We start from the raw sequence: 57,671 nt of genomic DNA, 5'->3' as shown, positions 1-57,671 counted from the left end.
CATCGTTGCGGGAACTGCAGCAACAGAACTGCCTTGCCCTTCATTTAAACTAGAAATGACTCCTGCCAGCCATTCGGAAGCAGGCTCATCATAATCAAGGTCACAGTCCATCCGCGGAAATAACCGTGTCCCTCCTAGTTCCTCCAAGCGTTTATCGAATTGTTTTCCAGTTTCACAGAAAAACTCATATGAGCTGTCCCCAAGCGCCAATACTGAAAAGCGGAGACCTTCAAGGCTTGGTGCCCTCCTGCCATGAAGGTACTCATGGAAAGACAATGTATTATCCGGCGGATCACCTTCTCCATGCGTGCTAACGGAAATGAGGAGATTTTGGACCTTTTTCAAATTGTTGAATTTAAAGTCACTCATGGATGAAATGGTAACCTGAAAGCCATTACCCTCAAGCTTACTCGCCGCATTTTCTGCCAGTCCTTGAGCATTGCCCGACTGTGAACCATAAAGTATGGTCACCTCTTTTGATACTGTCTTTCCGCTGCTTTGAGCTTCCAATACCGGAGCGTCGGCTGAACTCATATTCGAAACTGACAAAGATGCAGTCAGATAACCGCTCAACCAAACTTTTTGTGTTTCTGTCAAGTTAGGCAGGAGGCTGTTAAGGCGCTCTGCCTGCTCATGATTAAAGGGACTGTTACTTACCTGAAGTTGCACGATTTCCACCTCACAAAGGGATATTAACTTATCTTAGTTGACTCTTAGGTATAACGAGTAGGTTAAACATTTTTATTTCCATCCATAAAATAATTAACTCGTTTACTCCTATAGACGAAGTCGGTTTTAACTCCAAAAAAAATTGAAAATACAGGCATATAGGTTCATAGCACGCTACAAATAAAAAATAAGGTTATAAAGGACGTTAACCTTCCCCAGCTTATACTCTTCCTAAAATAAGTTTCTCATTAAAACTTTACTGGAAGGCACATCATTAGTAAAATATATATAATTTATTGTAACTATTAAGAATATTAATAATAAGGAGAAATTTCTATGTACTATGATGCTCTAAAAACATTTGTGACCCTTGTGGAAGTCAAGAATTTTACTAAAACAGCAGAAATGCTTCTTATGTCGCAACCCAGTGTTAGTTTGCATATAAAAAAATTAGAAGAAGAGTTCCAAACCAAATTATTTCTCCGTTCTCCTAAATTCCTAAAAGTCACCTTAACGGGAGAAATTCTTTACGACCGGGCCAAGCAAATGATCACAATCTATGAACAGACCAGACAAGACATTCAGGAACACGATAGGTCCATCAAGGGCGAATTGAAGATAGGAGCAAGTTTTACAATAGGAGAGTATATCCTTCCTTCTTTACTCATCGACCTTCAAGAGGACTATCCTGAACTTGAACTTCAAGTCGTAATCGGAAACACGGAAGAAATCGTTCAAGCCGTTCGGCTATACAAAGTGGATATTGGTTTAATCGAAGGTCAAACTAATGAAAAAGAGCTTTCAGTTCACCCATTCATGCAAGATGAGCTATTCATTGTGTCTTCTAACAATCATGAACTCGCTAATAAAAACGAAGTCGAGATTACTGATTTACATGACCAAGCATGGGTAACAAGGGAAGTTGGATCTGGGACACGTGAATACCTTAATCACGTCATACGTTCAAATGGATTGAAAATTAAATCGATACTCACGATAAGCAGTAATCAAGGAATTAAAGAAACACTTATAAAAAACGGCGTAGGGCTGGCCCTTCTTTCCCGAAGTGTAATTGAAAGGGATGTACAAAATAAAATCCTTTCTATTATTCAGGTGAAAAAAGAATCCTTTAACAGAACACTTTCGTACGTCTATTCCCCAATTATGAAAGATAAAAAGAATGTCAAAACTTTCATAACTGAATTAAACAAAAAATGGCCTATGAAAGCAAAGCCGATAGGATGATCATTGGGGAGGACTATGTTCTAAAATCGATTAATTGGAGCTTATTTATTTTGGGAAAGCCCCTTTTTTTGAAACTCTATTATATCGCTAGGAAAGGTATAACACATTAACTTATAAACAATTGGGTATACGAATAAATAGAGGATTCTTCATAGATTGATTTTTGTTTTCCTTGTATGGATAAAAAATAATATCAATTTTTGTATGGGAGCGGGTTTTATGAATATTGAGATTAAAGAAGCAGCGATTGAACAACTAAGAAAAGTGGATTATAAAGAGAATGAAGATGATGAGAGATTCATAATTGATGGGGTCCCCCTATTAATATCAAGTGAGTCCAAAAAGCATCTTCCGGATAAAGTCTTTCTTAACTACAGTGATGGACTTGGATACAAATTATATTCAGACGAAGAAACATTGAGATATAATCTCCAGTTGAATAGAGTGAATTTTTTAAAATGAACATAGTAAAAAGCCCTTCTGTTTCAGTTGGGCTTTTTGTGCTTATACTCAGGGAATTTATCATCGGCACTTACCTAAAGGGATTTTTATTTTCCCATGGGATAGCACTGCATTACCATTAGGCTAGGCAACTGATTTTCGAGTAATTTATTTCCCTACTAGTAATAATCACAATCATTAAATTACCACCAAATAAAAAAATGACCAATTGTTCATTTTAATCCCTTATTTAGGGTCTAATATATTGTTATTCTATTATTTAGATAATTTTTCAGCACATCCAAAATCTAAAATGAGTATTGTCTAATAGGCTTCCCCAAAAAAGTTGCTTCAGTAACCTCCCTTATTGAAGCAACCTTTTGAATAACCAAATCTGCCCCGATAGTTGCATAAAGAAAATGCTGCCTTAAAGACAGCTCCGATCTTCAGCCTGTTAGTTCTATAAGAAAAGCGAATCTTATTCAAGAATCGCGCCCGATAACTGAAGAACGAATATAAAACCTTGGTACCAAATGGCCTTGTCATTTATTTATGATACGGTTCACCGCACCTATTCAAGCAGTGATTTTTTAAAAACTGTCAGCCTTTTAATTTTACACTTCTACTTTATATCGACGCTGCTGATGAAGCAGCTGCTTGATCAGCCTTCACACAATCAATTGCAACAACGAGTGCAATAATAATTGTTTCTCTTCATCTATTATTTGAACCTTGTAGCTATCGCCCCAAGTAAACCACTCCTTACCCACTTTACCTACGATTTTACCATGCTTTAAAACTTGAAAATCCATATCCCACCAATTACCATGTACTTCAATGCCTGCCGCATCAATTGTATATCGTGCTTTTAAGAAGGAAAATTCCTTCTTTATTGTTAATACCTCCCGACCATTCACCTCAACCAAAAACTTTGGTAAAAAGCTGAACACCTTTTTCGTAATGAGTGCTACTTCATCTCTTGCTGTATTCATAATGGAGAAAGTCTTTGGAACTTGCATAAAACTTCCCTCCACATAATATATATCCTTCTCATGCTGATCCTTTACTGTAAATTTCCCGCTAAGACTGAATACCTTCTGCTTTATATAAAGCTGCCTCATACTTATGCCTCCCAACCTTAAGTCTTTTATATTACTTACGTTTGAAATGGGCATTGGTTCCAATCTTATGCATTAAATTCCAAATAATAGCCCCACTTTCGGGTTGTGTCTATATTTGCTTAAATCTTTCTCCTTTTTTTGTTTTATCACAAGAACTCTATACTACATATGTAAAACCTTATATTCAAGCGACTAATTTACCTTACTTATATGTAGATGCAAATGAGATTTTTTGGGGGGAATATTTTAGATGCAATTTTAAAAATCTATCAAAGTATTGAGCAAAAGCCCCAATACTATGAAATCGATATAACCATGCAACTAACATTAATTTGGAAAAACTTAATCGATAATGGTTTTAAACTAGAATATGTCCAGACAGAAGTATTAAAGAGTCAAAGAATGAAGGAAATGTTAAGTTGGATACATCAGCATTATGCAGAAAAAATTATGTTAGAAGATATTGCAAGGGCTGGTCAGCTGAGCCGTTCTGAATGCTGTCGGTATTTCAAGCGGTTTTTAAAATGTACACCATTAAATTATGTTATTGATTATCGTATTCAAAAGAGCTTATATCTACTGCAGCAAGGTGATTCTACTATTACTGAAGTTGCCTATCAAGTTGGTTTTAATAGTACAAGCTATTTTATTAAAGAATTTAGAAATTCCATGAACATGACTCCCTTAGCATACAAAAAAAAAAAATGTATAATGACTAAGCGACACGTACAGAATGTAGAAACGTCACATTTATTTGAAATGGTCAACAAACAAAATAAACTCACCGTTCTGGAATTTATGATAATATTTATTCCATCATTTTTCTCATATTCTATATTTCTAGATTAATAAAAGTGAAAGACGATAAACCCATGGCTCCCAAGGGGTTTATTTTGGTGTAACTTCCTCTAATGGAGATGTGATTTATTAAAAAAATAATTTAATCGATAAGAGAGAATTGCTATGACTATTTTGTGGAGGTTGGTATGACGTGAAGATGACCTCATTATATGAACTGGGAAAGATTTATGTTGCCTAATATTGTGAGGGATGTTGCCCGCTTGTGAAAAATAACGTGGCAAAGCTTCAAACATTTCGCTATTTTCCTTGGGATGTAAAGGTAGTAGCCAAACAAAATAAAACCCCCGCATCAACTTTTCAGGCTGATACAAGGGCAATAGTCGCGTTTTATTGATTAAACGAATTTGTTTGGGTGCAAAAAGAGTCTTTAGCCTTTACAAATCAATCCCAGGTCTTTTTTTTCATTCATTTAGTGAATTAATCAAAAAAGATTAAATGCATATCACTGTTAGTCCTTGATTTCGCAAAAAATTCCGCTTCATTTCCTCCATCAACAAAGTTACCAATACCCCGGAAAATACCACATTCGCCTCGATCTAAATATCTTACCCCTACATAATCATTATAACTGTCAGGATCATACTCCCATAATTCAACTTTTAACTTACCAGCTGGACCCACGTAAGAATCCCGACAAATCTTATAATCACCACCAGTAGAGGCAAACACATCACTTTCAGCACCATTAGAATAAAGAGATTGTTCTCCTAAATAATCCCAGCCACTTGCAAATGTAGAAGAAGGGAACAACAACGCAGCGACCAATGCCACAGCACTCATTTTAAACATTTTCATGCTCATTCCTCCTCACCCGTTTTGACTTGAAACACATTATTCTCCATATAATTTTAATCAATATTTTTTATATTATCATCTATCCAAAGATTCAATTTTTCATGAAGCGTTTTTTTAGATTTACTCTGCTTGCTCCCCTTCTAAATTGATTGAATTTCTGAACATCTTACTAAACGTCTAGTTTTTAAACAACATTAAAACGCCTCCCCAATGGATAGACGCTTATGAAATATATTCAACGAAAGATGGAATGCTCCGCTTATCAAGACCTAAATTATAAAAAACCTGAAAAATAAAGGAGAGCACATATTAGTCATGTATAATATGTGCTCTCCTTTTATTCAATTAAAGCTCCCTATAATGGAATAACAATTGATCTTCTACTAGCTGGCTTAGTTAAAGAGACATTTGAAAATGATGACAGGTAATATCTAATCCACCTTTGAGGTAAAACCTATGAGCGTCATGTCTATAAACACCAGAATCTAAATGAAATTGTTCACAACCTTCTATTTTTGCTTGAGTTATCAACCAATCCCATAAGATTCCGGCATACCCTAGACGGCGACTAGTTTCATTTGTAATCAGATCATCTACATAAAAATAATTTCCCCACGCTAGAGATTCAGTAATCCTATATCCAGCTGCTGCTTTAACTTCATTATCTTCAATTACTGCTACTAAATTGAAACCATTATTTTTTTCTACTCGTTTGATTTTTTCTAAAAATTATCTTCTGTTAAATGTGGACGTAGTTGTTTAAAAGTGCTAAAAGTAGACATAATTTCTGAATCAGTACTCATTATTTTTACAATTGGTTGAATTTCCATGTATCTCCTTATTATTTGTTTGAATTTCCCTAAAGTAATTCGTGCTTATGACTAAATATCCTTCACAATTAGAAAATGCGGCACTTCAGTTATTGAAGTATCGCGCCCTTTTCTTGAATATCGATATTAGAAAAGGATTGTTTAAAATCTAAAAGGGATCTTCCATTAAAGCACCTGATACGAAAACAAAAAGATCTCGTTCTGAGGTCAAGTATCTAGTGAAAAAGTTGGTTCTTTTCTTTTACCTTTTGGGTACTAAGCACAAAGCTAGCGATTGCTGCAATACTACAAACATATGGGAGTAGAGAATATCCCCAAATAGATATGACATAACCTCCAATCATTGAACCAATGGTGATACCAACTAAGATTATCACTAGGATATTTCAAGAGCGCAATTAATAACTGCTTTGCATGACCTTCTATATGACTTAACCATCCATTATTACATCCTCGACAGATCGACCCGTTTATTAAAATCAAAAAGGAATGAAACGGTCCAACTTTATTTCAAAGCCACAGTTAATCAATTGATTTAATGCCATTCTGAATGTTACACAATTTCATTTTGACACATTCAGAATTTAATGGAGAAAATGCGGATCTACAACTAATCATAATAAAAAGCCACCTTAAAAAAGCTGGCTTTACCTCTTACGTCAAATAATAAGGATTAACATGGTAAAGGTAAGGACTAAAATGGTAAAGGTAAACATGATGAGGATTATTACGGAAACCAAATTCATTTAGACGCCAATTACTTAATTTAAATGTCTCATTGGTAGACCATAATGTTTTTTCCAGACGGCCCATAGTCTAACACACCTTTTTTTCATATCTTATGAATGGGTAAATGTATATGATTGGGTCTTTATTTATTATTATATTCCTCATACGCTTTCTTCTGGCGGTCATTGAAAGCTTTTACCTGGTGATAGTGCTGCTCACAAAAATACCCTTCCAGCTCCCCATCGGTCCAACAATAAAGGGGTTTTAGCCATTCAACCTTTGGGAATCTTCTCTCACAATACAAACAATAATTTTCTTTACTTGTCATTGCTGTTTTCCTCTTTATAATTTTTCAATACAGGCGGCTTTGCTTGCGGATCTGCTTTGATTGCTTCCAGGTAACGATTTACGGACTCTATATTTTCATGTGCAAAGTCCATTTCTGTTTTCGTCATGTAATCCGGGGTTTTCCCTACATTAAGCACTTGTTCATTTAAAAGAACCCGTTAAATGCTTACACTACTTCAATCCTACACACCCATCTACAATTAGGGGAACCTGGCGGATCACAAATCTTCACCCATCTGCAGATATCAGAATACTGCATAAGAAAATACGGATATTGGCCTACAGAATTGTACAAGTTTGAAGGATAATAAGAGTTCACAGGATAATAAAAGATTTCAGGAACGTATTGGTTTAAGGGATAGTATGAGTTTAGTTGACGTTGATTAGAAAACAAGTCAAATTCTCTTTCACACTGTATTCCAACACATTCGTGGATTCTACTGCCATCAGATGAGACAGTACCAATCTTTTTAGCAATAGCATCATTTTCCCAATGATAGGTTCCATCCCGTGCTAAATCTCGAAAGTATAAAATGTTGCCGTTATTCTCAATCGCATAGATAATTCCATCGCCACCGTAGAAGACATGCTGGAATTCGTTGAAATGATTGCCTGTTCCTTGTGCCGTCATAATAATCTGTCCTTCACCGTTATAAGCCCAGTTAGAAGTTCCGTCCCTTGCTAAATCACGGTAGTATAATAAGTCGCCGTTCTGCGCTACAGCGTAGATAATCCCATCTCCACCTGGAAAGACATGTTTGAAATTTCCCCATCCAGTTCCAATTCTCTGCCCAACACCTCCATAAGCCCAGTGATGTTCTCCATTACTTATTTCATCTCGGTAGTATAACAAGTCGCCGTTCTGCGCTACGGCGTAGATTCTTCCATTACCGTCAGAGAAGACGTGCCGGAACTCTCCCCATCCGGACCCAATTACGCCATCATAATAAATTTCTCCGAGAGAGGGAAAGAGACTGTAATCCCGGTAGTATAGCAATTCACCGTTTGGCGTAATACCATAATAGACATTATATTCTGGGTATGATGAGCTAACCCTACCACCAAAGAAAAAGCGATATGATTCCCAACCAGGACCCCTGCTCTGTCCTACACCATCATTAGCCCACCATGAACTTCCGTTTCGGGATTTATCCTGAAAATATCGCAGCACGCCATCGTCCCCAATTGCATATATAATACTTTTTTCATCACTTGTGATGAATTTGAAACCCATTTTAGAACACCTCTTTTTGAAGTTAGATTAATGTAGTAAATTCAGTTATGTTTCAATGAAAAAACTCATCATTTCTCACATTCATAAATTTATTTGGATAAATAATACACTTCTTGGATTGGTTAAATTATACATATAGTATATTTACCTGTTTGTGTTCTGGAAGTTTGTCTATAAAAAATGGCCCTTTTCTAGTCCTTCTGCAAACCTGCCCCGTTAGCAACCTATACCATGTGGTTTGAAATCCTGCGAATAAGCGAGTATTCGTGAGCACTAGTAAACTGAGGGATTTCATTAAGAAAATTTAGTTTTAGTCCACTAAAATCCTTTCATCTTTACTTGTCGGTTGAGAAGACACCCAAAAATCAACTTCATTATTAGACTTGTTAAAACATTTGGTGTGGCACAAAATGAGGAACTTCCACTCCCTTTTGCTGTTTTAAAGTAATCTCTTTACAATCTACCTCAATGGTTGCTATACCTGATAAAGATAAAGAAAAATTGGCGTGCGTGTTGATTATAATGTTTTATTTTAGATGTATTAGCAGGCATACGTTCATGAATAATACTTATGTCTTGATTTTTCACTAAATGCAACCCATCACAATTATCTCCTCATATGTAATGTTTAGCATTGTATTTACTTCCCCCAACTTTCTGCGAAGTTCTAACTCATTAGGATAGGTTGAAACTAACCCGTGTAGTCTATCCCTTTTAAATGATCCACTTTTTCAATCTGCCCACATCTTATCAAAAACGGTCCTACCTCTTTCGTTCCTCTAAAGCAACCTTATACCTTGTGGTTTGAAATCCTGCGAATAGGCGAGTATTCGTGAGCATTATCTATTAAACTGAGGGATTTCAATAAGAACGTAATAATTTAATAAAAACAGCCAGTTAGGTAAACGGCTGTTTTTGAAATGAAAATATACATGAACTACCATAGAATTAACGCAAGGTGTATGATTGCATTAAATATCAAGTTTACGGGTACCAATCCATTTCACAATTTCAGGATCGCGATGTGAAAAGAACAAGCTTTCTTTCGTATCTAAAGTAGCGATTCTTTCCATATCCTCTTGACCTAATTCAAAGTCAAAGATATTGAAATTTTCAATCATTCTATCCTTACGAACAGACTTCGGAATCGCAACGACTCCTCTTTGTGTCAACCATCGTAGAATAATCTGGGCAACGGATTTATTATGGCTTTCGGCTATTGATACTAAAATTTCGTTCTGGAACATGTTATTTTTTCCTTCAGCAAATGGTCCCCAAGACTCTATTTGAACATCGTTCTCTTTCATAAACTTAGCACTTTCTATTTGCTGGCAGAAAGGATGTGTCTCAACCTGGTTTACAGCAGGAATTACTTCATTATGAGTCATCAAATCCATCAGACGGTCCATTTGGAAGTTACTAACTCCGATAGCCTGGACTTTACCATCGCGGTACAATTCCTCCATTGCACGCCAAGAACCATATACATCGCCAAATGGCTGATGAATTAAGTATAAATCTAAATAATCCAATTGAAGTCTTTCTAGTGAACTACCGAATGCTTTCTTTGTGCTTTCATAACCAGCATCCTGAACCCAGAGTTTTGTAGTAATAAACAATTCCTCTCTTGGTACACCACTCCGTTTGATTGCTCTGCCGACTGCTTCTTCATTTAGATAAGAGGCAGCAGTATCGATTAGGCGATAGCCTGCCATTATAGCGTCATAAACGACTTGTTCGCACTCATTTTCATCTTGAATCTGAAAAACACCAAAGCCAAGTATAGGCATCTCAACACCATTGTTCAAAATTACTTTTTGCATATAAAAACCTCCTGTTTTTTAGTAAATCGGAACATACTATTTACAATAAACAACATTTATTAGTGTAAAATTATCTATCTTGATGTGTAGGACGAATAAGCATTTCATTAATTGCTACATCTGATGGCTGTTCAATGGCAAAAGCTATCGCACCAGCAATACTCTCAGCGTCTATCGCATCTTCATAAGCTTTATCGATTCCTGGTTTAAGATCCATATCTGTAATGGAATTTATTAATTCGCTCGTAACAGCTCCTGGTGAGATAATGGTTGTGCGGATATTATTGCTATACTCTTCTTTACGTAAACCTTCCGTAATTGCACGTACAGCAAACTTTGTTCCTGCATAGACCGTACTTCCAGCTCCAACAACATATCCAGCTACTGAAGACAAATTAATGACATGTCCTGATTTTTGTTCTCGCATGGATGGAAGCACAGCCGCAATCCCATAAAGTACGCCTTTAATATTGACGTCAATCATCTTATTCCAGTCTTCGATTCTTTTCTTATAAAGAAATGAATGCGGCATGACGCCAGCATTATTCACTAATACATCAATTTTTCCGAACTCTTGAAGCGCATACTCAGCAAGCTCTTCCATTTGTTCATGTGACGTTACATCGGTTACTTTATAAATAGCTTTTCCACCATTTTTTTCGATGTCTTTCTGTAACTGTTGTAAACGTTCTTCACGACGAGCTGCCAAGACCAACTTCGCACCTGTAGAAGTAAGTTTTTTAGCTGTTGCCTCTCCAATTCCACTAGAAGCACCTGTAATAATCACAACTTTATCTTTTGTATTAGACATCATTTATATCTATCCTTTCTTAATAAAAAGTAAATTTATTGATTCAGAGGAATTTGCCATCTAAAAGCAAATCATCTGCTGAATCTATTTTCTAAAACTTCACTGCTGTGCACTTGAGAGCTCACGGCTGCGTCTAAATGAAAACACTCCAATTAGTAGAGCAATCACGACTGATGTAGCTCCAACCCAACTGATCTCTTGTATTGATGACCTTCCCGCAACAATACCTCCAATTCCAGCACCCGCGGCAAATCCAAGTTGTACAAAGGAACTGTTCAGACTAAGCACGATACTAGAGGCTTCTGGAGTCAGCGAGACTAGATTAAAGTTTTGGGTAGGCCCGAACGTCCAAGCAGCGATTTCCCAAATCATGAGCAACGGGAGGGTAACCATTACCCATCCAAATCCAGAGACAGTAGACAGCAATACTAGCGAGATAATGTGGACAGCCATGGATCCGACCAGCGTGCGGACGATGCCGATCCGGTCTGCCAATAAGCCACCAACCTTAGAGCCAATCAAGCTCGCGATACCCATAGCTAAGAGAATCATACTCAATTTTTCTTTCATAGTTGGTATAACGGCGGTCAGAAAGGGAGTGATATACGTATTGAGCATTGAATAACTAATAAATACAAAGAAGGTTACACCAAGAGTGAATGCGACTCTCGGATTCTTCAAGAGAGCAAGACGCTTGCCCAGAGAAACAGCCGCCTCGCTTTCCATGACCGGAATCGTCCGTGCAACGGCAAAAATAGCCAGTAGGCTGCAGAGTCCGATGCCCCAGAAGATGACCTTCCAATCATAAGACGAAGCAATCATACGGCCAAGGGGAACGCCAAAGACAAGGGAAGAACTATACCCCATTGCGACATTGGCCATCGCCCCACCCTGACGTCCAGAAGCCGCCAGTTTTGCAGCTATACCATAGGCGGTGACAACGAAGCCCCCTGTTCCAATCCCTAGTAAAACGCGAGAGGCCATCAGCAATCCAAAGCCTGGAAGAGCAATTACCCCAATGACGCCGAGTAATATGATGGCGAGAGCCAGTAACAATTGCTTCCGCTGATCCATCTTCGAGGTTGCTACCATAACAAAGGGCGTGCCGATTGCGTTACCGAGAGCGAATACGGTAATAAGCTGACCTGCGGTTGCTACCGATACATCGACGGAAGCAGCCACTTGATCCAACGTACCTACGATGACGAATTGTGAAGTACCGACCACGAAGCTAATAAGGGCCAGCATGTAAATTTTCCAAGTATTTTTCATTCTGTTCTATCTACTCCTTTATCTATGATGTGATATATTAAGTTTTGAATTTTAGACTTTTTGTATCTTGTTTAGTTCCCAGTAAAAATCCCCGTTGACTTTGAAGCCACAGCATAACAACAGCTTATTTCCATACAATCAGCCCGTTAGAAGAAACTTCTGGATCATTTCGTTCTACTCTACGCTTTGCATGATTTATCTTTCATTCTTTGCATTATTATCGCTTTAAACGGTTATATTATTTAACCGCATCCTTATTATGCTACAAGGGAGAAAGCAACCGGTATCCCATTCTTCTCAAATGATTGCCCAATCCTCTCACGACCATTTACGCAGAAAGTGAATTAGCATTATAATGGGACCAACACGGATGAAGAAAACAAAGGAGGATTTTATGTTTGAACAATTATATAGACAAAGAGTTGAGCTCGCCAAAATCATAGAGGATCACACAGGACGTGACGGTACTCAAATGACTGCTATTCCGTCTTTATTTTTCTCCCGTTATTCTAATGATACTGGACCAAATTACGGAGTTCACAAGCCTTCCTTATGCATAGTGGTTCAAGGGATGAAGGAGGTTTTGTTGTCACAGGAGCTCTTTAGGTACGGTCCTGCCGATTACCTTGTTGCATCCGTTAAGCTGCCAATTACCGGACAAGTCACGGAAGCCTCTTTCGAAGTGCCTTATCTTGCTCTCAAACTTGAATTTACACCGAGTGAAATATTAGAGGTGTTACGTGAATTCCAAATGGGAGTTGACAAAAAGGAAAATGCAAAACGAGGTATGTATGTCAGTAAAACAGAGCCATCTTTGCTAGACGCGTTAACAAGATTAGCTCGTCTGCTAGATACTCCAAAAGATATCAAGGTACTTGCTCCTTTAATCGTGAAAGAAATCATCTATAGGGTTCTGCAAGGAGAACATGGGGATATGCTGAAACAAATAGCCATAGAAGGAAGTTCTACTCATCAAATCAGTGACGTGATTGAACATATCATGAATAACTATGAAAAGTCTTTTAAGATTGAGGAACTTGCGGAAATAGCAAATATGAGTGTTTCTTCACTTCATCGGCACTTTAAAGAGATAACCGCGATGAGCCCAATTCAATTCCAAAAACAACTGAGACTTCAAGAAGCCCGAAGCCTGTTATTATCCGAATCAGCAGATGCAGCAGATGTGGCATTCCAGGTAGGCTATGAAAGTCCATCACAATTCAGCCGTGAATATTCGCGCATGTTTGGTTTACCACCAAAAGAAGATATAAAGCACCTGAAGGAGGAATATGAACAAAGGGTAAAAGCTTGAATCTCCTTCACGTAGGTTCATTCTATGTATTAATTTAGTGGCAGCTACACTTTAAATAATATAAAAAAGTGCATTAATCTAATCCCGGATTAATGCACTTTTTTTATTCTGCAATTTACCTATCTTTGTACGCTATAGCTTTATCCTGCTTCCGAACAAATTTCAGAATATAATGAGTCCCACTGATATATATTCCCATGATAGCTAGATGATCTATTAAAAATCCCATGGAAGACTCATCAAAGCTCCAACCGAATGGATTATATATGGTTAACCTCGAAAGCATATCTCTCTCGAAGGAAGTCTGCACACCATAGACAACAATCAACACCGCTATTATACGGAATGCAATTGTGCGGATACGGCTCGTGTTGGTAATTCCCGTCATCTTTCGTACTGCATTGATTATGGTTCCCCAGGACATTCCTATATGCACAGCCATGAAGATAAATCCCCAATATAAAGCAATAACATGTATCTGTAATAGAGTCATGTCATTGTTTATAGAAATAAAGGCAAATATGTCACGGGAAATTGGCACAGAACTTATTATCACCACAGCCATGGATACAAGAAAAAGCAAATTGACCGTAATGCTCAGTATACGTTGTACATTGTGCTTTCCCTTAAAAATCGTTTTATACCATCGTCGATTTAAAATATTGTGGGCAATAAACAACAAAAACAATATAATTCCTATCAGTTCATGGATTGTATTTCTGGTAATCTGATAAGCCATTGCAACTAACATCAGAACGGTCATAGAAAGATCAATAACCAATCTGATTAACATATTTCGATTCAAGAAGTTCTCCTCTTTCTATTAATATTAATACCTGGGTTTTCCGTCAGGACGTACTATTGGTTATTACTTCGAGTTCCGTTCAAATGCTCAATCCCTATGTCTATTGATTAAAATGAATCATCAAAAGAACCTTCTGGATGATCCCTGTTTTTTCTTCATCTTCCATTAAGCGATTTCCATGTAAAATATCCCGCGAGTCCTCCAGATTATCACCTACCGCTTTTACCTTCCAGTGATTTGTAGGGATACCTGCAATCTGTGATTCTGTACTGCTGTCCTTTGATCCTGTAAAATCTTCAAGATCATAACTCTTCATTTCATCCAACGTGTTCACGAAGTCATCACGCTCCTGATTGGCGTGACAAGAAAAGCAGCGACCGATATCTTCCTCGTAATCCACCGACTTGTCTCCATTGAATTCCTGGTATAGCCAATCGCCGTTACGCATCTCAGGGGGATTCTGATCTGCCCAGCCATCGCGCTTTTCCATCACGAAGATTTCATCAAGCTTTTCATCCCTATAGATTTCGAGAGTGATGACAGTGTCATCAGGGATTGACTGACCGTTCTGCACCGCTTCTATTGCTTCCTGGCTCGTGTAGAGCTCCTCCCTGACATTTCCTCGATTTACAGTCGTGTAGTTCACACCCTTATCGTAGTTCTTAGGGAATTTAACAAGTTCACGACTGAACTCAGACATCTCCTGCTGTGAGGTGTCACCCGATGGCCCCTTTTGAGAAATCCCATTTGTGTCATTATTGTTGTTGCAAGCAGTAAGAGTGAGGGACATAACCAGTGCAAGGAACGTAAATAATAGTTTTTTCATAATATTTTCCTCCTACAATTTTTAGTATTTGTATTGATTCGTTGGAGTCAAAGTAGTATAAGATTCTGTGATGTGGTGCTGTTTTTATGGTTATAAATTCTGAATTACCAAAGGTAATGACTATTATTTGGGACTAGCTGCTTATGTTTCTTTTCACTACTCTGTTTAGAACTTTGAGTTTTATTTCAACAAAATAATTGTTATAGAAAAAGTAGAGGCTTTTTTATTATGCAGCAAATGAAAAAACGAACGATATCCTATTCCTATCAAATGGTTGCCTAATCCTACTACAATAAAAATTAAAGTTATACGCCTGCTTATTTTGACAAAATCACAAATATCTTCGTATAGAATGAAATGACTTAACTGCTATAAGTCATAACGATACCAGTGGGATATTATTGGTGAAGAATCTATTGTTATCCCCTATGAAAAACAGGATCAATATATTAAGGAAGAAGTGAATAACATAGGGCAAAGAAGATTTAACCAGGAGTATAAACATTTAAAATGGAGTTTGTGAAGAAATGTACACTTAAATTACCTGACCCGTTAGTTCCATAAAAAAAAGGCTGCCGCAGCAACCCCTGTTAATGAACTAAAGCACCTGTTTGTTAATAAAAGACTTACTTAAAAGTTAAATGATAGAACATACAACGCTTCAATGTTGAATTTTAAAACCACCCAGCATCCTTGTATTTATCCGCGGGATTTTCCACCTGAAATATTAACGGTTGTACCTGTAATATAGCTAGAACGGTCTGAAGCTAGATAAGTGACCAATTCACCAATTTCATCCAATTTACCAGGTCGTCCAAGTGGTATCGTTTTGCTGTAATCTGATCCAAGACCCTCTACTGTCACTCCACGTGTGTATGCTAATGCTTCATTATAAGCATCTGTTGTTAAACCTGTTTGCTCATTAATCCCTGGTGCAACACCAACTACGCGGATGTTGAATTTCCCTAGTTCTTTTGCCCAAGAACGGGTAAAGCCATTGACAGCACCTTTTGTTGCCGAATAAACACTTTGTCCAGAAGATCCTTCCATACCTGCCTCAGAAGAAATATTAATGATAACGCCTTTATTATTTTTCACCATTACTCTCGCAACTGCCTGAGCACAAAGGTAAGGTCCTTTTTGATTGACGGCAACCATGAAATCAAAATCCTTTTCACTTAACTCATACTCTGGCTTTTCGCCACGGAAATCAACAAGTAAACGTGGTAAGTTTACACCCGCATTATTAACTAAGATATCTACAGTTCCAAATAAACCTGTGGCTTTTGTGACCATATTTTCAACGCTTTCTTTATTGGTAACGTCGCATTGAATATGATAAGTTCCATCAGTTTGTTCGCCAGAATTTACATTTAGATCGGAAACAATCACCTTTGTTCCGTTCTTTACTAAGTGTGCTGTAATTTTTGAGCCAATTCCAGATGCACCACCCGTAACAATTGCCACTTTATTTTCTAATTGATGCCATGATTCATTCATTCTTTTTCCTCCTTATTATATATAGAGTCGAGGATCATAGGTGAAATTTAAAAATAAGTAACAAACTCCAAATTACTTTTTTTGTTTTAGCTAAGTTAACTCTTACTGATGCAATTTTCAGAGAGAGTTTTGCTCCTTCGAGGAAACATCCCTCTTCTTGCATTTATTTCTATTTAAACCTTTGACAAGTTTATTTTTTCAAGATTCGAAGAGTTGTTCCTGCTGGCGGCATTTGTATATCTCTTTCTTCAAGATGTAAAGTGCCAGGTAATTCTGGCGTTTCAGAACCATTAAATTTTAACGTGATATGTCCAAGTGAACCTAAATTCTTTTTTACCACGTCACCTACAGAGGTAATGGTATATTGATGATTGCCTAAGACGAGAATGTCACCCTTTTCGATTTCACCATTAATTTCATTTACATCAATTAATAGGCAATAATCCGCTAATTCACTCGGAGCATCAGCTCCGAATAGGATGAACATTTTTTCTCCAAGAAAATCAGAGACAGATGCACCAAGTTGGTTAATTTGAGTTTGATAAACTGTCTGCACAAGAAACTCCTCCAATTCTTTGCTTTAAATAATCTATTCACAATCTATTCTAGTAATTATTCATATAAACCGAAGCTTGCAAGCCAAGCAATAAAAACGGTAGGTGCTCCGGTTAAAAAACGTCCGTACAATACGGAAGGAACTCCGACTTCAATGGTTTCCACTTCTGCCTCTGCCAATCCTAGCCCAACTGGAACAAAATCAGCTGCAGCCTGAGAGTTAATCGCGAAAAGAGCTGGCAATGCAAGGTGCGGAGGGATATTTCCTTTTCCAATTTCCACTCCAATTAATGTCCCAATGACCTGTGAAATAACAGCTCCCGGTCCTAAGAATGGTGATAATAATGGGAATGAGCATATTAAAGAGATTAAGAGCAAGCCCGGCAAAGAACCTGCAAATGGTGATAAATATTGTGCGAATACATCACCAATTCCAGATGCTTTAATCACTCCGATTAACATGGCCACAAAAGCCATAAACGGTAAAATGGTTTTAATGACAGTATCTATAGTGTCACGGCCAGCCTGATAAAACACGTTGACGATGGAACCCATCGCCATCCCAATGCGTGCTATGACGTCTTTAGGCTTTCTTTGTTCACTAATTTTTTTATCTGCGCTATACTTAGGTTTAGATATTGTTTTCTCAACTTGTCCGTTAGCATTGTTCACATTGGATATTGGAGGTGTTGCAGCACCTTCATACAATTCAATGTTTTGAGACTTTACTCCAGAAACGTAAATGTCCTCAGTAATGTGCATTGCTAACGGGCCACTTTGTCCAGTAGGCATGATATTGATCGTCATGATTCTTTTTTTTGGGTATAAGCCACATCGGAGCGTTCCGCCACAATCAATAATGACACACGCCATTTCATTCTCAGGTACACTCGTTTTAAAACCGTCGACTAATTCACAGCCTGTTAATTCTGCAATGGTGTCTGCAATATCCGGTCTTGTTCCGCCCGTTACATAAACCACTTTATTTTTTTCTTCTGTCGGTGAAATCACTAATGGCCCACCAAATCCACCTTGCCCTGCATTGACGATAATTGACTTGTACTGCGTAACCGTTTGAGTCATCGCTTTCCCCTCCTTAGAGATCCACTGTTTCCTTCAATTTAACGCCTTGCTGTTTAGATACATAATAAGTTGTTAAATCTGTTACCCAGCCTCTTAAAAAGTTTGTGAAAATACCCACCAAGAAATAACGAAGGGCTAGTTCCGTGGTTTCAAATCCCAGTGTTGTAATACCTGCAGCAATTCCCAAGAATACGAACAACTCTCCTGGATTAACGTGTGGAAAAAGTCCATTATGCGTGTGGCAGGAATAAGAAGCAGCCGCATAATAGCTTGGTTTGTATTTTTCCGGCAAAAATTTCCCGAGTGACAATGTCATTGGATTTGCCAAAGCGAACGTTCCAATTACAGGTAGAACAAAATATCTTGTAAGTGGATTCTTACTCGATTTCTTCGCGACCCGTTCCACTCTTTCTTCTCCAACCAAGCGTATAAGGGCATTCATTGCAACTAAAAGCATGATAAGAAGTGGAACAATACCTGTTACTAAATCGACAAAAGTTTCGGCACCTGCTCTAAATAAATTCATAAAGCCATCTGCTGCATTTGTAAGCCAATCCATTCAATTCACCTCATATAATTCCTATTTTTTTGATAAGAGTAAATCAATCCAGCCTTTCTTAACCTTCAATTCACCCCCTTTAGAGATAATATGATAACTGTTCAGTGCATCCTCAATAGCTAACCTTGTTAACTTATTTACTTTATAAAAATCTTCTTCACCGAGGTGTAAGAGATTTTTCCCCTCAAATCCTTTTAAGTTCCGTACTCTTGAAAGCACGGTTACTCCCTGCATTTTGGTGGCTTTCAAAATGTTGTTTTTTCGGTCAATTGCAAACATTACGACAGTGCCTGATTTAATAAGTCCCGTTTTTTTCCCAATCGCGACCCTTCCAAGCTTTCTCAATTCTGCATACTTTTTATTGAAATGCTTGATTTGCAAAAATCCAAAAATGCTTTGAAGGAGCCAAGAAAAACCAATTAATATAACGACATACCATAGCATTTTCATTTCCTCTTTTCATATGAACTGAATCTTACAGCTTGTTTCCGCTTACAATCAGATAAAAAGATTTGGTTTAAAATTAATCCCTACTTCCTAAGATAAGGCAGTTCCTTTTTCTATAATTTCAATAATTGCATTTGCGGTTTCCTCAGTGGTGATCAGAGTGTTAATGTATCCTCCTCTTAATCCGCCAATAATAGAAGGAGCTTTTTCAACAGACTCTGCAATACCGATTGAGTATGGAATATTTTTTAGTTTTTCCAACTCAATAGCTATTGTTCGATCAGATAAGTCAGATTGAATCAGGTTTCCATCTATATCATAAAATCGTGAGCAGATATCACCTATGGCACCTTGTTGATTTAAATCTTCAATTTCTCTATTGCCACAAAAGCCAGCCCAGACTAAATTAGATGATTGGTTTGGGTTTCCGATCCCTACTACTGCAATTGTTAAGTTGTTCCAAAGCTCCGTTATTTTAGTGAAGTAGTGAGATTGAACAATATCATCCTTTGTCTCTTTTTTTTCTACTACTGCCGCAGCATCAATAAAATAAGAAGTTCCTCCAAAATCTTCTGCAATATTATAAACAATTCTATTGACGTGATGCTTCGTATCCATTGGTCCAGGCCCACCTACTAAAGGGACAAAATGAGCGTCTTTTTTTCCGGCGTTTGTAAATTCACCGATCAGACTGGCCATTGTGCTTCCCCAGGCGCAGCCTACGACATCGCCGTCTTTAATAATTCGTTTTAGTAATTCAGCCCCTGCTATTGCTACCACTTTCTTTTTATCCAGTTCGGTACTGTCTCTCTTTTCAGGAAGTATAATTACTTCTTTTAAGCCAAACAACTTTTCCATTCGACGTTCCAATTCAAAAGCTCCATCAATATCGCTGCTAACAGTAATTTTAACTACTCCATCTTCCCTTGCTTTTTTTAAAAGTCTGCTGACGGATGTTCGGTATATACCTAATTCTTTTGAAATGGCACCTTGAGTCATATCTTCTTCATAATACATTTGCGCGATTTTAACTAAGAGTCTTTTTTCTTCTCTTTTATCCATTTAGTCCCTCATCCTTTTTTAATATGCACATTTGTGCAACCACAATCATTTGTGCTTTACTGAGTTTAGTATACGCTTACAAAAATAGCTACGTCAACAAAAAAATACCACTTGTGCAAATTTTTAAAATATTATGTCACTTGTGCTGGGTGTGGACTTATTATCAATCGAAAAAGCACAAAAAAAGGAAGCAGTTCTATTTGACCAGGCTGCTTCCTTTCTATTAATCTAACAGTATGTTGTTTGCCTCTATTTATAATATCAAATCATTTTTTACTTTTACAAAATCATACCAATCATCGACAAATTCCATCTGACCTGTCGAACAAGGTACACAACATTAATAGTGACCTCACCTTACCTTCTTTTCCCTCGTTAAATCTTTTATAATAGTTATAACTTTTCCTTTTGTGAATAATTGCTTTCCGTTGGAGCTTTTGTACATCCCGTCTGAACCCCTATTCCTCCAAGTAATGTCCTAGCTCGCTAGTTATCCGAGATCTCATTAATAATATGAAAAAAGGGAATTCCCTTACTAAATTTTCTCATTTGGAGGGTGTAAGATCCAAACCATAGTGGGCCAAGTATTACTTTTTTAAGACTTGGACTCTCTATCTCGAAAATCAATGTTATTAAACACTTTACTTACTATACTGACGGATACATTCCATTGCCCTTTATCAGAAAATAAAGTAGCGAATCTTATTCAAGAATCGAGCCTTTTTCTTGAATAAAATTTATTGTTGATGCATTGAAAAAGATAGATTTGAAAATTTAAGTAGACCAAAATATGCGCAAAATAAAAGAACCCGTTCAGAATTGAAAAGATTCTTATGTTTAATGATTATAGTTATTATTCTTCCAACCTCCTGGACTCGAAGTACCGCTCCAACTTCCTTTTTACCCGCTGAAGTGCATTATCAATCGTCTTTTTATGAACATTCAGTTCCTTTGATATTTCAAAATAAGTTTTTCCTTCCAAATACAAGTCCACAACACTACTTTCCAACTCACTAAGTACTTCCGTTAAAATCAGCTCAATATCGCAAATTTCTTCTGATTTTATTAAGATCGTGACTGGGTCATTTTGTCTCTGTTCAGGGATTAGATCAATTAGGGCCTGTTCCGACTCCCCTTGATAGATAGGCGTATAAAATGAAACATAATTATTTAAGGGAGAATGCTTTTGGCGAATAGCCGCTTTAACAGCCGTTATGATTTGTCTTGTAATGCACAGTTCCGCAAATGATCGGAAAGAGGACTTTTTGCAATTCTTGTAGTCTCGAATGGCCTTATATAGTCCAATCATTCCTTCCTGAAAGACGTCTTCCTTATCTCCACCCGTTAAAAAATACTTCAAAGCATTTGATTGAACGACACATCTGTATTTTTTGATTAAAAAGTCCAGTGCATCTTCATCACCATTATGGATTTTCCCAACCAACATTACATCTTCCATATGAGTATAGTTTTCCACTCGTTTCTTCTCGATGATTACACTCATTTTTTTTCCCCCACTCACTAAGTTGAGCCCCGACATAAAGGTTGCATTATCACTTCAATGTGTTAAAGTTCATTCAATATTATAATATCTCAGAAATGACGATAATGATATTCGCAAATAACGACATTTTTCTACAAAATTCTGATATTTATAAGTCCTGCTCTATAAATATATACTTTCAGTCAGCTTTAATTGTTTTGGTGAAGATCTCGTCATTATAGTAGTTTTGTTTAACTCCTAATCATTGACGGATATAGTTATGCCGGTGGTTGTGGCAATTACGGTGGAGGTTCAGGATATGGAGGCCTAATAATAGCATAATTATAAATAATAATATTAAAGAACTATTCTGCACTAATGGTTTAACATAGCCTAATCAAAAGGAAAAGACGGAATCTATCGCATCTTTTACTTTTACTCCATTAGCTTTAATTGGAGAAACAAGTAGTATGCCATTTAAAACATCGCCTCTAAATTAGCTGGTTTCATTTAAACCCTTCATTGGCAAAATAAAAAAGCACCCTGCAAAGGATGCTTTAACATATTATTAACTCAGTGATATAACGGAGAAATTGGGATATATTTATTAAACTTAGCGCCCGCCTTTTCTTCAACTTCATTTAAAATAGCATCGTATTAAAGTGGTGGATTTTCCACACCCAAATGAATCCAATCTTCTTTTGGCGGTCCATAAACCCCAAAAGGTTTTATTCCTGCTTGACGCATCAGAACCGTAGCTTGTCCGCGATGATGAACAATATGCTTGATTAGTCCCATAAGGATGGAAGCATTTGTTTCCTGTCTTCCAAACGCTTCTTGTATTTGCTCTAGGGATTCGTCTGTCCATTGTTGTTCAATAATTTTGGCTGCGTGAGAACTTACATTTTTAAAAGTGATAGCAATTTCCTGGGCTGAAGATGGAACGTTTTCCGAACTTTCTATCCGGTCTATCTTTAACCCGAAATGAGCTAGATAATCTGGAATATTCGTGGTGAAATGCCACGCAATTCTTCCTAAAGTGCGACCTTCAGGATAAACTTGTTGTTCTAATGAATCATCAGTCAAACTATCCAAAACATTTTGAGTCAGTATGGCTTCTTTATTCCATTCTTTAATAAAATCTCCAATTGTAATATACATATAATACCTCCCCTATTTCGATAGATAATTACTTACTCAAAGCACATTATATAATGTGAAACACACATAAATTAACTGTGAGAAACTTCTTAACGAATTTCTCAAAATTTTATCCATTAAATAGCGAAGTATTGGCATATAACGATGAAGCACCACCAGAGTGAACAAATAGGATGTTATCCTCCGGCTTAAAGGTGCCTTTTTGGATTAAATCAATGAGTCCCGCTGCCGCTTTACCCGTATATACCGGATCCAACAAAATCCCTTCTGTTCTAGCCATTAGCTTGACTGCTTCCACCATTTCAGGTGTAGGCAGAGCATAACCCGGTCCGACATACTCATCAAAACACGTAACAGCCTCGCGAGGGATCGAATTTTGTAGGGCGATGTGTGTTGAATTTTCTCTAACAAGCTGAAAAACTTTCTCTTCTTGTTCAGCTTTTCCTCTGCTTACATTTATGCCAATTACTGATATTCCACTTTGATTTCCATGAAATCCTGCAACCAAACCAGCATGCATTCCCCCACTGCCGCTTACACAAATAACTGCTTTCAGATCAATACCTTGCTCAAAGGACTGTGCTAAAATCTCCTGAGCGCATGCAACATATCCCGTTGCACCAATGACATTGGATCCCCCCACCGGAATGATGTAAGGTCGATGTCCTTTCTCTGATACCTCTTTAGCCACTTTCTGCATTTCTTGCATTAAGTCCGATCCATTAGGTACAACTATAATTTGGTCAGCCCCCAATAAATGATAGAGAAAATAATTACCGTTAAAATCCGGCTCTGAATCTTTTGAAAGTCCCTCTTCCAACACAAGGATGCATTTCATTTTCTCTTTAACGGCAGCAGCTAGTGTCAAGCGGCAATGATTTGATTGAATGCCTCCACATGTAATCAACGTATCCGCGCCTTTTTCCAACGCATCGGCAACAAGGAATTCCAGTTTTCTTGTTTTATTTCCCCCAGCAGTCAAACCAAGCATATCATCTCGTTTAACATAAATGGATGGACCCCCAAGCACTTCAGAAAAATGATCTAATCTTTCAATCGGTGTATATGTTGGTGTATATCGCTTTCTAGGGAATTGTGCTAAATTCATTTTAAAACTCCTCCTGTATTCTCTGTAGTATATTAAAGAAAAAAAGAATATCAATCTGATGTTCTCTTTACTTTAGATAATAAATAATAGCAAACGCTCCTTTTCCATCATAGCATGTTTAGGTAAACGAGCAACTTCATTGCACTTCTTACAGGATGGAATACATCATACATCGCGGCAAAGTGACGCATATCAAGACCCATTTTTACTGTAAGTTTGCTTCCGCTTATTATATGGCCCCCTTGTTTTCCTCAATATTATCAGGCATTTCTCCGGTTTCAGGATGGTTGGGGCTTCCCTAATTTTATACCTTGCAATAAGTACGGATAGCCTTGTAAGTATCTTTGGTTACAATTGTTTCATAGATCATATAAATCTACCTTTTTAATATGAAGTTAAATCATTAGTAGTCCGAAACATAAGCGGACTCGACCCTTTGAAATGTATAAACAATCAAAAGTCTGAAGCAGAGAATGACTTCAATCGTTTTTTAAGATAAAATATATATACTTGTATATAATTGGATTTTAGAAAGGAGCACCATGGAAACCAATCACTATCAATATATTACAGAACAAATTGAACATTATTCTTCTAAGCCCTTAAGGGAAGCAATATTTTTTGTTATTAAAAATGCGATCATTGAAGGGATATTTTTGCCCGGAGACCGTTTAACGGAAGATGATATCGCCCAACAATTCAATTGTAGCCGTACACCGGTACGTGAAGCTTTGCGGAAATTAGAACAGGAAAATTTGCTTCAGGTGAAACCTGGTATAGGGATGGTCATATCCAATGTGGATATTGAACTTTTGCAGCAGGAATTGGAAATCAGGAAAATGCTCGAAAACTATTCTTTACAAAAAGCTTGTGAAGGAATTACGGAAGAGGAAATAAAAAAACTGGAATGGGCAACGGATAAACTGCAACAGGCCATAAATAATAATGACCGAATAGCGGCAAGTCGTGCAAACATTGAATTTCACCGCTTATTATATTCCTACTCGAGAAATACCTTTCTCCAAAAGACTACAGATTCATTATGGCTTTCTTTTCGAATTTCCTTTTTATCGGCCCGTAATGAAGATGTTACAATGGTTGATAAATCTTGGTATGAGGAACGAAACAATGAGCACTTACAGGTAATCCATGCCATTCGTGACAAAGATGCAGAAAAAGCAATAAAGGTCAATACGATCCATATCCAAAAAAACTATGATTATTACCTTGATTACATAAAACGTGTATCACAATAAAATTAAAATAAAGGGTGCCTATTGCGAGTATTAAGTCCGCAATTGTAGGAACCCTTTTATATTAGGTAAATATTACGTATTTCAAGCAGCATTTCGGACGATTCGGGGAATATTTCGACCTTCTCTCTATTTTTCCGGCCGTTCCGCAGGATATTTTGCCAGGATTACTCGTGTGATTTTAAAGTTTGCATTATAAATCCAAATGCAATTTCACTTTTTGGAAGTCTTCAGGCGTGTCAATGTCAAATCCCCACATTGAATTGTCAAAAGAAACGGTCTCGGTCACCGCATCATATTTTTTGATAATGCTTTTACCACCTTGATCACCATTTATTGAATGGAATTCATTGAGTAATACTGCATCCACTAGTATCGGATGTCCTGCCTCCCCTTTATATTTTGGTCGAACGATCCGCACTCCTTCATCTTTACACTCAATATATTTATCTATTAAAGATTGTATGATGTCACGGGAAATAAGTGGCTGATCCGCAAGGAAGATCATGACTGCATCCACATGTTCTTTGATGGATTGAACTCCAAGTTTTAGAGAAGTGGACATTCCATCTGCATAATTCGGATTATGAATAATCTTCAATTCTGGATAGTCTTCACTATGTTGACGGATTTCTTCTATATATTTACCGGCAACCAAATAGATGGGCTGCATGCGGCTGCCAAGGATAGAATCAATGGCATGAAGAAAAAGAGGTTGGCCCCGTAAAGGAAGTAACAGTTTAGGTTCACCCATTCGAATCGACATGCCTGCCGCAAGTATGATCGCTCCTACTTTAGGCATGAATCTTCACTTTTCCATGCAAGGGTGCAGGAATTCTTCCATTTCTAACAGACATCAATTCCGACACAATACTTAGTGCAACTTCTTCCATCGTTTCAGCACCGATATCCAAACCAATTGGTGAGTGGATTGGACCGCTGTTGAAGTCCTCTCCAATTGTATTAAGCATTTCCGTTGTACGGGAGATTGGGCCAAGCACCCCAATATATCGTGGATCACTTTTCAAAGCCACTTGTAGGGTTTTCTCATCTAAGGACTGGATATGATTCATGACTACCCACCATGATCCAGTAAATTCAGAAGGGTCTATTTCATCTGGGCATTTTTGCAAATTCGAAGCCAATGGAAACAAGCGATCATTATTGAAATTCTTGCGTGAATCCAATACCGTTACGGAAAACCCAGCTTTTGCTGCCAATTCGACAACTGGAACAGCATCCCTGCTAGCCCCGGCAATAATCAATTGTTCACTTGGCTTAATAGCATCAATTAGATATCGTTTTCCCTCCAGATTCACCAATTCTGCTCGAGTTTGTGTATCCATTACCATCCTTGCTTTTTCAATGACTTCAGATGGCACACTTCCATGATTTCCAATGAGGTTACCATATTTATCGACGATTAAACCTTTACCGGAAGATACATCCAATATCATGGTGAATTTCTGACCTTTCTGGACAATTTGATTTGTCATCATCCAGAATTCGTCATTTGGCTCAATAGGAAGGATAAATATTTCCAATTTACCTTTGCAACCTATTCCCAACCCCCAAATATCATTCTCGCTCAAGTCATATAGGTGTGTAACGCAAGTGTTAGTTTCCATAGCTTTTTCCGCCCAGCCATATAAATCGCTTTCCAAACATCCGCCACTTATCGTGCCAAACATACGACCGTCCGATGCCATCATCATTTTTGCACCTGGAAGTCTATATGCTGAACCCTTGACACCTATCTGCATGACCATTGCTGCTTTTTCGTGGCGCTCCCATGCGGAACTTATATTTTCCAACACGTCTTTTAATTCTTGTAACCTTGACATCTTTAACCCCCTCCTCTAAATCTGGTATTCACATATTTGGAAGCAGAAAAAGGGAGACAAATGGAAAATGCCCTATTTGTCTCTCTTCCCCATTATTCATTTTTAATGATTTAAATCAGAGCACTAGTATCCTTTTCTGACTAAGAAAACACTTAAGAAAAGAGAAAGGGCAACAAAACATAAAAGGGCAATAAACCCGCCATTATATGAACCGCTCATTTGACTGAATAAACCGACAACCATAGGGCCAAGAGCTGCAATTAAATAAGATACACAGCCGAAAACCCCACTGATGCTCCTCATTACTTCGGGTGAAGAGACACGGTGAAGCATGGTCATGGTCAGGGCAGCTGGCATAAACAAAAGACCAATCAATAAAATGCTCAAGACGGCAGCAACTGTGCTGTTAGCAGTGAAAAGGGAGAAAAGCATGAAAATGATGATAAGCCCACACGCTCCGCCTACAAAAATCGCCCTCTTCATGAATCGATCGGAAAGAAACCCAGCCACCACTTGTACAATAATGGCTAATGCGAATCCACCGGCATTTATAACAGCGGAATTTACAAAAGCAATCCCTTTTTCTTCTGTCAAATAACTTGGTAAAAAGGTCGAAATCCCATAATAGGCAATGGAAATGCAAGAATAAACAATCGTTAAGACCCAGAACATCGGATTCGCAAGAACCGCTTTAACATTATCTTTACTAGCTGTTGGAGTTCCCCCTACTTTTTGATTACTTTGAATATAGTTTAATTCCATTGAATTAACCGCATAATGCTTAGCCGGATTATCTCTTGTCATGATCAAAAATAAAATCAAACAAACGACAGATAATGCCGCAAGTATGAAGTAGCTTTCCCGCCAGCCATATGTGGACGCTATGATTGCTATTAGCGGGAGCCCAAGAACCGGTCCTATCGCATTTCCGTTATACCAAGTTGTCTGTGCCTTTGCTTGTTCATTCTGCGGGAACCAGCTTGAGGTTAATTTCAATGCCATTGGATACAGGACTCCTTCACCGATTCCCAATATGGCCCTGGACCATAAAATCGCACTGATGGAATCGGCCATTCCACCTAAAACCATCGCAAATGCCCACAGTGCGATCCCGATGAAACCGCTGCGCAGTGCACCTATCTTATCAACGATGAAGCCCCAAGCTAATTGACCAAAAGCATAAGTCACTAAAAATATGCTGCTAAGTGTTCCTTTCACTAAATTACCATCAATGCCCAGATCAGTTAGAAAAGGCTTGTTGGCAAGCAAAATATTAATATTTGCCTTATCCATCATGGAAACAGTGAAAAGAACAAGCAAAGGAAAAGCCGTGAAGAACCAACGGGTATTCGTCATTTTGCCCGATTGATTATGCAGTTGTGGATTTAAATTATTCAAAAAAATCAGCCCCTATTATCATGAAATGTTCGTAACTAGTGTAATCCCCTATTTACACCTTCCATTTTCATGCTCGTCTGTCGTTCTGTCATGGTATAGGGTATAATCCATCAACAATGAGTTCTGAACTGCTAAGCGAATTTTTTAACCTATTTCGATTTTGAACTTTTTCCTTTCCGCTTCCTTAATCCAATTACGGAGTTTGCTTGGGCTAATAGGCAATTGATTGATCGTGACTTCTAATGGATCGAGCGCATCAACAACCGCATTCGCAATGGCTGCAGGCGGGGAAATGGCTCCACCTTCACCTACTCCCTTGATGCCAAGTGGATTTCTGGTAGAGAGGAATTCTTGATGGGACTTTTCTACAGTCGGGATTTCCATGGATGTCGGCAATAAATAATCCATATAAGATCCAGTCAAAAGTTGGCCTTTCTCATCGTAAACGACTTCTTCATATAGAGCTGCACCAATTCCCTGGGCTATGCCACCCTGCACTTGACCATCCACGATCATTGGATTGATGACCTTTCCTGCGTCATGAACCACACTATAGCCTTTCAACTCGACAAAACCTGTTTCCTTATCCACTTCCACCATGGCTATGTGGACGGACGATGAAAAAGTAACAGTGGGCGGAACGAAGTAATGTGTGACTTGCAGGCCTGGCTCCATTCCAACAGGCACCTTACATCTGTTTCCTGGACGTGCCGCTTTAGCAATTTCCTTATAGGTCACACATTTTTCTGGGTTGGTCTTAACAAAGGCTTTGCCATTTTCCATTTGTAAATCAGCGGATTCAACTTCAAGCAAGGCAGCTGCGACGGCCAATACTTTTCCCCTTAATTTCGCTGAAGCAATTTGAATGGCCGATCCAGCATTTACTGCACTCCGGCTAGCGTATGTTCCGGCCCCAAAGGCCAAGTTCGTTGTATCACCGACCCTTATTGTAATATCATTTGGGCTAAGCATTAATTCATCCGCACAGATTTGGGAGAATACCGTTTCGTGCCCCTGCCCCTGCGGAGAAGCTCCAAGGTATGCCACGACCTGACCGGTACCATCAATCGTGACATAAGCACTTTCGAATGGACCAGCACCAGTTCCTTCTACATAAGTGGAAATGCCGACACCGACTAGCTTTCCTTGCTTCTTCAACTCTTTTTGCTGCTCTCTAAATCCTTCGTAATCAATCATTTTCAAACCTTGATCCAATGCAGCGGGATAGTCCCCGCTATCATAAATCAGCTTTGCACCATCTTTAACCAAAATCCCTTGGTCATAAGGCATATCCTCCGCTTGAATAATGTTCTTTCGCATTACTTCCACTGGATCTTTTTTCAACCTTCTAGCGACCATGTCGATAATTCGATCCATTACGAAAACGACCTCTGGTCTTCCTGCTCCCCGGAATGGAACATTCGGTGTTTTATTCGTTAAGACAATCTGGCAAGTAACATCATAGTTTGGAATCTTATATGCTCCCCTTAAATGGTAGGCACTATTGTAGGCACATGTTAATCCAAAATAATTTACAGCACCACTATCTATAATGAAGTGATCTTTAATTCCCAAAATAGTGCCATCCAGGTTATAAGCAACCTCAACATCATGGATTTGATCCCGTGAATGGCGGGCACTTGTCATATGTTCTAGACGGTCTTCAATCCACTTGACAGGTCTCTTCAATAACTTTGAAAGATATGGAATTAAGATTTCTTCTGGGTGAACCCCACCTTTTGGTCCGAAACCACCACCTACGTCAGGTGCAGTCACTCTGATTTGCTGTTCAACCAAATCCAATGATTTAGCAATATAAGTTCTAACCTCAAAAGGAAGTTGAGTGGAAGAATAAACATGAAATTGATCTGTACGGTTTTCATAGGTGGAAACGACCCCCCTCGTTTCTAGCGGGTTGGAAGAAACTCTAGGCGTTTGGATTCTTGCCTTGAGGATTTGATCTGCATTTTTAAGGGACTGTACAGCATTTCCAGTCGTAACATGGAAGTCTGCCTGGACGTTATTCTGTAAATGCTCTTGAATCAATGGTGCGCCTTTTTCCAATGACTTGAATGGATCGACAACCACTGTTAGCGTTTCATATTCCACTTTTATTAAATCTGCTGCATCTTCGGCCACATACCTGTTATCTGCAACGACGACTGCAATGGGTTGCCCTACATACATCACCTTATTCTTTGCCAGGACATCTTCATAACAATAATGGATAGTGGGATTGATCGCTTCCTCTAGATTGGGAGGCAAAGCACAATGTGATTCAAATTGGACAAGAGGCTTTATGATTCCATCTATATCCATTCCGGTGAGAATGGCATGCACCCCTTCCAATGACTGAGCTTCGGAGATATCAATCCCTTTGATTGTGGCATGTGCATGTGTGCTGCGGACAAAGACTGCTTCAACCATATTTGCCATTCGGATATCTCCCACGAATTGCCCTGTTCCTGTAACCAAACGATAATCTTCCCTCCGCTTAACACTTTGGCCAACGTATTTTGTCATGCCTGTTCCCTCCTTAATTGGACACAGTTTGCGCAGCCTGCTTCACAGCTTTAATAATATTGGAGTAACCGGTGCATCGACATAAATTTCCAGAAATGCATTTTTTTATTTCTTCTTCACAAGGGTTTGAATTTTCCTCCAGGAAACCTGAAACCGTCATCAAAAATCCTGGAGTACAAAACCCGCATTGCAGGGCATGATTATCCGAAAATGCTTGCTGTAGGTGATTAAGCTTCCCATTCTCCTGGATAAGTGACTCCACCGTCTTGACTTCACATCCATCCGCTTGGACTGCAAGCATTAAACATGAGCGGACTGGATCACCGTTAACATGGATTGTACAAGCTCCGCAAACTCCATGTTCACAGCCAATATGTGTTCCAGTAAGGAACAGGATCTCCCTGATAAAATCCGATAATAGCAATCTAGAGTCTACTTCCCTCGATATATCTTGTCCGTTTACTTTTAGATTTATCTTAACACCATCCATCACATCACCCTGCCCCCTTGTGCACGAATGGTCGCTAGCTTTAAGGCCCGGATGACCATCGTACCAGATAGTTCCCTTCTATATTCAGCAGTACCATGGAGATCGGATTCAGGTTCGATCATCTCCATTGTTAAAACACTCGCATCCTTATAAATTTCCTCAGTCGGTTCCTTTCCAACCAAAAGCCTTTCCACATCCCCTAAAGCTGTAGGAACGGAATTCACGCCACCAATGGCTAATTTAACCTCAGAAAAACTTCCATCTTCACTTAGATCAACTACCGCAGCCACCTCAATCAGACCAAAATCACCATGCCTTCTGGCCACTTCAACAAATGCCGATCCACTATTCGGCTTTAATATCGGGAACCGAATCTCTTTAACCAATTGATCCGGCTGTAAGGATGTAAGCATATAGGTAAGGAAGAATTCTTCAGGGCTTACTATTTCTTCGCCGTTTACATCGGCAATGACTACTTCTCCTCTTAAAGCGGTTAAAACGCATGGAAGCTCCGCAGATGGATCACCATGGGCGATGCTGCCACCAACAGTTCCCCGATTGCGTATTTGTTCATGGCCTACCCACCGGATCGCTTCCGATAACAATGGACACTTCTCCTTAACCAACTCGGATTTTTCAATTTCCCTGTGTTTCGTCAAAGCACCGATGACCAGTGATTCACCATCTTCTTTTATATAGCTCAACCCCTCAGCCCTGCCTATATCAATCAAGTATTTTGGCGTTGAAAGCCTCATATTCAATAATGGAATCAAACTTTGTCCGCCGGATAAAATTTTCGCATCTTCCCCGTATTCTGATAAATAGTGCACAGCTTCTTCCAAGCTCGAAGGCCGAAGGTAATTAAACGTAGCTGGTTTGATAGGAACCCCTCCATTCGTATACACCTTTTAAATGGTTTGAATGACCGGCATTAAATTCTTTGATGAGTTTTTAACTGTTTCTCCATATCTTTAAAGAATTTACCTGCCATGAATTTTGCAATACCACCAATAACCCTGCTTCCCACACCAGCGATCATTCCACCTATATCTGCGTTGCATTCCCAAATCAATTGACAACCATCACCATCAGGAATGATTTTACAGTCCATTTCAGCAGAAACAAAACCTGGCTTCCCGCTTCCTTCAGCATTTAAAATATACTGATAAGGCACTTCCAAATCCTTCAATTTCACCTTTCCCGTGTAGTCACCTTTTACAGCTGCAACACCAAGCTTAAGTCCAACATCATATTCGCCATCTGCAACTAATGAAAGGTCTTGACATCCTGGAATAGCATTCTTGAGCAATTCCGGATTATGCATGGCTTCCCAAATCACTTCTGCGCTATAATCAAAGTTTATTTTTCCGGATATCTCCATTTTTCCAGCCCCCAATTTTACAAATTTTTTTAACCTTTTGCTCCCTACTTTTTTACCTGCATACATGTATACATCTTAGTTTAAAAAAATTCAAGCCACTAACTACTTTCAATAATATTAATATTCCAAATTGTTTGTCAATTATTTTTTTCCGTTTTGTTGTTAAATTTTTCACTATTATGCCAACCGTACAAGGCCATGGTTGAAGTCCCCTTTCTGCCCATTGCCTTGTATATGCTTTTTACGGTTTCACTTGTCTAGAAAGTTAATCAGCTGATTAGGAGGGAAAATGGCTAGATTTTCGATTTAATGACCACTGGAGTTCATTATTCCTGATTATGTAAGTTCCAAGTGCTCTGGCATTTGTATCCGGAAACCTAATTAATGATCAATTGTTACATGTTTACTCATCAAAACGTTCTAACAGTTCAATAATCACTTTATAGGTCGATGTTGTATCCATATAGGCATATCGGCCATTTCCGTTAAAAAAGTTACCTGTCTGTATGACCGGATAGCCCATTTCTTCTAACATCTTCATTTTATCCTCCATGTCTTTTACGACAAAAGAGATATGGTGAACACCCTCACCATATGTTTCAAGATGATCTTTCCACGTACTAGGTGATTCGCCCGGCTCGATCAATTCAATTTGAATTAACGGGGTATCGATGAACATATATTTTGATTTTCCTTCAGTGGGCTTTTCTTTGTAAATCACGTTTGTAATATCGGTTGAACCAGAATGAATGATGGGAGGTTTTTCAATACCCAACAACTTACAATATGCATCTGCAGCCGCATCCAGGTCTTTTACAACTAACGCAAGCTGTTCCACTTTGTTAGTCCCTAATAGCGGCTGAACGCTTGCATCTTCTGGTCTCTCCCATGCCGTTTTTCTTGGCTCTGAACTTTCAAGCAGTTCAACTAACGTTTTGTGATCATCCAGTGTATCCACATATACATACCGGCCGTCACTTGAAGTGAATTCACCCGTTTGCAAAGCTGGGTATCCGCTTTTCTCCATGATTGGCAGCCTCTTTTGGATAGAGTCAACGTCAAAAGCTATATGGTGGATCCCTTCACCTACTTCATCCAGGAACTCACGCATCGTTCCTGGATTTTTATCGGGTTCTATTAGTTCAAATTGGACGGTTGGTGTATTCAGAAAAGCCAGTTTGGATTGTGATTCCGTTGGTACACCTCTAAAAGTGACTTTCGAAACAGAACTGTCACCAGTTAGAAATGGTTCTGACTTCTTAATGCCTAGCAGTCTTGTGAAGGCTATATTAGCAGCTTCAATATCTTTTACAACAAATGCGAGTTGATTAATATTCCTATTGCCCAATAGTGATTCAGCCATACTTATAAACCTTCTTCCCATAGTTTATTTTGTAATGAACTCAACCCAGTCCGCGAACTGACAATCCTCCATCACTGGAGATTACTTCGCCGGTAATTGCACGCGCTGCGTCCGATGCTAACAGGACATATGCAGCTACATGATCTTCGGGCATCTGTGCAAGCTGAAGAGGGTTTCTTTTTTTAATGCTATTTGCCTTCGTTTCATTATCCACTATTTTAACGAATGGACGTAGGGGAGGAATGACCGATAATGCTGTCAGAGTGCCACCAGGCGCTACAGCATTCACCCTAATGTTAGGAGCAAGTTCATAGGCGAGTTGGCGCATCAACCCTATTTGGGCATGTTTGCTTGCTGTGTACCACACCCCGCCGCCATCCGGATAAAAACTAGCACCGGATACGGTGAAAATAATATTGCCATTCGATTTTTGCAATTCTTCAAGAGCGGCTTTAGCACCGAAGAAAGATCCTTTAACGTTAATATTGATCAAAAAATCATATGCTTCGGAAAGTGCATCGGGAGTTACGTCGGCAAATTTAGCAAATCCATCAAAGACACCTGCATTAGCAACGAAAACGTCCAGCTTTCCAAATTGCTCGACTGTGGCCTGGACAGCCCTCTCATTGTCTTCATATTTGCTTACATCGCCTTGGTTAATGAGAATCTCTTCACCAAATTCCTCTTTCATTTTCTTTAGCGTTTCTATCGAGCGGCCGATGATGCTGACTTTTGCCCCTTCTTGTATAAAACGTCTAGTGACAGCCTCTCCGATACCTGAATTGCCCCCGGTAATCAACACTACTTTATCCTTTAACGCCATTGCCATTGTAACCAGCCTCCTCGTTATCTCTTTTAATCCAAGTCAATAATTATACGAAGATAGCAAGATTTCTGGTATTTATCGTTGATTGATCAACAATGAATATCCGTTTGGAAAGTTTCCATTTACCTTCTTCGAAAATGAATTCATCATTTCGTTCCCCCGAAATCAAATCATGTTGAATATCCGTGCTGCGGCTTCGATAGATAAGCAGATAGCTCTTGACGACTGCCTTTTCACCTTCAACATAGTCTTTAACGCGTACATTAGAGACAAAACGCCGTGTTCTTGACGGCGGTATTTCCGCCCAAGCATAATCCGTTTTCAAACGATCCACGCGCAGTTTAAGCAGCTCAATATCATCATTAAATGTAAACATTTCCGTTGAATAATCCGGGCGTTCCACCCCTTCTTTATTAACACGTACAGGCATTTGATAACGCAAGCTCGAGTGCATTAAATCGAACCAATCATCAAATTCAATATCATCCAGCAGTTGAGCTTCATCATACAGCCACTGTTCAAATTCACATTTGAGCAACATTTTCTCCACATTCATTTCCGTTCCCCCTCCCGCTTATCATTTCGTCATTAATTCAAGCCAGTACTTGTAAAAATTCCTTTGGCTCGCTTCAGTGAATTTATCATCGTAAGCAACACCCGGTCCTATAAAATCAACTGGTTCACGATGAAGCCCCATTGTATAATTGTAGGTTAAATTCTTTAGGAAAGGCATTGGGCCTTGGGCTGCTTCAGTAATATCCGTAAACACTTCCGTATCATCCTGTTCGAAAATACCGGATGGGCTAAAGGTCAATATAAATGAATCTCTTGATCTATCTTTCCAATCTTGGGAGGCGTTCTTTTCCACGAGCATCCAAGCGATCACTTCCATTTTATTGTGACCGATTGGCCGCCACATTCTAATTGAAGTGTTGGATATGAATTGGTCTTTGATTTTTGTATGGGATATTAAAAATGATAAGTTGGGGAAAACGTTCCCAATCATATTCTTTAAGTTTGATAATACTCCATATTGTTCTTCAGACAAATTAGTTTTAAATTCATCTTTCAATTCTTCCGGAAAAGCGAATTCAGGGTTAGGTGTCCCTAAGTTCAGTCCATGCCCGTTTTCCGTATGGATTTGAAAACCACGCTTTGAATAGGTAGCATTGGGCACCATGCCCAGTTTGGCAATGGATCCGTGTGTGACCATCGTGTGATAGGAATCACCAACAAAGTTATCGGAACCAACTTTCCAGTTGGAATTAACAACGAATCTTTGCGGAACCCCGATTACTTCCATTTCTGCACGACCTACGAGTATATCCAAATACCATTTAATGTCTCCAAGAAACTCTTCAAGCGGCTCTGCATCTTCATTCCAAGTTCCAAATAAAAGACCTTTATAGGATTCAAGCTTCACTTTGTGAAGGCCCATTTCCGCCCGGTCAAGGTTGCCCCCATATATGTCCTTTTGTAATGGCACCCCTACGAGCTCACCAGTGTTTTTGAAATTAAACCCATGATAAGGACACGTAAATAATGACTTGTTCCCTTTATCTGCACGGCATAGTTTCATTCCGCGATGCGTGCACATATTATAAAACGCCCTGATTTCCCCTTCAGCATCACGAGTGATGATGAGCGAGTAGCCAGCCAGTTCACGGGTCATGAAGTCTCCTTTGTTGGGTACTTCAGAATCATGACCGATAAAAACCCATGTTTTCAAAAACACTTTTTCATGTTCTATATCATAAACCTTTGGGTCTCCAAGGAGGTATGCAGGTATAGCGCCTTCCTCTGGTTTAACCGTTTCGTTCAGATAGTTAATAACTTGCTGTTTCGACATTTCTTCTAAGGATTTATCAGTTTTAAGCATACTTTTTCTCTCCCTTCCAAGCTTTAAATCATAAGTCTTAACCGATTTGAACGCTCTTTTCCTTATTTTGCAGAGTAGCCAAAACACTTAATGCCGCTAGATAACTCGTTTTCGGATTATTTGGCATCGGATCATTTTCCACTTCCAGTTTCAGTTTCCCGAACGAACCTGACGCTTCTATCAGGTGATTGTTTTTTAACACATTTGGATCGGCAATGATTTTCACTTTCGTCTTTTCAGATCCAAGACCAGCCAAGGACAGCACAATCGCAACATTAATGTTTCTCGGAAACTGTTTGATCGCTTCTGCAGCAGATCCTTCAAATAATACCGTTTCTTCTGTCACTGTAGTACCTGCAGGCAATGCGTTTGGCGGTTTTCTTGTGGTGATGCAAACAGATTCAAGGCCATTCACCGCTTTTGCCGACTTAAGTACATCGAGACCTCCAATCGCACCAGACGGAAGGAGAATATTCACATTATTCATTTTGCAAATCTGGTTTGATTGTTCTTCAAAGGCAGTATTCGCCATCACGCCAATGCTGCTCAGCAAGAGATCCTTCCCGCTTTTAAGCACTTTCAATGCATACTCTTCAGCTGCTTCGATCGTTGCAGCCTCTATGACTAAATCTACATCGGATTTAAGGAGTTCATCGACATCACTATATGCCTGTGTCGTGAATTCTTCAGCTAGTTGTGCCGCTATTTCTTCACGGCGGGCATAAATCGCAACAATTTTCCCACCTGGAAGTAGCCCGTCGTTATTAATGGCCTGAAGCAGAAATTTTCCGATATTACCGCACCCGATTAAACCTAATTTCATGTAGTTTCATCCTTCCTCAATCAGCAAACCCGTATGAGTCCGCAAAGAATTCCAACCCGCAATGTCTTGTTTCCCGGGAAACACCACTTTCTTTTAAGCCAGGGAAATCCAGAGCCAAGTCGCTGAAAACGGTATGATTATTATGGAAAACCGCACCAGCTTCAAGGCGATCTGCCATTTCGACAGCGATATCTTCATTCTCGGTCCAAACAGATGCACGCAGCGCAAACTCACTATCATTCGCTAATTTTACAGCTTCATCAATATCATTGAAAGGTAAAATTGGAATGATGGGTCCAAATTGTTCTACCCGAACCAATTCGCTCTGCTGATCGACACCAGTAATAATGGAAGGAAGCATATAATAACCTTTATTCCAAGTCTCAGGATTCAACTGAATGCCAGTCGTGATTATATTTCCTCCTGATTTAGCCGTACGTTCGATCAAGCCATTCACAAAGTCATATTGTGCTTTATTATTCAATGGACCCATAGTCACGTCAGGCTGAATGCCATCACCAATTACCATCCGGCTAAACTCTTTGGTCAGCTTTTCCACAACCTCTTCATAACGTGATTTTTGGACGTACACTCTTTTTACTGCAGAACAGACCTGACCGGCTACTCGTAAAATCCCTATCCTCAAACGTTTGATAGCGGCTTCATCCATATTGGCATCTTCCAAAATGATGGCAGGATCATTTCCGCCAAGTTCCATATATACTTTTTGCAGATTTCCAGCTGATTTCTGCATGATATCTTTTCCGGTTTCCGTACTTCCGACAAACGCCAATGTCCGTACGCGTGAATCGGAACATAGTTTGTCGCCAATTGCTTTTCCTGATCCTGAGACTATATTGATGACTCCTGGAGGAAAATGTTCAGCAACTACTTTTAAACAGGTCATTATCGTTAAAGGACAATTCGTTGCAGGTTTTACGACAACGGCATTGCCTGCTAAAACAGCAGGTATAACCCGTTTAAATGTTAATATCATCGGAGAATTCCACGGTGTGATTATTGCCGTGACACCTCTTGCCCTTCTTCGGATCTGGACTTTTTGATTTCCAGGGAGCACTTCAGGCTTCCACCAATCAAGTAACTCTGCTGCACAGCCCTTCATGACTTCAACACAGCGCAGTAAATCCTTTTTAGCTTCTACAAGTGTTTTGCCATTTTCACGTACAAACACTGTAACATTTTCCTCGATTACTTTTGAAAGTTCGTCTGCAGCAGTGTTCATCCGGTTAGCCCGTTCCTCAATATCAGAGCGAGACCACTTTTCAAAAGCAATTTCTGCCGCTTCAATCGCGTCATTCACGATTTCTTCAGAGCATTTTGCCACCTGGCCAACTACTTCCGATGTATTTGCCGGATTTACTACATCGACTTTCTCCGGTAATTCTATCCATTCTCCATTAACTAGATATTTTCCTGAAACAAATGGGTATGTCGAAATCATTCTCAATCCTCCTTATAGTTTTTTGGGCTTGAACGCTTCCGCAGCTCCTGGCGGTCCGCCAAATGGCTTGGCCATAGGCCCCACAGCTTCCATATCAACAACGATCATTGAAGGTTTACGTCTTTCCTTTGCCTTTTTCAGTTCGGATATGAATTCATCTCCAGAACCAATACGGACAGCATCAAAATGCATGGACTCAGCCAGTTTCACAAAATCAGGACTCAATAAATCCACGGCTACCTGACGACCATATGCGGCTGTTTGAATATTGCGAAGAACCCCATAGCCTGAGTCATCGAACAATACGATGATAACTGGTAAGTTTTCTTCGGCTGCCGTGACCATTTCCCCGACATTCACCATAAACCCACCGTCTCCAGCCATTAAAACGACGGTCTTATCTGGACACCCCATTTGGGCACCGATTGCTGTTGGAAGACCTTGACCAATTCCGCCGCCTGATGCATGAATGGATGTTCTCGGTTCATAGATTTCAAATAAACGGCTGCCCCAAACGTTTGCCTGTACGGTTACATCACGAACCAGAATGGTATCGTCTGGTAATATCTCCCTCATGCCATCCACAAATTGCTCATAAGGCCCAAGCGTTTCCCTGAGTTGAGCGCGCACTTCATTTCTAAGCGAAAGAACTTCTTGTAAATAAGAAGGTTCCGCATGAACTGAATGTTCTTCGAGCTTTTGATTGATGGCAGCCAGCATATCTTTCGCATTGCCAACCAAACCTAACGAAGCTTTATAGTTCCGGTTAATGGCCTGCCAATCCGCATCGATCGCTATATGTTCTTGTGGCACCGGCACTTTCCAATTGGATGTTTCATTCCCCCTAAACCTTACACCTACACTAATCAATAAATCTGCATTTCTTAAAAACTCTTTTGTTGTTTCATATGCTGCAAAATGTCCGATGCATTGTTCATGGTTTTCTGGAATCGCACCTTTTCCTGACTGACTTGTTATAACCGCTGCACCAAGGAGTTCCGCTAATTTTTGCAGCTCTTGCGAAGCATTAGCACTGATGACTCCACCACCAGCCCATATTACAGGACGGCGTGCGCCTACCATTTTTTGCACGGCTTGTTCAGGAATAAATGGCAATGAATTTGTTTCAGATGTTGAAGGCCGCAGCCCTTCGAGTGAAAGATCTTCTATGATCGCCGATTGAAAGTCAATCGGGATTTCCAATGTAACCGGGCCCGTTGGTGCAGTTAAAGCTTCTTGGATCGCCTTCCTTACCACTGCTGCTGATTGGTCAGGGTTTCTAAGCCTCACTGCATTTTTACAAGCTCCGCTCATCATTGAAAGCTGGTCTTTACACTCATGTATGTATCCTTTACCTGTACCAAGATAAGAAGAAGCCACCTCACCGGTAAGATGAAGAAGGGGGACACCAGCTGCCCATGCTTCCACTAGTGAACCAGCAGCATTTCCTGCCCCTGTTCCGGTACTTGTAATCACTACACCCAATTTCCCAGTGGCGCGGGCATATCCATCAGCCATATTCACGGCACCGCTCTCACCGCGTGAACAAATGAGTTTGATGCTTCCTTCTCTAAGAATTGCATCATAGATTGGCATATTGTGAATACTGACAATCCCGAAAGCAGCTTCCACTCCTGCTTGAACAAGCTCCTTTACGATGGAATCGGCAGTCGTAAACTCTATTTCTTCTTGTATTTTCATCGCGTTATCCTACCTTTTTTAGTAATATATTTATAGTGCCTTTCCGATCGCTCCTGCCGTCTCAATCGTCGAACCCGCTACATAACTTGCTTTGTCTGAAGCAAGGAAAACGATGACACTGGCCACTTCTTCCGCTTCACCTACACGGCCAAGAGGGATATTCCGTTTTTTCGCAAGGTCTCCGTAATACTCTTCAGGGTCCATATCAGGTGCATTTTTCAATCTTCTTCGCTCCCATTGATCCGTCCGGATCAATCCAAGACTCACTGAATTAACCAATATATTGTCAAAAGCCAATTCCTGGGACAAGGTTTTGCTTAGATTAAGGAGACCAGCCCTTGCTGCTGCAGTCGCTACCATATGACGTTCAGGTTCTTTAGCAAGCGTTGCATTAATATTAATGATCCGCCCTCCTCCCCTTTTCACTAAATGGGGATGCGAAGCACGAACGGCATATATGATGGCAAAGAACTTTAACTGAATCTGTTCTTCCCACTGCTCATCCGTTATGTCAAAAAAGTGACCCATCACGCTTTGACCGGCTGCATTCACCAATATATCGATTCCGCCAAACCTCTCAGCGGTACCATTAATGAAAGAATCCACATCCGATTTTGAGGTGACATCACATGTTGATGCAAAAATATCTGCCTTTTCACCAAATGAAAGCAATTGAGTTTGTGCACTCTCCATACGCTCTGCACTTCTACCGCATATAGCCACTTTCGCTCCCTCAGCTAAAAACATTTCTGCTGTTTTTAATCCCACGCCCGACGTGCCGCCCATTATGACAGCAACTTTTCCTTGCAATCCTAAATCCACTCTCGTCACTCCTTTTCAAAGCCATTTTCCTTAAACGATGTCCTAGCTACGTACAAGAATAATGGGAGGAAATCAATATCCTCCTCATTTTTCCGCCATGACTGAATCATCTATCTGAGAATCAACCCAGCCTGGATCGGGATCTCCTCCCATTGCTTTGCGGGCTTCTGGTTTCGGCGGACCTGCAATCCCCCACTGATCCATTAAATGCGGAACCCGTTTCCATACACGTGCTCTCCACTCCGATTCATCTTCAATCGTTTCCAGATAACATGTATACTCCATAACAAAACCGCCTGGGTCTTGAAAATAACAGAAAATATTGTCTCCAGGCCCATGACGTCCAGGTCCCCAAAGTTCTGACAAGCCCGCTTTTCGCACATTGCTTATTCCTCGCATCAGTTCATCCACGGAATCGACCTCGTATGCGATATGATTGACTGACGCATGCTCATCTTGATTGAAGGCAATGGAGTGATGTTTCCTGTTGCATCGCAGGAATGACATTTGGTGCTCACTCCAATCAGTAACTTTAAAACCAAGTACATCCGTGTAAAACTCAACGATCATATCCAAATTCTTCGTGTTCATTACAACATGATTCAATTTCACTGGGTCAACATTTTTCTTGCTCCAAATAGACGTTTGTACTTCCACCCAAGCCGAGAGCTCAATCACGCGGTTTTCCGGATCAATAAACCGCAGGCCATAACCGGCACCTGCTTCATCCAAATATCCAGGTGGTTCAATAATTCGAACGCCCTTAGATTGTAATATACCCGCTGCACGATCCACTGCATTTTTATCGACCATGCCAAAAGCTATATGATGCAAACCTCGTTTTTCTCCCTTGTGAAGGCTTAAAATATGATGTTCCGGTCCAGCCCCGCGGAAATAAACCGTATTCTCCTCTTCCGGAACATCCACTCTATCCAGTCCCCAAACCTTTTCATAAAACTCTGCTTGATCGTCGAAATTCGGAGTTATCATGCTTATATGTCGTAAATGAGTAATCCCAAGCATTTTTTATACCTCCCATAATTTAGATTGGCCTTTAGATAATTTGCATTGGCCATATTTAACAATCTAATCGAAAAGGGCGCCTCATTAATTTTCATAATGCAGGTGCCCTTTTCGGCTAAATGATCAGTCTTTAATGATGGCTTCTCTTTCTTTAGAGCGTTGTTTACGCAGTTCTTCCAGTTCACTGCCTTCAGGATATGTCGGTAAATTAGGCTTCACTGCCCCTAACATAACGAGCATGCGCGCTTCTACATCCCCGTCATTCCTAATTCCCCGATAAACCCCTGGTGGGCTGCTGATGCAGTCTCTCGCACTTAATTTAATTTCATGCACTTCACTGTAGCTATCCTCTTGAATTAATGCAGTGACTTCACCCTCTAGAATAAAAAACACTTCTTCAACATCGTCGTGAAGGTGCAAAGGACCGATACATCCCGGAGGCAGCACCATTGTACTTAAAGTGAAATGTTCACCTGCAATTACATTCGTATCGTTATTGGCAGTGGCACCACGTCCTATATATCTCATCTGTGCGCGTCGATAAGCGGGATCGATTTCTTCTTGGAACTTCAAGACATCCCAATCAAGCGAACGGTCTTTCAATCGGGCAACATATTTTTTTTCAAAATCCTTCACTGAAAAAGCTTCTTTTGTCATTTTAAAATTCCTCCCTTATTTGCTGTTTCTAAATCGCATTATGTTTCATAAGCAAAACATTGTTTTGTCTATGAATTAAGTCTAAAATGAAACCGCTTCATTGTCAATTAGTTTTTAGAATATTTAAAACTATTTTTATAATCCGAACGCTCAGCGCTTCGGGATAAACTTGAAACAAGTTAATCTAATATCCGCTTTTCTTAAACACAAAAAAGTGTGGATACCCTATTGGGAGATCCACACTTTTGAAAGAGGTTATTAACTTATTGATAGATTGGGACTCAAGTATGTTCAGACATCTTCGTGTTGATACGGCTTAACCCCACTATATCCCATATAAACGGATAACTGACGAGAAACTTCCAAAAGTTTCGGCAAAGCAATTTTATCGATGAAATCCTCCTGATAAGCAGACTCTGTTGCCACGACATTCAAGGCAGCTAATACTTTTCCAGTCCTGTCAAAAATCGGAGCTGCAACAGAACGAATGCCAGGGTGGAATTCCCCGCTAGTCATCGAATAACCATTCTGCCGAATCGAATCCAGCTGTTTTTGAAACTCACCCGGCGCGGTGAGTGTTTTGTCTGTATAAGGTGTTAGATTTGAGATTTTGAACATTTGCATTAGCATTTCTTTCGGTTGATATGCCAAAAGTAATTTTCCATTGGCCAAAGCATGTGCCGGCAACCGCAAACCTATGTTCACATTGACAGCGGATACACCTCTGATTGGGGCACTTCCAACATAAACGACTTCCTGTCCATCCAAAATGGATAGATGGCAGGAGGCTCCGATTTCATCACGCAAGTTCTCCATATATGGTTGGACAATTTCCTGGAATTTCAAGCTATTCAAATAGCTGAATCCCAATTCAAGAACCTTTGGCGTTAAACTATAACGTTTGGTATGTTCATCCTGAGACAAATAACCGATATTTTGTAATGTGAATAATAAACGATATGGTACCGTTCTGCTTACTCCCAGTTGTTTTGCAATTTCTGAAAGAGACAAACTCGGCTGTACTTCATTAAAGAGCTTAATGATTTCCAAACCTCTAACCAATGAATTAGCACTATATTTCTCTTTCTCTTTTTCTTCGCTTGCCATTCGAGTATTCCCCCCGTTGTAAATAAATCTCATTTTCTCCTGAATATAACCCATTCAGTAAAGCTTTCTTCATACCTAGAAAGAAGAACTTGCAGTATATGTACATTTTTTTCTGGAAGTTCATTTGGTGAATGTTTTTGATGCACACTTCAATGGTTGCATACCTTTGTCTGTAAAACCCGTACCATAATCCTTGAACACACATGGATCCTGCTGATAACATAAGTGGCCGAACTTCCGAACAATGAAAAACTCGGAATTAGGAATCAATGTCCAAAAAAATTTTGACTCACTATCTGTTCACCACACAAGATCAAAGGCGGAACAGATAATGAAGATAGGATGTCCACTTGGTTTAAACTTGATAAAGAGAAAGAAAATGACCGGTATCCTGACGGAAGTATTTGCGGCCAGATCCGTTTCGCTTCCTTACTAGACAGAAACATGGGCGCCAGTAGTGCACTGCCTCTGCTTTGCAAGTTCATCTGATTTACGTTTCGATGGAATGTAATCTATTCAGAAATTTCCGTTCACTTTCTTCCATACTAACAACAGCTGCCCAACGTGTCGCATCAGATATGATCAACGCTTTCACCACTTCCGGAAAACGGCCAGTAGAATCGAGAGCATAGCCGAGCCAATCGAAAGACCGAGCTGCTATCTCCTTGTTTCCCAAACACTGCAGGATAACAAGCGCTTTTACTTTCCTTTTTTCAGATAATGAATCGAGCATTCTTCTAATTGGCATTCCTTCTACCCTTATTCTTCATGTTTAAATAGAATAGTGTATATGTGTCAATTAAAGCATATTTACATATATAAAACTATTTGGAAGGCCTAGCTTAATTGACGTATCGATAGAAAAGATCGATTCAACCAAATATAACCAATATTACAAATGAAAACAAATAAAGAATTATAATACATCGATATTTTATGCCAAATCATGTTTTTTTCCATATTAAGTATTTCATATACAAAACAATATAAATGAATTATAGATTTTCCTGATTTTAAATTCAATATCAATAAGTCAGAATTTTTGATAATTTGATAATAATTTGTTTTTTTGACACAAAAGATTAAATGCTTCCATTTTTAAGTCCGTGATAGAGGTCCTTCCACTCATTTGATTAAATATATCTCAAAGAAAGTACAAAAGGGTGCAATGGAGTTCTATTCTCGATATGAAAGCGCTTATAAATCTATTTATTCTAAAGATATAAAATAGTCTAAATATTAAATTGACAATCAAATTATTTTAATTTATCGTTAAGAAAGTAAAACTTTGTTTTCCTTACAAAACATTTCCGTGACTTTTTATCTATCAAAATTATAAAGAAAGGCGGGAAAGCTCTAAAATGAACAATCAAAACTAGTACCTTTCTAAAGGGAAAACCCGTATTCACTTATTCTCAATGGTAAGTGTTTTAAGGAATGCTAAAAAGCGACAAGGAGATGGTATTATGTTAAATGGGCAAAAAAGATGGTTGTATATTGCCGTTCCAATTTTTTTCTTTTGGTTTTTCGGACAAATTGATAAGGTTGGCATTTCCATCATTCAAACAGATCCTGAATTCTTGCATGCACTCGGTATGACAGGCGATGACAAAAATGCAAAGATCGGTCTTCTATCTTTTGTATTCACCATTGCCTATGGAGTTTCCAATCTTTTTTGGGGCTTCATCATTGATAAATTAGGTGCCCGAAAAACAGCCATTGCCGGTTTATTCGTTTGGACACTCACGATGATTATGTCAGGCCTGGCAAATTCATATGAAATGTTTTTAATAAGCAGGATCATTCTTGGTTTTGGTGAGGGGATGATGATTCCGGTTTCCGGCAAATTCATTTCTAACTGGTTTAATAAACGCGAATTGGGGAGGGCCCAGGCATCATGGCTTACCGGTAACTATTTAGGTCCGGCAATGGGAGCCGTTGTTTTGGTGCTCGTGATATCTTTACTCCACTGGCAAGCAGCTTTCTTTATGCTTGCAGCGTTCAACTTATTTATAAATATCCCGATGTTCATCTTTATGACACGGAATACACCAGAAGAGCACCCCCGTATAAGTAAGGAGGAATTGGCTTTCATTCGCCAAACGGATGATGAAGTGAAAGAAACCGCTGCCTCCGAGAATAAGAGTTTCGCCCAAGATTATCGTTTCTGGATTGTTTGGTTTGGCATGCTTGTATGCTCCTTCTTATTTTTCGGTATCAGCATTTGGCTTCCTACATACCTCATTGAAGCAAAAGGATTCGAAAAGGAAGGAATGTCGAGTATTACTTCACTTTCCTGGCTATTCGCTTTAGGGTTTGTCTTGGCATGCGGTTTTCTGGCTGACAAAACCAGACGTCCAAGTTTGATGGCCACGATTCTATTTTCATTGACGGCAGTCTTTCTGACTGTAGCGATTTTCATCCCCAATCCTATTTTAGCCGGACTATGTATGGGACTGGCAATGGGATGTCAAGGCGGTGTGTTCCATTTAAGTAATATGCTCATGGTAAAATACTCAACACCTGAAACGGCAGGACGGGCCGCTGGTCTAATTGGATTCACGAATATCATGGGCGGCTTTTCGAGCTATATCATGGGATGGCTTCGTGACTTGTCTGGCGGGGATTTCAGTTCATCGATCGCCATGCTGATTTTTACAGCCATCTTAGGTTTGGCAGCTTATTTATTCTCCATTAAGAGAGAGGCCGCAGAGCTGCGTTTATCACCTATACCTGTACAAAAGATACAAGCATGAAGCTAAAGCCCCATGTAAAATCAGCGCCAACATTTTTTATCACTTTGATGAACTATCCAACCCTTGAATTTCAAGGGTTTTTTCTTGAGCCGACTTAAAAACAACACGGTAGAATAAAAGTTAGAAAGAGTCCATACCAGTAGGTATCGCTCTATTTTTGCATATCCCGATAATATTTTATCAATTTTCCAGCCCTAGCCCGAATCATTCCTTTTATTTGTATAAATATGTCGATAGTTAAAATATTCTAAAAATGATATTTTTTTGAATTACCATGTTATATTGTTAATGGAAAAAAATACTTGTCAAGTAAGGTGAGTGTGTGAATATAGAAGTTTTAATCCTCCATTATATTCAGGAAAAACGTCAAAAGCCTAACCATGCCAATGAATTACTGGATTATATTCAGAATGAATATGTAAACGGGAAGCTGTCAATCTTTCAATATAGAAGTCTCTGTCAGGACTTATATCTTAGAGGAGCAAAACAAACGTCTTCCGGATGAAACTACACCCTTGTCACTGTCATACTACTTCCTATTCTGAATGACTTTTGTTTCTGATTTCCGCAATCGACCTATCTTTAAGAACTAAGCCAGTCATTTACTCCCTCCCCAACATGTTCAAAACTAAATAAAAGCCTCCTTGATCTGTCACCCCAAAACAGATCAAGGAGGTAAATGCCCCTATTCAGACCCTTTATTTACTAAATGAATATATCCAAAATTAAAACCAAACCGAATGCCACGAAGGAAAGTAAGGTTTCCATGACTGTCCATGTTTTGAATGTTTCTTTAACGGTTAGTCCCATATATTCTTTTACTAACCAGAAACCGGCGTCATTAACATGGGAAAACATAAGTGATCCTGCGCCAGTGGCAATAACGAGTAATTCTAGATTTACACCTGTCATATTGGCAACGACCGGTGAAACGATTCCTGCTGCCGTGGTCAAAGCGACGGTTGCAGAACCCGTGGCAATCCGAATCAATCCGGCCACTAGGAATGCAAGAATGATCGGTGATAAAGAAATTTCTTCAGACATGGAAGCAATTGCAGTCCCTACGCCACTATCAATTAAAATTTGCTTGAATCCTCCACCAGCACCGATAATAAGGATTATGGAGGCTAATGGCAATAAGCATTCTTCCGTCAACTTTTTAATTAGCGATTTGTCCATTCCCTGTCTGTAGCCCAAGAAATAGTAAGCAGCAAAACAGGAGATTAATAGGGCAATCACCGGACTTCCGATAAACAATAAGAATTTTTCAATGGAACCCGGTAGCGGCAAATAAGGCGCCAATACAGTTAAAACCATCAACAATACAGGCAAAAGGATGATGAAGAACGAAACTCCTGTCCCTGGTAATCCACTTGACTTTGTTACCACCCGGATCAATTCCGGTTCACCAACAGGAATAACCCGTTTTTGAACCCATTTTGCGAATAGAGGTCCGGCAATTACAGCAGTCGGGAATGCGATGATCAATGAGTACAGAAGTACGTGTCCCATGTTTGCATTATAGATCCCAATAGCTGTCATGGCTCCCGGATGCGGAGGTACCAACCCATGTACGATCGATAAACCAGCAAGTACTGGAATACCAATTAACAAGATGTTCACTTTAGTTGATTTCCGAATGGAAATGACCAAAGGCAGCAATATTACTAAACCAACCTCAAAAAATACCGGAATGCCTATGATGAAACCAGATAAAAGCATGGCCCATGGCAGGTTCTTCACGCCAAATTTATTAATGAAAAAGTCAGCAACCTGCATACCGGCTCCAGAGTCGGACATCATTTTTCCTAAGATGGTCCCTAAAGCCAATATTCCAATAAGGTGACCAAGGACCGCTCCGACACCCGTTTCATATGCTCCTACAATCTTGTCCATCGGCAGTCCAGAAAAAACCGCTAAAAATAAACTGGCTACAGTCAAGCTAATGAATGCATGCCATTTCCACCATGATACCCCCAAAATAACAATTACGATAGCTATCAGCGTGATTCCTAATAAATATAGATCCATATGTTCTCCCCACCCTATTGAAATCGCTTACAATCAAACCAATACAATAATTGAATTATTGTACCGGCTCATTATATGTCACAATGTAGTTCTGTTTAGCCGTGTTGTAATACCCTTCACTGTATTCCATAACATTTCCGTCCCCATCACTGGAAATCCGAATCCTTTTTAGTACAGGACTATTGTTTTCGATTTTCAGTGTTTCGCAAATGTGATCCGGAGCGATAGCAACGGCAAACTCATCTCTGAATGTTTCAAGTTTGACGTTTTGATCTTCCAAAAAGCGGTACAAAGAATTGATCTGGACCTCTTTCATATCTTCTTCGTTCATATCGAGTGAAACATAATGTGTAAAGTAAATATAAGGTTCATTGTCCAATAAATATATCCGTTCGATACTTATGCAATGGTCACCAAATAGAGAATGCAGCTTAGAGTCTGAAGAAAGGTCAATATGACTTATGTTTAACACCTTTTTTAAAATGGAGTGCCCTTCCTCCACCAACAGCTCTGTGAAACGCTTTCCTTTGGAAAGTTTGACAATCGCACCATTAGCTATGACCCTAGTGCCCTTGCCGCTTTTCTTTTCAACATACCCCTCTTGCACGAGTTCTTTGATTGCATTACGGACAGTGACCTTACTTACGTTAAATTCTTCTTCCAAAAGAGGCTCAGAGGGAATGTTTGTGTCAATGGCATAAACCCCATGTAAAATACGATCCTTTAATATTTCTTTTATCTGCAAATACATCGGTCCATTTTTTCTGTTCACATTCATTCCTAATCTCCTGCCTTTTATCTCTTAATATCTTCCATTTTACCTTCCATTGCCGAGAGTATCTCCTTTTCGGTTGCCAAAGGAGTATCTCCAACGACAGTACATGCCAGCATTCCTGAAACAGCCGCAAACCAAACTGTCTTTTCAGGGGAATATCCCAGTAATTCTCCATGTAAGATTCCGCTGGTGTAAGCATCGCCTGAACCTATTCTATCATATACGGAAAATGATAGGATATCGGAAAAGTAAAATGTTTCTTCCTTGTATATATACCCCCTCAACGTATGGCTATTATCACTGTTGATTGAACGATGTGTCCCTGCTATCGACTGAATATTGAATTTCTTTGCCACCTCAGGGATCAACTCGATTAGCTGTTCTTCCCTTGTGGAACCTTCAGACTTCATTCCTAAAATATATAGGGCGTCTTTCTCATTCATCATGACGATATCAGCCAAAGAAAGCATTTCTTCATAATGAGGCTTTGCGTCAGCATAACCTCCCTCCCATAAAGAGGGGCGGTAGTTGCAATCGAAACAGACTGTACCGCCTTTTTCTTTGACTTTTCTAGCCAGCACCTTCATACTTTCCCGTACATTTTCCGCCATTGCAAGCGTGATTCCGCAAAAATGGATGATATCCGTACTTTCCGAAATCATATCCATGTCATAATCGGATAAGGAGGCTGTATTAAAACTGCTTTCCAATCGATTGGAATATGTGACACGGCTCGCCCGCTGTCCAAAACCATTTTCCAAAAAATACATCCCCAAGTATTTGCCACCTCTAGAGATGAAGTTCCTTCCAATTCCTAATCGCTGCAAAGATGAAATCGCGGAATCCCCAAGGGGGTTATCCGGTAACTTTGTCACAAGATTCCCCTCATGTCCTAGCTTTGTCATCGCAGAAGCAACGTTTACCCCCGTGCCTGAAAAGGAGTATTGCAGAGTATTGGCCTGTGATAGCAATTCATGCCCTGGTACCTGCAAACGCATCATTACTTCCCCGAATGCCACAATCCTTTTAGGCATATTTTTCAACCAATTTTTTAGTTATGGCTAATAATTTCCGTACATCCTCCCCATTCGTTTTTCCAGTCTCTTCATCGATGATGGAAGAATATACATGGGGAATGACTTTAGGCACTTTTGCTTCTAATGCGATTTCTAGTATAGTCTCGAAATTATTTAAATCGATTCCACCTGTTGGTTCCAAAGCAAATCCCTCTTCACCACAAGCTTTTGCCACAGCACGATATTTATCTTCATGCTTCAGGCCTTTCATCGGGAAATATTTCAGAGCATTTCCTCCCATATCGCGAACCAGGGCAATGGCAGCTTTGATAGGCACAATGGCAGTTTCACTTGCACCTGCACTTACTGGACCAGTGGATATATTCACGTAACCTACTTTCCCAGTTGGAGAAATAAGTGAATTTATCCAGCTGTCCTTCTCACCTAAATTGGCCCTCGTAGCACCAACAGCAGGAAAAACCTGGTTAATATGACTGCCTGGATAGTATTTTGCTATTTCTGCGACAACCGCTGCCTGTCTATTATCGCCCGCGCCCAATCCTATAGAAACGGCCTCATCAATGGCTTCCCCGTATTCTTTCATTGCTATAACACCAGCTTCCACAGTTGGATAATCCTTTGAGAGTACACCAACCAATACATGGCCTTCCGCTGCTTCAAAGACTTCCACTGCATTTTCTACACTATTTGCCAGTACATTTAAGGCTACACGATCATTCAATAACCGTTTGTTTATGTTTGTCATCCCTGTTTTCCTCCTAATATGGTTCTTAATTGTGCTTCAATGACATGTATATCATCACCTTGCAATGGACGCGGATCTATATCGAAAAAGCCTTGCCGTATCCCATAATCACGTGTGTAAATGGCGATATCCCCATTTCTGAGCTGCTCGTTCACTTCCTTCGCCGTTGTTTCCGTTATTAAAGGATCAATGGAAATACGTGCTCTATATATGGCACGGCCTGCTTCATCCTGAACTATCGTTACTTTTACGCCCTCAATGGATTCAAGTGATGTGAGAACTTGTAAACTAGCTTTTTCTTTTTCGCTATTATCCGTCTTGACGAAATACTCATCCAATGCCTGAAGCAGCCCAAAGGTAGTTTCCTTTCCAACCTTCATGCTCCTTCCGATACAGTGCAATTGAACCTTTACCCATTCGATATATTTTTTTCTGCCAGCAACGATACCGGATGTGGGTCCTTCAATGGCTTTTGATCCACTATAAATGGCCAAGTCGGAGAATTGTACATATTTTTCCAAATCCTCCTCCGCTGCTGCATCGACAATCAGAGGGATATTATTCGTTTTGGCCACTTCCCATGCTTCTTCGACCGATATCATATTTTTCTGAACAGCATGATGCGATTTCACGTATAAAATGGCAGAAGTATTTTCATTTATGGCATCCGCAATATGTTCTGCCTTCCCTTCGTTTGCATAACCAACTTCAACCAATTTTCCGCCACCAAGGTAAATCATGGTTTCAACCGGTGCACCATACTGAACGTTATGGCCTTTAAGCATGATGATTTCATTCTTTTGAATGAGATCTTGATGAAGCCTTTCGCTTTTCCTTCTATTTCCTTCAGTAACGATCGCCGCTACTGAAAGCGCAATTCCACTTGATGCTGAGTTTACGACGACAGCTGCTTCAGAATGAAGCAAATTCGCTATATGCTGGCCTGACTTATCGACTAAATCAGAAATTTCAACATAATTTTGCCCACCTTTTTTCATCGCGTCCATCACTGTGTCAGTTGGGGCAGAAACCCCCAATATACTCATTCTTCCGCTTGCATTTATGACTCTTTTCAAACCGTATTTAGCATTCAATGAATTCTCCATTTATAACCACTCCTTTTACGACAACTCTTTTTTCTGCCATCCTTTTTTCTCCTTCGGAATCCATTAAAAGGGTCGGCTCATTCTTGATCGAGAATAAGGTCAAGTTCGCAATATCCCCAGCTGAAATCCTGCCAAGCTCGGGTTTATGCAACCAAGCTGCTGCATTGACCGTAACGGCATCTATTACTTCCTTTAATGGATAACCCAGATACAAAAATTTTGTAAGAACATTTGCCATATTAAAAACTGGCCCATTCTCTCTGTTTTTCCGATATATATCCGTACTGATCGTATTGAAGCGTATTCCCCGCTTTTTCGACATTTCTGCAGTTTTAAAAGAAAAGCTTGCCGTTCCATGACCTACATCCAAATGAACACCACGTTCAATCGCCTTACTGAACTCAGGCAGCGGCTCTTCTCTTTCATCAAATAAATTATTCGCTTTACCATTTAAGAAATGTGTAATAATATCCTTTTCCTCAAGTAATTCAAGGACTTCTTTAATATCAGGCGGCCCTGAACCGATATGGACCATTAATGGTAAACCAGTTTCAGCCGAGAACTTCCTAGCGATTTTTAATGGTTCGACACCATTTGGACCAACCACGCTTTTACTTATTCTCGCTTTAAGTCCAACGACAAAATCCCCGTACTTGGAAATTGCCTTCCTTAATTCCCCTTCGTCCAGCCATGAAATATCCGATAACTCATCAATCCTTTTCAGGCCAATCCGCGAAATATTCAGAAAGGCGAAAACATTCGTTTTGGAATTTTCACAGCTGTTAACGAGATCAGATATCCTATCTGCCCCCGTGCTTCCCGCATCAATGACCGTTGTTACACCCGTTTTATATCCAATCTCATCGACCTCATCACCATAAGGATCGAATTCCGGGAAAGCATGTACATGTATATCAATCCATCCGCTGGAAACAAAAACTTTTTGATCATAATCTATTATCTTATCCCCTGTTGCAGTTCCTGGAAGTGCGATTTCTTTAATCATCCCATTTTCCAGTATGATATCTGCTGCATTTCCCTCTAATATCTTTACATTCTTCAAAACTAACGTATCTGTCATTTCCCTCATCCTTTTCGGTACATCCTATCGATTGCAAGTACTTTGTATACGGTTACACTGAATTGTGTAAGAATTCATTTCATTTCTCTTTACAAAAATAGATTATCATATTTTGTTGAACTAATCAATATAACGTTATAATGTTTGATTTAAATTTACAGAATTTTTAATGGATTATCACTTATTTTTCTATGTGCTTATTAGTTTCTTCCTTATAGCGTGATCTCATTAAGGTTTTTTTAAATTTACCGTCTATTCTTTACGAATTGTTACAAAATAACGATTGATGTAAGTCTCTACTCTAATTATCCAGAAATAATACTTTTAAAGAGAACTTTATTGAGATAAGTACAATCATCACTGTTTTGAAACTTATACTGCACTGGCATCACACCCGCTGGCAGCCCTAATAGTTTAATAGCAGCTTATTTTTCCGGTAAAATACGCTTATCATGTATCAGTCTATGCTAATGGTAAAAAAACAAGTTTATCTAAAATAACGAATATATATTGCACTAAGTCAAACCTTTCATTGGGACCCTCGTTAATTACTCTACCTGGTTCTCAGTAATACAGAGGATATGGTTCTTTCCATAATAATAAAGACCAAGGATGCTATTTTAAAAGCATTCTTGGTCTGTTATTTGCCGTACTTTATTCGATATTAACTTTTTTTGACAACTGTTCCTATAATGCAAGCCTTTAATTTACCTTTTTCGATCCTTTCCAATGGATTTCCCTTAAACGGTATTTTTGTAGCTTACCTGTTGCCGTTTTCGGTAAAGACTCTACGAATTCAACTGTTGTCGGTGCTTTAAAGTGAGCCATTTTAGAGCGGCAAAAGGTAATGATCTCATTTTCTGTCACTTCCGCATTGGGGTGCAGCACAATGATTGCCTTAGGCGTTTCTCCCCACTTATCGTCTGGGATGGCAATGACCGCCGCCTCCAGAACATCTGGATGTTTATACAATACCCCTTCCACCTCTGTAGAAGAAATATTTTCTCCCCCGGAAATGATTAAATCCTTAGCCCTGTCCTGTATTTCAATATATCCATCAGGATAGGTCACCGCCAGATCCCCTGTATGAAACCAGCCATCCCTAATTGCTTCGGCCGTCTTTTCCGGATCCTTATAATATCCTTCCATTACAACATTGCCGCGAGTAATGATTTCCCCCAGTTCCTTTCCATCCCAAGCGACTTCTTTCCCATCTTGATTGACTACCATCGTTTCCCCATTGAAAACCAATTCAATCCCTTGTCTTGCCTTTATTATTGCTTGTTCGTCCGCCGATTTAGCCTCAAACTCATCCTTCCACTCGTTATATAGGATGAAAGGTGAAGTTTCTGTTAATCCATATACGTGAATCATATTCAAACCAAGGATTCCTTGTGCCTTTTGTATAAGCGCTGCTGCTGGAGGTGCACCTGCTGTTGCCATCCTTGGGCGCACTTTGATATTTGTTTCTTTTGCTTTAGGATCATTCACTAGCATATTGACGACAGTAGGTGCCCCACATAATAATGTAATATTATGATGGGCGAATAATTTTAGGATAAGAGGGGGATCGACTTTCCTTAAACATACATGAGTCCCGCCAGTAGCCGTTACCGACCATACACCTCCCCAGCCATTAGCATGAAACATCGGCAGGGTATGTAAGTATACATCGTCATGATTCACTCCAAGGTGATAAATGAAATTAGCTGCGTTCATGTAATTCCCGCGATGGGTTAACATTACCCCTTTTGGTTTTGAAGTCGTTCCACTCGTATAATTTATAGTCAAAAGTTGATTTTCATCGATTATAACCTCTGGCAGTGCTTCATCAATTGCATGTAAAATGAAATTTTCATAGTCTATTCCAGGTAAAGTGGTTTCATGTCCTTCAACAGGCACGATAATGATTTTTTCCAATGAAAGTCTAGTAATGATCTTTTCGATCGGAGCGGTGAATTCTTCATCGACAATCAACATTTTTGAATCGCTATGCTTGATGATATATTCCAAATCCTCTGCAGCAAGTCTATAATTCAAAGGAACCATTACCGCTCCCATTTGACAAATGCCATAAAAACATTCCAACATATAATGCGTATTTGGCAACATTACTGCAATATGGTCGCCTTTTTCAATTCCCGAAGAATACAGTGCTTTGGAAAGTTGATCTATCCGCTGCCCGAATTCCTTGTATGTAAACTCTTTCTCTTCATCGATGACTGCCACTTTATGAGGATAATATTTTACGGCCCTGCGCTTCCAATCCATTGGGGTTAATGGGGAAAACATTTTACCATCTCCTTCTTTTGTGATTCTCTGCTTACAGCACACTTCCTCTGCCTGGTTCGCCATGATGAGTCATTGAGAAAAAAACTTCTTAACCTTTTTGATACATATTCATTTTCCAAAAGTCATATCTTCTTTAATGGATTTCTTACATCATTTAAAGAATCATTGAATAAATCTAACCGTTATACTCAGGGGAATGACTAATTCGGATATTTTTTAATTATTCTGATAATTAACCTCCTAAAAACAGTGGAATTCACTGCTTTAGTCTTTCTTCTTTCTATTATAATGGAAACTATACACGTCAGGAAGACTATATTTTATTCTCTATGCAAGACGATGCATGTTCGGTCAGTTTCCCAACGATTTGTTTGAGCCGTTGCGTTTCCTCTTCATTTAGGACGCTATAAAAGTCACGAAAGATTTTGGCAAAACACTTATTTATGGAATGATAGGTTTTACTTCCACTTTCGGTGGATTGGATAAAAACGAACCGCCGATCATCCTCACTGTGTACCCTCTCAATCAACTTCTTCCGTTCAAGCCGGTCAATTAGTGCAGTTCCTGCTGCAGGTTTGATTTTTAAATGATTCGAAACATCTTTTACCGCTATGGATTCAGTCAAGACAATTAATTGCAATGCGCGATACTGTACAGAAGTTAAATCATATTTAACCAATAAAGGTTCCACCAATTCCTGTGAGAGGCTGCTTAGTTCCTTGATTTCTAGATGTAAATTATACAATTCACTTGAATGCATGTTTGACAATCCTTTCTTATTGACACTATCTATCTAAAACTATAACATAATTAACGTATCAAAAAATTAACCATGCGAATTAAATTGGTTATTGATTTTTAAAGAGAGAGAGAGGCTGTCCATGTCAGCAGAACAACGCAAAAAGATCATTATCCTCATGATCAATATGTTTATAGCAATAGGAAGTTTCGGTATCATCATTCCCATTTTACCAGCATACCTGGCCTCCATTAATCAAGGAGGAACCGCCGCTGGCCTAATGATTGCCATTTTCGCAGGTGCACAACTTATCTTCTCACCAATTGCCGGAAAATGGACTGACCAATTCGGGCGCAGAAAAATGATTATTTATGGATTGGTCGGTTTGACATTATCCATGTTTATTTTTTATGCAGTCAATTCCATTTGGTTATTATATGCTTCTCGCATCATTGGCGGGATCGGGGCAGCTTTGCT

General features: G+C 39.4%; 54 protein-coding genes and 3 pseudogenes (2 of these 57 only partly in view). 8 read left to right on the top strand and 49 right to left on the bottom strand.

The window, feature by feature from the left end; translation table 11 throughout:
* On the bottom strand, positions 1–669 hold the start of the coding sequence (locus AC3ISB_RS12265; protein WP_489276552.1) for an assimilatory sulfite reductase (NADPH) flavoprotein subunit. It extends 1,146 nt beyond the left edge of the window; 669 of the gene's 1,815 nt are visible here — the first part of the coding sequence; it begins with the start codon at positions 667–669; its stop codon lies beyond the left edge, outside the window.
* A gap of 336 nt (positions 670–1,005) precedes the next feature.
* Here AC3ISB_RS12265 and AC3ISB_RS12260 point away from each other — a divergent pair, with 336 nt between their 5' ends.
* Both AC3ISB_RS12260 and AC3ISB_RS12255 read left to right on the top strand, forming a co-directional pair.
* Positions 1,006–1,914, top strand: coding sequence for a LysR family transcriptional regulator (locus AC3ISB_RS12260; protein ID WP_480338986.1), 909 nt, complete (start codon positions 1,006–1,008; stop codon positions 1,912–1,914).
* 219 nt (positions 1,915–2,133) lie between these two features.
* Positions 2,134–2,376 carry a hypothetical protein gene (locus tag AC3ISB_RS12255; protein WP_489276549.1) on the top strand — a complete coding sequence of 81 codons (243 nt, stop codon included), beginning with the start codon at positions 2,134–2,136 and terminating at the stop codon, positions 2,374–2,376.
* A 606-nt stretch (positions 2,377–2,982) separates the two neighbouring features.
* Here AC3ISB_RS12255 and AC3ISB_RS12250 read toward each other — a convergent pair.
* Positions 2,983–3,476: pseudogene (locus tag AC3ISB_RS12250) on the bottom strand (LURP-one-related/scramblase family protein).
* 98 nt (positions 3,477–3,574) lie between these two features.
* Between AC3ISB_RS12250 and AC3ISB_RS12245 the strand changes: the two are divergent.
* Positions 3,575–4,175 (top strand): annotated as a pseudogene (locus tag AC3ISB_RS12245) (helix-turn-helix transcriptional regulator); the annotation flags it as partial.
* 579 nt (positions 4,176–4,754) lie between these two features.
* Here AC3ISB_RS12245 and AC3ISB_RS12240 read toward each other — a convergent pair.
* The 9 genes and pseudogenes from AC3ISB_RS12240 to AC3ISB_RS12200 form a co-directional block, all read right to left on the bottom strand.
* Positions 4,755–5,132, bottom strand: coding sequence for a hypothetical protein (locus AC3ISB_RS12240; RefSeq protein ID WP_098371956.1), 378 nt, complete (start codon positions 5,130–5,132; stop codon positions 4,755–4,757).
* Between the two features lie 396 nt (positions 5,133–5,528).
* Positions 5,529–5,804 carry a GNAT family N-acetyltransferase gene (locus tag AC3ISB_RS12235; RefSeq protein ID WP_489276910.1) on the bottom strand — a complete coding sequence of 92 codons (276 nt, stop codon included), beginning with the start codon at positions 5,802–5,804 and terminating at the stop codon, positions 5,529–5,531.
* Between the two features lie 1,029 nt (positions 5,805–6,833).
* On the bottom strand, positions 6,834–7,019 hold the full coding sequence (locus tag AC3ISB_RS12230) for a hypothetical protein (RefSeq protein WP_489276547.1): 186 nt from the start codon (positions 7,017–7,019) through the stop codon (positions 6,834–6,836).
* Positions 7,009–7,146, bottom strand: a complete 138-nt coding sequence (locus AC3ISB_RS12225; RefSeq protein ID WP_489276545.1) for a hypothetical protein — start codon at positions 7,144–7,146, stop codon at positions 7,009–7,011. Before AC3ISB_RS12225 ends, AC3ISB_RS12230 begins: the two co-directional genes overlap by 11 nt.
* Positions 7,147–7,205: 59 nt before the next feature.
* The gene (locus AC3ISB_RS12220) at positions 7,206–8,273 is read right to left on the bottom strand and encodes a tachylectin-related carbohydrate-binding protein (RefSeq protein ID WP_452452138.1); all 1,068 of its coding nucleotides are present in this window, start codon (positions 8,271–8,273) and stop codon (positions 7,206–7,208) included.
* A 587-nt stretch (positions 8,274–8,860) separates the two neighbouring features.
* A pseudogene (locus AC3ISB_RS12215) lies at positions 8,861–8,953 on the bottom strand (hypothetical protein); the annotation flags it as partial.
* Between the two features lie 291 nt (positions 8,954–9,244).
* Positions 9,245–10,096 (bottom strand): aldo/keto reductase, encoded by an 852-nt coding sequence (locus tag AC3ISB_RS12210; RefSeq protein ID WP_480338983.1) that lies wholly within the window; start codon positions 10,094–10,096, stop codon positions 9,245–9,247.
* Positions 10,097–10,166: 70 nt separating this feature from the next.
* Positions 10,167–10,907 carry an SDR family oxidoreductase gene (locus tag AC3ISB_RS12205; protein WP_489276908.1) on the bottom strand — a complete coding sequence of 247 codons (741 nt, stop codon included), beginning with the start codon at positions 10,905–10,907 and terminating at the stop codon, positions 10,167–10,169.
* A 99-nt stretch (positions 10,908–11,006) separates the two neighbouring features.
* On the bottom strand, positions 11,007–12,179 hold the full coding sequence (locus AC3ISB_RS12200) for an MFS transporter (RefSeq protein ID WP_489276542.1): 1,173 nt from the start codon (positions 12,177–12,179) through the stop codon (positions 11,007–11,009).
* 394 nt (positions 12,180–12,573) lie between these two features.
* Here AC3ISB_RS12200 and AC3ISB_RS12195 point away from each other — a divergent pair, with 394 nt between their 5' ends.
* Positions 12,574–13,491, top strand: a complete 918-nt coding sequence (locus AC3ISB_RS12195; RefSeq protein ID WP_347942293.1) for an AraC family transcriptional regulator — start codon at positions 12,574–12,576, stop codon at positions 13,489–13,491.
* Positions 13,492–13,606: 115 nt separating this feature from the next.
* On the opposite strand, the gene AC3ISB_RS12190 is transcribed toward AC3ISB_RS12195, so the two are convergent.
* The 11 genes from AC3ISB_RS12190 to cuyA all read right to left on the bottom strand — a co-directional run bounded on the left by AC3ISB_RS12190 (position 13,607) and on the right by cuyA (position 24,080).
* Entirely contained in the window at positions 13,607–14,296 is a 690-nt protein-coding gene (locus AC3ISB_RS12190; RefSeq protein ID WP_489276540.1) for a DUF4405 domain-containing protein, read from the bottom strand.
* Positions 14,297–14,396: 100 nt separating this feature from the next.
* Complete coding sequence (locus tag AC3ISB_RS12185) at positions 14,397–15,122, bottom strand: cytochrome P460 family protein (RefSeq protein WP_489276538.1); 726 nt, start codon at positions 15,120–15,122, stop codon at positions 14,397–14,399.
* Between the two features lie 699 nt (positions 15,123–15,821).
* Positions 15,822–16,622: an SDR family oxidoreductase gene (locus AC3ISB_RS12180; protein ID WP_144528135.1), complete on the bottom strand. Its 801-nt coding sequence runs from the start codon at positions 16,620–16,622 to the stop codon at positions 15,822–15,824.
* A 190-nt stretch (positions 16,623–16,812) separates the two neighbouring features.
* Positions 16,813–17,178, bottom strand: coding sequence for a PTS glucitol/sorbitol transporter subunit IIA (locus tag AC3ISB_RS12175; RefSeq protein WP_144528134.1), 366 nt, complete (start codon positions 17,176–17,178; stop codon positions 16,813–16,815).
* 56 nt (positions 17,179–17,234) lie between these two features.
* Positions 17,235–18,260 carry a PTS glucitol/sorbitol transporter subunit IIB gene (srlE, locus tag AC3ISB_RS12170; RefSeq protein ID WP_489276535.1) on the bottom strand — a complete coding sequence of 342 codons (1,026 nt, stop codon included), beginning with the start codon at positions 18,258–18,260 and terminating at the stop codon, positions 17,235–17,237.
* Between the two features lie 13 nt (positions 18,261–18,273).
* Positions 18,274–18,819, bottom strand: coding sequence for a PTS glucitol/sorbitol transporter subunit IIC (gene srlA / locus AC3ISB_RS12165; RefSeq protein WP_144528132.1), 546 nt, complete (start codon positions 18,817–18,819; stop codon positions 18,274–18,276).
* A gap of 21 nt (positions 18,820–18,840) precedes the next feature.
* Positions 18,841–19,263, bottom strand: a complete 423-nt coding sequence (locus AC3ISB_RS12160) for a transcriptional regulator GutM (RefSeq protein ID WP_430099071.1) — start codon at positions 19,261–19,263, stop codon at positions 18,841–18,843.
* A 93-nt stretch (positions 19,264–19,356) separates the two neighbouring features.
* The gene (locus tag AC3ISB_RS12155) at positions 19,357–20,328 is read right to left on the bottom strand and encodes a sugar-binding transcriptional regulator (protein WP_144528130.1); all 972 of its coding nucleotides are present in this window, start codon (positions 20,326–20,328) and stop codon (positions 19,357–19,359) included.
* Between the two features lie 853 nt (positions 20,329–21,181).
* Positions 21,182–21,832: an RNA polymerase sporulation sigma factor SigH gene (sigH, locus tag AC3ISB_RS12150; protein WP_480338977.1), complete on the bottom strand. Its 651-nt coding sequence runs from the start codon at positions 21,830–21,832 to the stop codon at positions 21,182–21,184.
* A 636-nt stretch (positions 21,833–22,468) separates the two neighbouring features.
* Positions 22,469–22,972, bottom strand: a complete 504-nt coding sequence (locus AC3ISB_RS12145) for a DinB family protein (RefSeq protein WP_480338976.1) — start codon at positions 22,970–22,972, stop codon at positions 22,469–22,471.
* A 109-nt stretch (positions 22,973–23,081) separates the two neighbouring features.
* A complete protein-coding gene (gene cuyA, locus AC3ISB_RS12140) occupies positions 23,082–24,080 on the bottom strand; it encodes a D-cysteate sulfo-lyase (RefSeq protein ID WP_489276531.1) in 999 nt (332 codons plus the stop codon).
* Between the two features lie 542 nt (positions 24,081–24,622).
* Here cuyA and AC3ISB_RS12135 point away from each other — a divergent pair.
* On the top strand, positions 24,623–25,336 hold the full coding sequence (locus AC3ISB_RS12135; protein WP_098371941.1) for a GntR family transcriptional regulator: 714 nt from the start codon (positions 24,623–24,625) through the stop codon (positions 25,334–25,336).
* A 190-nt stretch (positions 25,337–25,526) separates the two neighbouring features.
* Here the strand turns inward: AC3ISB_RS12135 and AC3ISB_RS12130 are convergent, their stop codons facing one another.
* The 19 genes from AC3ISB_RS12130 to AC3ISB_RS12040 all read right to left on the bottom strand — a co-directional run bounded on the left by AC3ISB_RS12130 (position 25,527) and on the right by AC3ISB_RS12040 (position 45,380).
* Positions 25,527–26,135 (bottom strand): nucleotidyltransferase family protein, encoded by a 609-nt coding sequence (locus tag AC3ISB_RS12130; RefSeq protein WP_489276528.1) that lies wholly within the window; start codon positions 26,133–26,135, stop codon positions 25,527–25,529.
* Positions 26,128–27,177, bottom strand: coding sequence for an XdhC family protein (locus AC3ISB_RS12125; protein WP_489276526.1), 1,050 nt, complete (start codon positions 27,175–27,177; stop codon positions 26,128–26,130). Before AC3ISB_RS12125 ends, AC3ISB_RS12130 begins: the two co-directional genes overlap by 8 nt.
* A 123-nt stretch (positions 27,178–27,300) precedes the next feature.
* Entirely contained in the window at positions 27,301–28,575 is a 1,275-nt protein-coding gene (locus AC3ISB_RS12120; RefSeq protein ID WP_489276524.1) for an MFS transporter, read from the bottom strand.
* 144 nt (positions 28,576–28,719) lie between these two features.
* On the bottom strand, positions 28,720–31,098 hold the full coding sequence (locus AC3ISB_RS12115) for a xanthine dehydrogenase family protein molybdopterin-binding subunit (protein ID WP_489276522.1): 2,379 nt from the start codon (positions 31,096–31,098) through the stop codon (positions 28,720–28,722).
* 13 nt (positions 31,099–31,111) lie between these two features.
* Positions 31,112–31,588: a (2Fe-2S)-binding protein gene (locus AC3ISB_RS12110; protein ID WP_480339081.1), complete on the bottom strand. Its 477-nt coding sequence runs from the start codon at positions 31,586–31,588 to the stop codon at positions 31,112–31,114.
* Positions 31,588–32,493, bottom strand: coding sequence for an FAD binding domain-containing protein (locus AC3ISB_RS12105; RefSeq protein WP_489276520.1), 906 nt, complete (start codon positions 32,491–32,493; stop codon positions 31,588–31,590). The genes AC3ISB_RS12110 and AC3ISB_RS12105 overlap by 1 nt, the downstream gene beginning before the upstream one ends.
* A 26-nt stretch (positions 32,494–32,519) precedes the next feature.
* Positions 32,520–32,969 carry an SRPBCC family protein gene (locus AC3ISB_RS12100; protein WP_179891084.1) on the bottom strand — a complete coding sequence of 150 codons (450 nt, stop codon included), beginning with the start codon at positions 32,967–32,969 and terminating at the stop codon, positions 32,520–32,522.
* Between the two features lie 403 nt (positions 32,970–33,372).
* Complete coding sequence (locus AC3ISB_RS12095; protein ID WP_489276518.1) at positions 33,373–34,332, bottom strand: VOC family protein; 960 nt, start codon at positions 34,330–34,332, stop codon at positions 33,373–33,375.
* Positions 34,333–34,372: 40 nt separating this feature from the next.
* On the bottom strand, positions 34,373–35,161 hold the full coding sequence (locus tag AC3ISB_RS12090; protein WP_480338971.1) for an SDR family NAD(P)-dependent oxidoreductase: 789 nt from the start codon (positions 35,159–35,161) through the stop codon (positions 34,373–34,375).
* A gap of 43 nt (positions 35,162–35,204) precedes the next feature.
* Complete coding sequence (locus AC3ISB_RS12085) at positions 35,205–35,714, bottom strand: aromatic-ring-hydroxylating dioxygenase subunit beta (protein ID WP_076371322.1); 510 nt, start codon at positions 35,712–35,714, stop codon at positions 35,205–35,207.
* 21 nt (positions 35,715–35,735) lie between these two features.
* Positions 35,736–37,037 carry an aromatic ring-hydroxylating oxygenase subunit alpha gene (locus AC3ISB_RS12080; protein ID WP_098371931.1) on the bottom strand — a complete coding sequence of 434 codons (1,302 nt, stop codon included), beginning with the start codon at positions 37,035–37,037 and terminating at the stop codon, positions 35,736–35,738.
* Between the two features lie 37 nt (positions 37,038–37,074).
* A complete protein-coding gene (gene nadX, locus AC3ISB_RS12075) occupies positions 37,075–37,860 on the bottom strand; it encodes an aspartate dehydrogenase (RefSeq protein WP_489276515.1) in 786 nt (261 codons plus the stop codon).
* A 16-nt stretch (positions 37,861–37,876) separates the two neighbouring features.
* Entirely contained in the window at positions 37,877–39,322 is a 1,446-nt protein-coding gene (locus AC3ISB_RS12070; RefSeq protein WP_489276513.1) for an aldehyde dehydrogenase family protein, read from the bottom strand.
* 12 nt (positions 39,323–39,334) lie between these two features.
* A complete protein-coding gene (locus tag AC3ISB_RS12065; protein WP_098371928.1) occupies positions 39,335–41,023 on the bottom strand; it encodes a thiamine pyrophosphate-binding protein in 1,689 nt (562 codons plus the stop codon).
* 30 nt (positions 41,024–41,053) lie between these two features.
* A complete protein-coding gene (locus tag AC3ISB_RS12060; RefSeq protein ID WP_098371927.1) occupies positions 41,054–41,845 on the bottom strand; it encodes an SDR family oxidoreductase in 792 nt (263 codons plus the stop codon).
* Positions 41,846–41,929: 84 nt separating this feature from the next.
* Entirely contained in the window at positions 41,930–42,868 is a 939-nt protein-coding gene (locus AC3ISB_RS12055; RefSeq protein ID WP_141994272.1) for a VOC family protein, read from the bottom strand.
* A gap of 123 nt (positions 42,869–42,991) precedes the next feature.
* Positions 42,992–43,525, bottom strand: coding sequence for a cupin domain-containing protein (locus tag AC3ISB_RS12050; RefSeq protein ID WP_098371925.1), 534 nt, complete (start codon positions 43,523–43,525; stop codon positions 42,992–42,994).
* Positions 43,526–43,816: 291 nt separating this feature from the next.
* Complete coding sequence (locus AC3ISB_RS12045) at positions 43,817–44,632, bottom strand: IclR family transcriptional regulator (RefSeq protein WP_076371338.1); 816 nt, start codon at positions 44,630–44,632, stop codon at positions 43,817–43,819.
* Between the two features lie 490 nt (positions 44,633–45,122).
* Positions 45,123–45,380 carry a hypothetical protein gene (locus AC3ISB_RS12040; protein WP_098371924.1) on the bottom strand — a complete coding sequence of 86 codons (258 nt, stop codon included), beginning with the start codon at positions 45,378–45,380 and terminating at the stop codon, positions 45,123–45,125.
* Between the two features lie 718 nt (positions 45,381–46,098).
* On the opposite strand from AC3ISB_RS12040, the gene AC3ISB_RS12035 reads away from it, so the two are divergent.
* Together AC3ISB_RS12035 and yppF are read left to right on the top strand one after the other, a co-directional pair.
* Positions 46,099–47,388, top strand: coding sequence for an MFS transporter (locus AC3ISB_RS12035; protein ID WP_098371923.1), 1,290 nt, complete (start codon positions 46,099–46,101; stop codon positions 47,386–47,388).
* Positions 47,389–47,710: 322 nt separating this feature from the next.
* Positions 47,711–47,893, top strand: a complete 183-nt coding sequence (gene yppF / locus AC3ISB_RS12030) for a YppF family protein (RefSeq protein ID WP_081112928.1) — start codon at positions 47,711–47,713, stop codon at positions 47,891–47,893.
* A 200-nt stretch (positions 47,894–48,093) separates the two neighbouring features.
* Here the strand turns inward: yppF and AC3ISB_RS12025 are convergent, their stop codons facing one another.
* The 8 genes from AC3ISB_RS12025 to AC3ISB_RS11990 all read right to left on the bottom strand — a co-directional run bounded on the left by AC3ISB_RS12025 (position 48,094) and on the right by AC3ISB_RS11990 (position 57,215).
* Positions 48,094–49,419, bottom strand: a complete 1,326-nt coding sequence (locus AC3ISB_RS12025) for a GntT/GntP/DsdX family permease (RefSeq protein ID WP_098371922.1) — start codon at positions 49,417–49,419, stop codon at positions 48,094–48,096.
* 55 nt (positions 49,420–49,474) lie between these two features.
* Positions 49,475–50,197, bottom strand: coding sequence for a GntR family transcriptional regulator (locus AC3ISB_RS12020; RefSeq protein WP_098371921.1), 723 nt, complete (start codon positions 50,195–50,197; stop codon positions 49,475–49,477).
* A 17-nt stretch (positions 50,198–50,214) separates the two neighbouring features.
* Positions 50,215–51,228, bottom strand: coding sequence for a sugar kinase (locus AC3ISB_RS12015; RefSeq protein WP_489276508.1), 1,014 nt, complete (start codon positions 51,226–51,228; stop codon positions 50,215–50,217).
* A complete protein-coding gene (dagF, locus tag AC3ISB_RS12010; RefSeq protein ID WP_489276506.1) occupies positions 51,221–51,976 on the bottom strand; it encodes a 2-dehydro-3-deoxy-phosphogluconate aldolase in 756 nt (251 codons plus the stop codon). Before dagF ends, AC3ISB_RS12015 begins: the two co-directional genes overlap by 8 nt.
* Positions 51,973–53,082 (bottom strand): DgaE family pyridoxal phosphate-dependent ammonia lyase, encoded by a 1,110-nt coding sequence (locus AC3ISB_RS12005; protein ID WP_098371919.1) that lies wholly within the window; start codon positions 53,080–53,082, stop codon positions 51,973–51,975. Before AC3ISB_RS12005 ends, dagF begins: the two co-directional genes overlap by 4 nt.
* Entirely contained in the window at positions 53,060–54,163 is a 1,104-nt protein-coding gene (locus AC3ISB_RS12000; RefSeq protein ID WP_489276505.1) for an amidohydrolase/deacetylase family metallohydrolase, read from the bottom strand. The genes AC3ISB_RS12005 and AC3ISB_RS12000 overlap by 23 nt, the downstream gene beginning before the upstream one ends.
* 702 nt (positions 54,164–54,865) lie before the next feature.
* Positions 54,866–56,455 carry a long-chain-fatty-acid--CoA ligase gene (locus AC3ISB_RS11995; protein WP_489276503.1) on the bottom strand — a complete coding sequence of 530 codons (1,590 nt, stop codon included), beginning with the start codon at positions 56,453–56,455 and terminating at the stop codon, positions 54,866–54,868.
* Between the two features lie 313 nt (positions 56,456–56,768).
* Positions 56,769–57,215: a MarR family winged helix-turn-helix transcriptional regulator gene (locus AC3ISB_RS11990; RefSeq protein WP_098371917.1), complete on the bottom strand. Its 447-nt coding sequence runs from the start codon at positions 57,213–57,215 to the stop codon at positions 56,769–56,771.
* 121 nt (positions 57,216–57,336) lie between these two features.
* Between AC3ISB_RS11990 and AC3ISB_RS11985 the strand changes: the two genes are divergently transcribed.
* On the top strand, positions 57,337–57,671 hold the start of the coding sequence (locus AC3ISB_RS11985) for an MFS transporter (RefSeq protein ID WP_098371916.1). It continues 853 nt past the right edge of the window; only the first 335 of its 1,188 coding nucleotides appear in the window; it begins with the start codon at positions 57,337–57,339; its stop codon lies off the right edge, out of view.

This window comes from Peribacillus sp. GL_122 (assembly GCF_057835005.1).
Note: the sequence above shows the minus strand (reverse complement) of the source record. Positions and strands in the feature narration are given on the sequence as shown.

What these genes read in the sequence shown, in the direction of transcription:
- AC3ISB_RS12135 (WP_098371941.1), top strand. Translation starts at nt 24,623, where the DNA reads ATGGAAACCAATCACTATCAATATATTACAGAACAAATTGAACATTAT.
- AC3ISB_RS11995 (WP_489276503.1), bottom strand. Translation starts at nt 56,455, where the DNA reads ATGTTTTCCCCATTAACCCCAATGGATTGGAAGCGCAGGGCCGTAAAA.
- cuyA (WP_489276531.1), bottom strand. Translation starts at nt 24,080, where the DNA reads ATGAATTTAGCACAATTCCCTAGAAAGCGATATACACCAACATATACA.
- AC3ISB_RS12130 (WP_489276528.1), bottom strand. Translation starts at nt 26,135, where the DNA reads ATGCCTAAAGTAGGAGCGATCATACTTGCGGCAGGCATGTCGATTCGA.
- AC3ISB_RS12155 (WP_144528130.1), bottom strand. Translation starts at nt 20,328, where the DNA reads ATGGATAAAAGAGAAGAAAAAAGACTCTTAGTTAAAATCGCGCAAATG.
- nadX (WP_489276515.1), bottom strand. Translation starts at nt 37,860, where the DNA reads ATGAAATTAGGTTTAATCGGGTGCGGTAATATCGGAAAATTTCTGCTT.
- AC3ISB_RS12125 (WP_489276526.1), bottom strand. Translation starts at nt 27,177, where the DNA reads ATGTCAAGGTTACAAGAATTAAAAGACGTGTTGGAAAATATAAGTTCC.
- AC3ISB_RS12020 (WP_098371921.1), bottom strand. Translation starts at nt 50,197, where the DNA reads ATGAATGTGAACAGAAAAAATGGACCGATGTATTTGCAGATAAAAGAA.
- AC3ISB_RS11990 (WP_098371917.1), bottom strand. Translation starts at nt 57,215, where the DNA reads ATGCATTCAAGTGAATTGTATAATTTACATCTAGAAATCAAGGAACTA.
- AC3ISB_RS12015 (WP_489276508.1), bottom strand. Translation starts at nt 51,228, where the DNA reads ATGCCTAAAAGGATTGTGGCATTCGGGGAAGTAATGATGCGTTTGCAG.
- AC3ISB_RS12000 (WP_489276505.1), bottom strand. Translation starts at nt 54,163, where the DNA reads ATGACAGATACGTTAGTTTTGAAGAATGTAAAGATATTAGAGGGAAAT.
- AC3ISB_RS12210 (WP_480338983.1), bottom strand. Translation starts at nt 10,096, where the DNA reads ATGCAAAAAGTAATTTTGAACAATGGTGTTGAGATGCCTATACTTGGC.
- AC3ISB_RS12145 (WP_480338976.1), bottom strand. Translation starts at nt 22,972, where the DNA reads ATGTATATTACAATTGGAGATTTTATTAAAGAATGGAATAAAGAAGCC.
- AC3ISB_RS12065 (WP_098371928.1), bottom strand. Translation starts at nt 41,023, where the DNA reads ATGAAAATACAAGAAGAAATAGAGTTTACGACTGCCGATTCCATCGTA.
- AC3ISB_RS12260 (WP_480338986.1), top strand. Translation starts at nt 1,006, where the DNA reads ATGTACTATGATGCTCTAAAAACATTTGTGACCCTTGTGGAAGTCAAG.
- AC3ISB_RS12115 (WP_489276522.1), bottom strand. Translation starts at nt 31,098, where the DNA reads ATGACAAAATACGTTGGCCAAAGTGTTAAGCGGAGGGAAGATTATCGT.
- AC3ISB_RS12230 (WP_489276547.1), bottom strand. Translation starts at nt 7,019, where the DNA reads ATGACAAGTAAAGAAAATTATTGTTTGTATTGTGAGAGAAGATTCCCA.
- sigH (WP_480338977.1), bottom strand. Translation starts at nt 21,832, where the DNA reads ATGAGTGTAATCATCGAGAAGAAACGAGTGGAAAACTATACTCATATG.
- AC3ISB_RS12100 (WP_179891084.1), bottom strand. Translation starts at nt 32,969, where the DNA reads ATGGAGATATCCGGAAAAATAAACTTTGATTATAGCGCAGAAGTGATT.
- srlA (WP_144528132.1), bottom strand. Translation starts at nt 18,819, where the DNA reads ATGGATTGGCTTACAAATGCAGCAGATGGCTTTATGAATTTATTTAGA.
- AC3ISB_RS12220 (WP_452452138.1), bottom strand. Translation starts at nt 8,273, where the DNA reads ATGGGTTTCAAATTCATCACAAGTGATGAAAAAAGTATTATATATGCA.
- AC3ISB_RS12055 (WP_141994272.1), bottom strand. Translation starts at nt 42,868, where the DNA reads ATGCTTGGGATTACTCATTTACGACATATAAGCATGATAACTCCGAAT.
- AC3ISB_RS12225 (WP_489276545.1), bottom strand. Translation starts at nt 7,146, where the DNA reads ATGACGAAAACAGAAATGGACTTTGCACATGAAAATATAGAGTCCGTA.
- AC3ISB_RS12035 (WP_098371923.1), top strand. Translation starts at nt 46,099, where the DNA reads ATGTTAAATGGGCAAAAAAGATGGTTGTATATTGCCGTTCCAATTTTT.
- AC3ISB_RS12205 (WP_489276908.1), bottom strand. Translation starts at nt 10,907, where the DNA reads ATGTCTAATACAAAAGATAAAGTTGTGATTATTACAGGTGCTTCTAGT.
- AC3ISB_RS12160 (WP_430099071.1), bottom strand. Translation starts at nt 19,263, where the DNA reads ATGCTATGGTATGTCGTTATATTAATTGGTTTTTCTTGGCTCCTTCAA.
- AC3ISB_RS12040 (WP_098371924.1), bottom strand. Translation starts at nt 45,380, where the DNA reads ATGCCAATTAGAAGAATGCTCGATTCATTATCTGAAAAAAGGAAAGTA.
- AC3ISB_RS12080 (WP_098371931.1), bottom strand. Translation starts at nt 37,037, where the DNA reads ATGCTTAAAACTGATAAATCCTTAGAAGAAATGTCGAAACAGCAAGTT.
- AC3ISB_RS12195 (WP_347942293.1), top strand. Translation starts at nt 12,574, where the DNA reads ATGTTTGAACAATTATATAGACAAAGAGTTGAGCTCGCCAAAATCATA.
- AC3ISB_RS12185 (WP_489276538.1), bottom strand. Translation starts at nt 15,122, where the DNA reads ATGAAAAAACTATTATTTACGTTCCTTGCACTGGTTATGTCCCTCACT.
- AC3ISB_RS12255 (WP_489276549.1), top strand. Translation starts at nt 2,134, where the DNA reads ATGAATATTGAGATTAAAGAAGCAGCGATTGAACAACTAAGAAAAGTG.
- AC3ISB_RS12005 (WP_098371919.1), bottom strand. Translation starts at nt 53,082, where the DNA reads ATGGAGAATTCATTGAATGCTAAATACGGTTTGAAAAGAGTCATAAAT.
- AC3ISB_RS12050 (WP_098371925.1), bottom strand. Translation starts at nt 43,525, where the DNA reads ATGACAAAAGAAGCTTTTTCAGTGAAGGATTTTGAAAAAAAATATGTT.
- AC3ISB_RS12090 (WP_480338971.1), bottom strand. Translation starts at nt 35,161, where the DNA reads ATGGCAATGGCGTTAAAGGATAAAGTAGTGTTGATTACCGGGGGCAAT.
- AC3ISB_RS12045 (WP_076371338.1), bottom strand. Translation starts at nt 44,632, where the DNA reads ATGGCAAGCGAAGAAAAAGAGAAAGAGAAATATAGTGCTAATTCATTG.
- AC3ISB_RS12110 (WP_480339081.1), bottom strand. Translation starts at nt 31,588, where the DNA reads ATGGATGGTGTTAAGATAAATCTAAAAGTAAACGGACAAGATATATCG.
- dagF (WP_489276506.1), bottom strand. Translation starts at nt 51,976, where the DNA reads ATGACAAACATAAACAAACGGTTATTGAATGATCGTGTAGCCTTAAAT.
- AC3ISB_RS12095 (WP_489276518.1), bottom strand. Translation starts at nt 34,332, where the DNA reads ATGGCTGAATCACTATTGGGCAATAGGAATATTAATCAACTCGCATTT.
- AC3ISB_RS12180 (WP_144528135.1), bottom strand. Translation starts at nt 16,622, where the DNA reads ATGAATGAATCATGGCATCAATTAGAAAATAAAGTGGCAATTGTTACG.
- AC3ISB_RS12240 (WP_098371956.1), bottom strand. Translation starts at nt 5,132, where the DNA reads ATGAAAATGTTTAAAATGAGTGCTGTGGCATTGGTCGCTGCGTTGTTG.
- AC3ISB_RS12070 (WP_489276513.1), bottom strand. Translation starts at nt 39,322, where the DNA reads ATGATTTCGACATACCCATTTGTTTCAGGAAAATATCTAGTTAATGGA.
- AC3ISB_RS12025 (WP_098371922.1), bottom strand. Translation starts at nt 49,419, where the DNA reads ATGGATCTATATTTATTAGGAATCACGCTGATAGCTATCGTAATTGTT.
- AC3ISB_RS12200 (WP_489276542.1), bottom strand. Translation starts at nt 12,179, where the DNA reads ATGAAAAATACTTGGAAAATTTACATGCTGGCCCTTATTAGCTTCGTG.
- AC3ISB_RS12085 (WP_076371322.1), bottom strand. Translation starts at nt 35,714, where the DNA reads ATGAATGTGGAGAAAATGTTGCTCAAATGTGAATTTGAACAGTGGCTG.
- srlE (WP_489276535.1), bottom strand. Translation starts at nt 18,260, where the DNA reads ATGACTCAAACGGTTACGCAGTACAAGTCAATTATCGTCAATGCAGGG.